Genomic DNA, 57,671 nt, shown 5'->3' with positions numbered 1-57,671 from the left:
TACACTAGATTAGTTACTACACTCAAGATTCTTCAGGTTATCGGCTTTTTTATTGTAGCCATTGTTTTCCTTATAATATTTTCAATATTTGGGCGAGCTTTAAGTTTTGGTGCAGGTAATATATTTATCCTCTTGCCTTTAATTTATTTAATTATTCCCTGTATTATTATATATATTCTGACAGCAGCTTTAATATCAATCATTGACCTTTTAAGCCGTGTAGAAAGGAATACAAGGTCTGAATAATAGCTGATGAATGAAGCTTTTAGACCGACAAGGGGATTAGTGAATCGGTATTCTAGTTGCCAAATGAAATTTTTGGTTGAGGGACTATGGGAAACATTCTGCATATTGATTCAAGTCCACGGGGCGATCGCTCCAAATCTCGTAAATTAGCCAAGGAGTTTATTGCTGCGTGGCAAAGTCTTCATCCTGATGATGTGGTTAGCTATCGTGATTTAAGGCAAACGCCAGTTCCTCACGTCACTGAAGATTGGATTGTGGCTTGTTTTACTCCACCAGAAGCACTGACTTCAGAAATGACTGAACTGCTGAAGTTTTCCGATGAGTTAGTGGATGAGTTTTTGGCGGCTGATCGCTGTGTGTTCAGCGTGCCGATGTACAACTTCAGCATTCCGTCCAACTTCAAAGGATACATTGATCAAGTGATTCGTGTGGGTCGCACATTCACGGAGGAGGATGGTCAAGTCAAAGGACTTGCAAACGGTAAAAAAGTGTTGTTCATTACATCACGAGGCGTTGAATATGGAGCAGGTTCTCTTTATGAAGGATGGGATTGTCAGGAACCTGCGCTGCGGTATGCTTTTCAATTCATGGGTGTGACTGATATTGAGTTCATTCATGCCAATGGTCTAGATATGGGAGACGAGGTACGGAAACGAGCGTTAGACAAAGCACAATCTGAAATTCAAGAATTAGTTAATAGTTGGTAGCGCCAGCCAGCTAACAAGTTGATGAAGCGGACGGGCGAGATATCTTGGCGGTGATACTGAACTTCTCTGCGCGGCTTATCCTGGTCGCTTCTCGCCGCCCCCGCCCTCATCCCTGCCCGATTAATAACCGCTCTCCACAGCCGACAATTGCTCACCTTGAGGTGATGGTGCATTCATGCTGAAGGGCGAATGTGTCCAATTTGTTCCCAAAATATGACTAGAACAATGATTCAGTAATATCAATATTAGTTACTTCCTATTTTCTAGCTTTTTAATAATTCAAGTATTGAAAACCTGAGAAGTAACTTCATTTATTATCGGTAATAATTCTTTCTGAATTTTCCGTTGGATAACTAACAAAAAAGGATTTAGTATTGAATTTAACTGGATATCTTTTGCGATACTTATTTTTACATTATTGTTACTAAGTTTTTTAAGTAATACTATAAGTTGTGCTTCTCTCAATTGTAATCGTTGCCATTAGGAGCCGACAATTGAATCATCTCAGTAAAACGTGAATACTTAACCATATCGGTAGGGGGATAATCTGCCGACACTGCAATTAACCCAATTTTTATATCCTCGAAATAAATCACGCCCCCAATACGCCCTTCAAGAAAGAAAGCTCCATGAAATAAATGATATGGAGCTATGTAGATCACCAAACAGTCACTAATCTTTATTGCCCTGTCAAACATCTGCTGACAAGTTTTTTGGAGGACGGCATCTAGATATTCATTATAGGCAGGCTCACCCAGGTCAGTGAATTCCGGTAGATCCGCAAAATGATCCATATAAAATAGCCAAATATCGGACAAGTCTGCGTCATTCGCCAGTTTCTGTTTAAGTTCTTGCAATCGGTCGATATTCATATTGTGGATATTGAGGAGATCGGGCAAACAGACAGTTAAAAAGTATCAATAGTTAACTTTCTACGATTTTTTAGTTGAGATAGCCAAAGCACAGTTTGAGCCACGCTTGCTGAAGAACCGCAGCATCAGGCTACTGGGCATTTCCTTGTCCAACGGTTGCTGCTTGTGTAGTGTGCCAATTAGAAGCCAGAGAGCGGATTTTTTGAAGTTCCGATGGAGAGAGACGCTCCAAGTTACGCAGTATTTGAGTCATACGTGGCTGCTCTTTTAGCAAGTCGTAATGACGAGCCAGAAAGTCCCAATAAAAAAAGTTGAAAGGACAAGCATTATCCGTACTGCGCTGGCGATGGTTATAAGCACAATTTTTACAATAGTCGCTCATGTTGTTGATGTAGTTAGCAGAAGCAGCATAAGGCTTAGATGCAATCATTCCACCGTCAGCAAACTGCCCCATACCAATAACATTGGTTTGCATTACCCAATCGTAGCCATCAATAAAAGCAGCATGAAACCAGTCTTCAAGTTCTTGGGGGGAGATACCTGCTATCAAAGCAAAGTTGTTCAAGACCATCAACCGTTGAATATGATGAGCATAACCTATTTGTTTAACCTGAGTTAGAATTTGGTGCAGACAATTCATCTGTGTATCGCCAGTCCAATAAAAAGCAGGCAGTGGATGAGTGTGGTTAAACCAGTTACGTTCTGAATAATCATCATCTAGGTAAACATAAACACCGTGCATATACTCTCGCCAGCCAAGCACCTGACGGATAAAGCCTTCAATGCTGTTTAGCTCCCAGTCGCTGCTGTTGTCTAAATATGCAAGTTGTGCCGCCTGAACAACTTCCAAGGGATGAAGCAATCCAATATTGAGATAGGGAGAAAGCATCGCGTGCCACATTGTCTGTTCGCCAGTCACCATCGCGTCCTGGTATGACCCGAATGAAGACAAACGTGTTTCGATAAAAAACTTCATTACTTGTAGTGCTTGCTGTCGCGTTACACCCCAGCAGAAGGGTTCTAATTGCCAGTAACTTTGATTGTCACCGAATGCCTCAGATTGCTTAATGAAGTCAATTACATCTTGTGTAATTGAGTCTGGTTCAAACCATAAAGGTTCGGGTAAGGTCAGTTTGCCTTTTGGTGGTTTGCGATTTTGTTTGTCAAAGTTCCATCGACCACCAACAGGTTGGTTGCCGGACATTAGAATGTTGAACCTCTGTCGTCCCTGGCGGTAAAAGTCCTCCATGATTAGGCGTTTGCGTCCACTTGCCCAGTCAATGAACTCCTGATCACTCCAGATAAAACGGTTATTTGGTGTAAAAGTGACTTGAATTGTCAAGTTTAACTTTTGAATTAATCTAGCAAAAGGGCGATCTGTTGGAGTCATCACCCGCAGTTCGGTAATTTGGTATTGCTCAATCCATTGGAGTAAAGGTGTTTTGAAATCTTGGCTTTGAGCGTATGTTACTGGGAAGCCAAGCGATCGCAATTCGGCAGCAAAGTGACGCATGGCTGACCAGACCAATACCAGTTTTTGCAAGTGATAAGGAAGTTGCCCTGCATGGGCAAGAGATTCGATAAAAATCACAGGAGTCTGTTGGTGTTTTTGTAGGCAACTCTCTAGCGCTGACTGCCCAGCCCAAAGTTGATCTCCGAGAACCCAAACACCAATAGTCATGCCCTTGCTCCCTCTAATACCGTGCGTTGACAACGTGACGACAAAATTCTATTCAATCAAGTGTAACGTCATTGTTACAAAAACTTTCTCAATGAAAAAGCTTATGAAAGCCTAAAAGCGCTAGAGCTAATGTACTATTATGATGAGAAAATTCTCAAATATCTAGATTGAATCATAAATTTACCAGAGAATAGTCGTTTCCACCGCTTGCTAGAAATGGTAATACTTCAACAACAATGCAGACGAGGAAAATAGTTCACGTAGACATGGATGCCTTCTACGCATCGGTGGAACAGCGAGACAACCCTAGCTACCGAGGCAAACCCTTAGTAGTCGGTGGCAGTCCCAATCAGCGAGGTGTAGTTGCAGCAGCCAGTTATGAAGCTAGAAAATTTGGTATTCACTCTGCGATGCCCTCAGTAACTGCGTTCGCTAGATGTCCCGCCCTTATCTTTGTCAGACCGAGATTCGACGTTTACCGAGATATTTCCGCAGCAATCCACACCATATTCAAACGCTACACTGATTTAGTAGAAGGAGTTGCACTAGATGAAGCATATCTAGATGTTACTGAGAACCGACAAAATATCCCCTACGCTTCTACTGTCGCAAGACACATCAAAACTGCAATTTTCCAGGAAACCCAGTTGACGGCAACCGCAGGTGTGTCAATTAACAAGTTTCTTGCAAAAATGGCATCAGGGCAGAATAAGCCGAATGGACTGACGGTGATTTTGCCAGAGGATGCGATGTCTACGACAAGCCGCAAGCGTCTACGCATTTGTAGAGCAGCTAGCGATTGAGAAGTTCCACGGCATTGGGGAGGTGACGGCGGCGAAGATGCACTCACTCGGCATTCACACTGGCGCAGACTTGAAAGAGCGATCGCTCCTGGAGCTAACACACCACTTTGGTAAAGCAGGTAATTATTACTATAAGATTGCCAGGGCAGAAGATGACCGCCCAGTTGAAGCAAATCGAGTTTGCAAGTCAATTGGTGCAGAAACCTCGTTTGCTAGAGACTTAAGTGACTATAGTGAAATGTTACAAGAACTCGAACAGATTGCCCAAATTGTCGAGCAACGGTTGGAGCAGCATGAAACGCGAGGACGCACATTAACTCTGAAAGTTAAGTTCTCTGACTATCAGCAGCTAACCCGTAGTAAGACAATGCTTGCTCCCATCGGTGAACTCTCTACGATTTTTGAGATAGCCAAAGCGCTGTTTGAGCCGATTGACCTGGAAAACCGCAGTGTTAGGTTGTTGGGGATTTCGTTGTCAAACCTGGATAATGCCAAACAAACCCAAGTCATTCAACTGCCACTATTTCAAAATGCAGGCATTATATTTTAGCGTCGGCTAGCAAGAACCGCAGGCATCGCGCTGTTCAAATACTGACTCACCCACGACAAAAATCATCAACCCTCAACTCGCGCCAAACATCAGACGGTTGCCACCCGGAGTTACCCACAGAGGGTAGGGGGCGATAGTGTTCAGAAATGTATTCGGATTCGGAAACGTAGTCTTCAATGTACACAGGTGGATTGGGTTCAATTACTGTTTCAAGAATATTTTGGCTCTCAGGAATCTCAATGGTTTCAATCGGTGGTGGGGTTACTTCTGCTTTCTTGCGAACTGGGTTAGGGTTTTTTTTGATTTCTTCAAGCCGCACACTCGTGACTTCCGGTCATGAGTTAGGCGCTCTATATTAGGTGTCACTTTGTGTTAAAATCGAAAGGTATTCAGCAAATTAAAGAAATTGTCATCCCTCCAAAAAGCATTTAAAGTTACTCTCATACCGACACACAATCAAGAGGTCTTAATCAACAAGACGATTGGTTGTGCAAGATATGTATATAACCGCTTTTTGGCACTAAGACAAGAGTTATATACGACTGAGCAGACAACCTTAAACTACAATGCTTGTAGTCAAAAGCTAACTATACTCAAGAAAGAAATTGAATGGTTGAAAGAAGTAGATAAGTTTGCCTTACAGAATTCACTCAAGAATTTAGAGACAGCATACAAAAACTTTTTTGCTGACTTAAAGAAGATGAAAGGGAAAAAGAGTGTAGGCTTTCCTAAGTTTAAAAAGAAGCATGGATGTAAACAATCTTACAAAACTAACCTGACCAACGGTAATATTCAGATAATAGATAATCGTTTAAAGCTTCCCAAGCTAGGATGGGTAAAGTTTCATAAGTCGCAAGACGTTACCGGAAAGCTTGTAAATGTTACGATAACTCGGACTTCTTCTGGTAAGTATATTGCTAGTATCTTGTGTGAAACTGAGATAGAAAAATACCCTGAAGTTGTTCAAAATATTGGTTTAGACTTAGGGGTTAAGTCTTATCTTGTTACTAGTGACGGTGAAGTTGTAGATAATCCTAAATATTACAGAACTCAAACTCGTAAGTTACGTAAAGCTCATAAAAAACTATCCCGTAGTGCAAAAGGTAGTAACAACCGAGTTAAAGCGAAAATCAAGCTGGCTCGTACTTTTGAACGAATTACAAATTTGAGAAATGACTTTCTGCACAAGTTATCAACTCGTCTAATCAAGGAAAATAGCATTATCTGTGTTGAAGATTTGCGAGTTGCCAACATGGTGAAGAACCACAAATTAGCATTGAGTATTTTAGACGCTAGTTGGTCTAAGTTCATTACCATGCTCGAATATAAAGCTTTATGGCATGACAGACTTGTGCAGAAAATCGGCACGTTTTATCCCTCCTCACAAACTTGTAACTGTTGTGGTTTTATTAGTCCACTAGACTTGTCCGAAATATTAACTTAGGAAAAGAAAAATGGTAAAACGTTGAATTGAGCGTCTACCATTTTCCAAATAAGTTATGGTTTTTGATTATATCCAAAAGTATCCGCGCCGAACAAAACAAATTTTAGGGATTAGTTACTCACAATTGCAATCATTGCTAAATTGTGCGAGCAAACGTCACCAGGAAATTAAAATTCAGCAAGAAAGGCGAAAAATAAGAATTAATGCAGCTGGTGGGGGTCGCAAAGAATTGTTATCAATCCAAGAACAAGTTTGTTTATGCTTGTTCTATTTAAGACAGATGCCGACATTTCAAGTATTAGGAATGTTGTTTGGGGTTTCTAAAACCGAAGCCAATGATACATTTCACGACTGGATACCAATACTACGAGATATTTTACCTTCCAGTTTATTAGAACCCTGCTCAAATAATGAGAGCGATTTACTATTTGTTCAAGAAGTGTTAACTAATTTTAGGCTATTGGTCGATAGCCTGGAACAGCCAATATATAGACATTCTGACCAAAAAGAACAACAAAAATATTTTTCCGGTAAGAAAAGACAACATACTTTGAAAAGCCAAATGATTGGGATGCCAGAAGGAAAAGATATTGTTGAGGTAGAAGTAGGTGTTCCTGGGCCAACAGCAGATATAAAGTTGTTTCGTCAATCTCAGCAAAAATTTGATAAATCTCAACCTTTTTCAGGTGATAAAGGATTTCAAGGTGGCGAAAACATCACTACGCCTCATAAAAGAAAACCGAAACGAGAATTAACTCAGCAGCAAAAGGATGAAAATAAAGCTTTGTCTAGCAATCGGATATTCATCGAACATTTGATTCGATTGCTTAAAATATTTCGGATTGCCTCACAGAGATTTCGATTGAAATTTGAGACTTATGAGCAAATTATCTTAACAGTTTGTGGTTTAGTTCGTCTGAGAATTGGTAGTTGCCTTGGTTGCGCTTCGCCGTAGTCGTGTCGAACAGTTGGTCATTCAAGGTCATCCCCGTGCAAAAGCTTTACAACGGGCAGTAAATAACTTGGATGCTTATCTAGCAGCGACCCAACTTGGTGTTACCATATCTTCTTTAGGCTTAGGTTGGCTTGGAGAACCAGCGATTGCAGTAGTGGTCGAACCCGCTTTCCACTGGCTGCCAAAATCTTTATCGCAAACTAGCGCCCATATTTTATGTTGTTGAGCGATAGTTTATAATATTCTATAAAGATGATTAAGAAAAATGATTAAGCCTAAAAATGTGTACCGCGGACACTCAATGGAAAAAGTTGGTCACGGTAAAAGAGCGGTATTTAAAACAACTATCAACGAAAAAGAATGGTCTGCCGTGACTGAAATAAATGTAAAAACAGCAATTGATACTTGGATTGATGAAGGAATAGAGCCTTAGTTATTGGGCTACATAGCTTAAAAATGCCCTGGATAATCCGAATTGGGGGCCATCGCCATGAAACCGGAACTCAAGTAACTCCTCCAATCGAAACCCAGGTTTTTCTTTAGTGTTCGGTTGTAAGTTGCCTGTACCGACGCAAGGGAAACCCTACGTAAACTGTAGGCAAGATTTACAGTAATTATACAGAGGTATAACATAGTTGTCAAATTGTAAACTAAATGCTGCTAAAAGATGATTATAGTAAATTTATATACTCTATTGAGGTAAATAACTCAGTAGAGTATTTTTGTGAAAGTGCGCCTAATGTAAGCGATAGCCTGTTCTGTGTCCTTGTTACAACCGCCCTCCACAGCCGAAGATTGCTCCTTGGGGTAATGGCAATGATAAAAGGGCGAATGTGTCCAATTTGTTCCCAAAATATGACTAGAATAGGGATTCAGTAATCGGAATCATGAAGAAAAATCAAGTTTCGGGCAGAAGTTGGGCGGGGGGAGGCTTTGATTGTTTAAGCATTTGCCAGCTACCAGCAAATCTGACTACTGTTTTGAATTGCGATGCTTGGCATCAGTATTAGGATAAATATATTTTATACTTTCACAAACTAGAGACATCACAGCAACCATCTATTAAGCTGTTAATACTTGTTAACGAGCCTCCTCAAGAACAACTTATGTCTTGAGATGCATTGCTTTTTTGTTGAAATTATGCATGAGTATATAAAAGACTTTATAAAATGTGAACAATATGGCGTTTCATCAGCAATACGTCAGTATTGAGCAGCCAGCTATGAGTCAATTGATTCGAGAACTCCGGCAAACTCTAAAGCTGACCCAGGAGAAGTTTGCTCTTCACCTTGGGGTGTCCTTCCCAACAATTAATCGCTGGGAAAAAGGACATGCTACTCCGTCTCCTTTAGCCCTTAAGCAAATTGAGATGCTTTTGAATCAGCTATCGGAGTCAGCTGATGCCACGGTACGAGAACGCTGCCAGTCCATACGAAGGAAGTACTTTTTATAAGGAACTAAACGCATGAGGGCAGAGAAATTCAGGACAATAGCTGAGAAGTTGTTTGGTGGAGGCGGTGAGTTGGGGGCGTTGCTTGACTCGCACGATTGGTCGCAAACGCCATTGGGTGCTGTCGAAACCTGGTCAGACGACCTGAAAACGGCAGTGCAGATTCTACTAACTGAACTCGATCAAACTAAGCCATTCCTCAAGACGCAGCCAGATACCCAAAAGCAAAAGAATGGCTCTGCTGAACCCGCCTTACACCAAGCGAATCAACTCAATGCGTTCCGAGTCAAACTTGCCGATGCCCTTCGTCCCCTCACCGATGCTTCAGAGATACAAGCGATCGCCGCTCGTATTTTGGGTGAGTCTTTAGGAGTAACTCGTGTCATTTACATCGAAGTGGTGTCGGGTGGTGAGGAGGTTATGGTTCATTGCAACTACACTAATGGTGTAGCCCAGTTGAGCGGACGATACCGCTTGGAAGACTACCGACGCAACCTAACTACCGATCATCAGGCTGAACGCACCCAAGTTGTAACCGATATTCCCCATCATCCGAAATATACGGATGCTCAGAAGACGCGATACCGCGAGATCGATATTGCTGCCCACATTGATGTGCCGCTGATCAAAAACAATCAATTCGTTGCCCTGCTTGCGGTTCAACAATCCACACCGCGTCAGTGGACTCAAACCGAGGTCAAACTGGTTGAAGAAACCGCAGAACGAACTTGGGCAGCTGTTGAACGTGCCTATGCCGAAGCTGCCCTACGCGAATCAGAGGAGAAATATCGATCGCTGTTTAAGTCGATGAACGATGGCTTTTGCATCATCGAACTCATCTATAACGAACAGCAGCAGCCGATTGACTACCGCTTTCTAGAAACGAATTCCGCCTTTGAACGGCAAACCGGATTGAGTGACCCCATTGGCAAAACGGGACTTTACTTCGCGCCCAATCACGACCCTGAAGTTTTAGCACACTATCAACAGGCTCTAGTCACTGGTGAGCCGATCGAGTTTGAGATTGGGATGGCGGATTTAGGGCGACATTACCGAATCAGTGTCAATCGGCACGGCGACTTGCACAAGAAACAACTCGCGATCGTATTCAACGACATCAGCGAACGCCAGCAAGCCGAGGTGGCATTGCGCGAGAGTGAAGAGCGTTTCCGGCTGATGGCAGACGCTGTGCCGCAAATCGTCTGGATTACGGACTCAGAAGGTCGAGTTGAGTTTTTCAATAAACAATGGAGCGACTACACGGGCGTTCCTTACGAACCAACGACGGTAGCCCAGGTAGCTGCTAACTTCATTCATCCGGAAGATGGCGATCGCACAATGGAGGCATTTAACGAAGCGCGACGCAGCGGCGGCGTTTTCTTGGTCGAACACCGAATTCGCTCTGCGGCGGGAACCTATCGCTGGTTTCTGGTTCGCGCCCAGCCTTACCGAGATCCGCAAACGGGCGAGATTATCCGCTGGTTCGCTGCATCCGTCGATATCCACGATCGCAAGCAGGCAGAAGAAGCTTTGCGCGAGCGCGAACAACGCCTATCCATCGCCACCGAAGCAGCACAATTAGGAATATTCGAGTGGAAAGTGCCAGAGGATATCACGCTCTGGGAGAACGAACGACAGTACGAAATATTCGGACTCACGCCCGCCGATGGTTCAGTCTCTGCTCAAGAATTTTTTGAGAACTACCTGCATCCAGATGATGCCGCAGCCCTCACAGCCAAAATGACGGAGGCGATGCAAACAGGCAGTTTGTTACAAACGAGTTACCGGATTTGTCGCAAGGACGGTACAATACGCTGGATCGAAGTCAACGGACAGTTTGAATATGCCGCCGACGGTTCACCTCTGCGATTTATTGGCGTGAATGCCGACATTACCGATCGAAAACTTGCTGAAGCCATCATCAGCACTGACCTTGAAAATACCCGGCTATTGCGCGACTTGAGCGCACGACTGGTCGCTGAAGACAACATTCAAGTGCTTTACGACGAAATTGTCTCTGCTGCAATAACCCTGACACGGGCAGATGCTGGTTCAATTCAAACGCTGGATGAATCGACCCAAGAGCTAGTGCTGATCGCCACCCAGGGGATCGATCGAACCGTTACCGATCGTTTCCAGCGAGTAACTGCCAGTTCAATCACGTCTTGCGGTAGGGTTTTGGCAACGGGTAAGCGCGCCTTTGTGGATTTTGATGTACCAGAAAGCGAAGACCCCGAAGGCTCTCTCCATCTACATGTAAATACTGGGTTGATTTGTGCCCAATCTACTCCGCTCATCAGCCGTTCAGGTAGACGGATCGGTATGGTTTCGACGCATTGGCGTAAGCACTACCGACCGACTGAGCAAGAACTCCGTTTTCTGGATCTGTTAGCGCGTCAAGCTGCCGACTTGATTGAACAGCGACAGACTCAAGCCGAACGCAAACAAATTTTAGATCGCGTTCAGGCAGCGCGAGAAGAAGCAGAACGAGCCAACCGCATCAAAGATGAATTTTTGGCGGTGCTGTCCCATGAATTGCGATCGCCCCTGAACCCGATCCTGGGGTGGACGCAACTACTGCAAAACGGCAAACTCGATGAAGCCCGCAAAGCCGAAGCCTTAAAAACGATCGAACGGAATGCCAAACTCCAAACACAGCTAATTGAAGACTTACTTGACATCTCGCGCATTATGCAAGGCAAGCTGTCGCTAACAGCGACTCCCGTTAGTTTGACGTTCGTCATTTCTGCGGCGATTGAAACCGTGCGTTTGGCAGCAGAGGCGAAACACATTAGACTACAGATCGATCTTGATAATACAGTTGCGCCGATTTCTGGTGATGCTGCCCGTTTACAGCAGGTCGTCTGGAACTTGCTGAGTAATGCGGTCAAGTTCACCCCGAATGGTGGACAGGTAACGGTTGAACTGAGGCAACTGAATCAACTGGCTCAAATTCGAGTCATCGATACGGGTAAAGGGATTAATCCGCAGTTCTTGCCTTACGTATTTGAGTATTTTCGACAGGAGGATGGTTCAACCACGCGCCAGTTTGGAGGATTGGGATTGGGCCTGGCGATCGCGCGGCAAATTGTGGAACTGCATGGGGGAACAGTACGGGCCGAGAGCAAGGGCGAAGGGCAAGGCGCAACTTTCATTGTGCAATTGCCAGCGATGAAACAGACAGCATCAATCGGATCTGAACCTGTCCAGACCCAAACAGATGCAGGACTGCCACTAGAAGGCATTCACATTTTGCTAGTAGACGATGAGCCAGATACCCGTAAGTTTCAAGCGTTTCTATTGGAACAAAGCGGGGCAAAAGTGACAGCCGTTGCTTCTGGCTTAGAAGCATTGCAAGCTTTAGAACAATCGATTCCCGATGTACTTGTGAGTGATATTGGGATGGCTCAGATGGACGGCTATATGCTAATAGAGCAAATTCGTAGACGCGAAGCGGCTTGTCGTCAGACATCGCGACCACTCCAGCACGGTGGAATGATTCCAGCTATCGCGTTGACTGCCTATGCCGCAGAGATGGATCGACATCGGGCACTTCAACTCGGATTTCAAACTCATATCACAAAACCTGTGGAGCCGGAAGTGTTAGTCAGAGCGATTACAGTTTTGCTCCAACCTGGAGAGCGAAAGGTCAAAATGAGGCTTTGATTTTTTAAGCATTTGCCAGCTTCGGGTATATCTAACCACTGTTTTGAATTGCTATGCTTGGCAACAGTATTGAAATAGACATATTTTATACTTTTGTAAACTGAGGACATCATAATAACCATCTATTAAGCTGTCGATATAGGGAAAATAGTAATCCTAGAACAGCTAAAAAGCTAAAGCTTTTCTAATTTTTATGATGTGGCTAAAAGTTTCAAAAACATGATTTAGCAGCAGATGGTCAATGTCACTGATTAACAAGGCGATCGCCGCCATTAGAGTAGTCTGCGGTACTTCACGACAGACTTGAGCGCATTTTACCTTGAGCAATCGCACATAATTGTTCCTGTGTGGTGTTGGGGTGATGGGATGCCGCTTTAAGGGCGAATGGCAACCATTGGTTGTCACGCATCTGAAATATCTCAGTAAATCTTACTCTTCCCCATCTATTAAGTCTAAGTCTTGATGAAATTCAATTGAAATATTGCGTAGAATATCAAGCAGTTTCAAGCTAACCATTTGCTAATTTTGGTATTTTTATAATCTATGTCTAACCAAACGTCTAAGCGTCTTAAACAAAACGCTGAAAGAATTATGCAGAGGTGGGAAGAGCGGGCGCGTAATGAAGTTAGTGCATCAATGCATCAGGACTCTCTGATGCTACAAAATTCGCTACCTGAGTATCTAAATCAATTGGTGAATGAATTGTCAACGAAGATTGAAAGGACACCGCATATTAGCCTTACTATCCACAACGAAGGTAATCCGATTTCTTCAGAAGCTCAATCAATCTTATTTCAGCAATTTCGTCGAACCATCTCTGCTGAGGATCAAACAGGATGGGGGTTAGGATTATTTTTAGCAAAGAGTATTATTGAGGCGCATCAGGGGACGATTGAAGTTGAAAGCGCCGAGGGCAAGGGGACAAGCTTTATCGTTAAGTTGCCAAAACTTTCCTCTTAGAGGATGTTTTAAAAGTCGAAACCAGTCAAAAATTAGCCTTCGTTCGCCTATTACTAAATAGATATCCTAGTTTTGTTCCTATACAAATATTGAAATAGTTATTGACCTTTAAGGTCGTCCTCTAAGAATTTTTCGGGTATTGCACAAGACATAAACATTACTGCTTCAGTTCAGCCAGGACGTGCATGAGTTAGTGGAATGTTGCGGAGTATGGCCGTTTGGGTTTGGAGCGATCGCCCATGCAAGTCATATAGCAGTCACTTCTCTCACCAAATCATCAGGCACTTCAAAAAGCCCCAGTTGTCCGATGTAAGGAATCGGCGTGATTTCTCGTGGATTCTCTAGATGCCAGTGGTGAATGGCACTAAGAAAAGATGAAACCTAGTCAGGGCAGGGTGTAGTTTTTAAGACAATTAAATTTTAGTTGCCTCAAGAAGTTTAACATCTTCTTATTCCCCACACGACATTTACCAGCACAGCGTCATGAGATAGTTAAATAGAAGATTCAACGAATTGAACAGAAGCACTTGAGATTAAGAACAAGAATCAAACAGCTAGCTTGGAAGACAATTTGCTTTTCTAAAACAGAGGAGATTACGGCATAGTTATAGGTTTATTCATCAACCGCTATGAGTTTGGTTTACTAGTTTAAGGACATAGCAGCCGATCTAGAACATTGCCAATTTATCTTTATGGGTGCAGTCATTAGCAATATTGCCCCTCTACAAAGAACAAATCTCTTTTATCTTACATTTTATTCTAGCCGCCTACTTAGCTGAGAACCACCCAAGCGTAGCTAATGACTCCTAAAATTGCTATACCAACAATTGCTTCTCCTTGCTCATTCAAAAGATGGTAAAAGCTATTCAAAAAGTAGTTTAATGCTGCCTGGCGACTTTTACCTAATTCAGTCATCAGCAATTTAACCCTCGCATCTACCTCTTCAATAGAGACTTCACCTTTTTGGTAAGCAACTTCTAACTCATTTAACTTGCACCAGTATTCTTTGGTATCTTCCACAAGGTTAGGAAACATAATTGAAGATATATTTAACAATGTTAACTTTCATTACGATTCTATCTTGCCAGCTAAAGCAGATGGTTCTGTCGATTTGGTGATATTTTCTCGAAGATCAAGGGTTGAGCTATATAAGTTGAGCTATATAAATAGATGCAACAAGCGTAGAGGATATTATTGTTTCCCAAGGTTTCCGTCTGCTGTAGGCTAGGGCATCGTTAGGATTAATCTTGAAGGCTTGATTATAATCAGTGATTCGTTGTAAGGATTCAGTACCAGAACTATCATAATTATCAGTTTCTACAGTAATAGCTTTGTACAAAAGTAAACTACCTACTGTCCAAGCGTAATGAATGCCCACGAAGAGGATTTTGGCACGGTAACATGAGGTATAGATTGTCGGGAGCACCCGCTCCAAGTCATAGTCAGTCACCCGTGCGATGGAATCTTTAGAGGTAAAAACCTTGTCACCTCTTTCCGATATAGCAGGAGACATCCATTCCACACTGTAAAACCACGTATCGTTAATCAGTTGAATGCCCTGAACAATACGAATCGGTGGGCCATCTCCATGAAACCGAAAGTCAACCAACTCACCGAGTCGAAACACAGGTTTTTCCTTGGTATTCGGTTGTAAGTTACCTGTACCAATAAGTTCACTTCCCAAAACAGTAATACTGGTATTACTAGCGTTGATTTCGTATTTCCAGCCACGTTCTGACCACTCCACGCCAGTGCAATAACCGAATGCTTTGGCAGACTTTACGTACACTAGCTCAAGCAAACTTACCAGTAACGGCGGGATTTGTTGACCCCAAGGTGGAGAAATGTACCAACACTGTTCTAAGTTTTGGACAAGGTTAGTCACACTTTTGCTCCTTTCAAAATCTTTGTGCCGACATGAATAATTGAGTTGCAAAACTGGGAGGCACGGAATAGCCTATAATCGACCCCGCCGTAGCAGTCTCAGGCGGGAACTCATACCAAGGCGGAAAACCTTGCAAAATGGCTGCACCTTCAATAGACAAGGATTTAACTATCCCATCAGGCAACCAAATATCAGCGAACTTACTACGGTTGCAGCCTTTGTGATCGGTGAAGTGGGATCGCAGAATGGTATTAGCGGGGTGCGACCCTGGCTTGTACTTGGGTAACTTGCGTCCCCCAACCCGTTCAATCAATAGTGGTGTTGGCGCATTCCCGGCTAAAAATTTCTCCAAAGTTTGTTGTTGCTTGAGCAGTAGTTGAGAGTCAAGCATCGTAGGGATTAGATGCGCGATCGCCCCATACCAACCGATAGGGTCAGATATAGGTGGTAGCGAGATAGCCAAATCCCGGCAAGCAACCATAACTAACCGCCGCCGCGCCTGGGGTAGTCCAAATTCAGCCATGTTGACGACGCTGTAATTGACCGAGTACCCCTCTTGCTCCAAAGCATTCAGGATGATGGCAAAACTCTGACTGTTCTGATAGCGCGGCACATTTTCGAGCGTGAACACCCGGGGCTGTAACTGTCGGATCGCTTCTGCTACTGCGATCGCAGCCGTCAGGTCATCGGTAGTTTCGCCGCCCTTACCTGCTTTGGCTGTGTGAGCTTGGCTGAAGTTGGCGCACACCGGGGAGGCGTGGAGATAGTCGGGGCGGCGGGGAAAACCTAGAAATCCTAACCGTGCTACTTCTTGAACTGTTAGCTGGATTATTCTACAGCCATACTCGCTGAAGTTGTGGTGATGGGTTTTGGCGATCGCCTGACTTAGCTCTGGTTTGCTTGGGTCGAACTCTACTGCAATGACTGGGCGAATACCAGCTTGCACCATCCCCGTTTCAATCCCGCCGCCACCAGCAAAAAGTACTACAGCGATCGGTGCATCATCTGGAAGAACTGGTTTTAATTTTGTGTTATCAAATTTTTTGCAGACATCTAATTTTGGCGATGTCTTTTTGGTTTTCGCTTTTTTGATAAAGGCGATGATATTCTCTCGTGTTGCCCCCTGTTGTTGCAGTGCCCGAATCATTGTCACAGCGCCAGGGGGAATTGAGCTTATACTTTTGCCTTTCCATGCCCCGTTTATCTTCTCTTTCCAATTGAATGCCCATCGCCAATCTTCGGGATTATTCGGGTCACGTTCACCAATGACACGAGGATAAGAAACAGTCTCCCCATTAAGTAGCTTTTTAGTTTCGAGGTACTGGTAAAGACAACCGACTGATTCCCCCTGTAAGGCTTTGACCCCTTTCTCTAAGAATTTTTCGGGTGTTGCAGATAACTCAGCTATTACTGATTTAATCATGCAGCCACCTCCATGACCAAATCATCCGGCACTTCAAAAATTCCCAACCGCCCAATGTAAGGAATCGGCGTAATCTCTCGCGGATTCTCCAGCTTCCAGTGATATTGCCCAGGCATTCCCCAGCCAGATGCAACTTGTGAAAACTTGCAATCAACTATTGTGACAATACCGATGACTTGTCCGCGACGTAGAGAGATTAATTCTGGGATTACTACCCCCATCCCTTGGCAAAATTCTCTTGCTAGCTGGTACTCTTTTTTGGTACAAGTCTTGGCGGCGTGAATCAGAATGTCGCCGCGATAATTGATAGGCCAACCACGGTTTTCTATGTTTTTAGTGGAGTGGATTATTGCCCATGCCCAAGGCTGACGGACAGATAGCGCTTTCATGGGTTTTAATAGTTGGATTTAGCTAAGTTCTTAAACTGTCCAAATCGTTCATCAAACAAGAGATTAACAGTCGTCTCACTACTAAACCGACTTTTCAAAACTGAAACTTCAAAAATGCCTTTTTGGGTAGTCTGTTTATCGTAGTAATCTTCTCTATACAAACCCAACATGACGGCAGCTTCCTGTTCAAATCCTCCAGATTCTCGAAAGTCTGCTTTGGTTGGGCGCTTTTCGGAACGTGAATCAACTTCTCTTTTTAACTGCGCTAAACCCAAGACAGCACAATTAAATTGTTTAGCGATCGCCCTGAGTTGTTTCAAGATGGAGTCAATTTCTTGCACCCGGTTTTCCCCACGTTCACGGCGCATTGGTTCAATCAACTGCACATAGTCCACAATCACCAAACTGATTGACCCGCAACGAGCTTGTATGTCTTGCAAATCACCCTTGATTTGTGAGGTGGTGATTACAGGGTTGTCATTCAACCAAAATGGTAGCGCCATCGCATCAGCACAAGCTTGAGCCAAAGGATTCCAATGAGATTCCCGGAGTGCATTGCGTTTAAAAAGCAAGTCAGCAGGAACATGGGGTGCTGCCAGCCTTGAGAGGGTCTTTTTGACCATTTGTGAGGCAGACATTTCTAAAGCGAAATAAGCGGTTGTTAAGCCGCTAGCAGCAGCCCGAATACCAATATCTAATGCCCAGGTGGACTTGCCGATGCCGCCGCGACCTCCAACAACGGTCAAAGAACCGAAGGGCATCCCGCCAATTACCGAATCCAAATCATAGAATCCGGTGGGGACATTCACCTCAATCGCATCTTCACCGTTATTGGCCAATTCAATCTCGGCATAAACGTCAGGGATGATGTCAGCCATTAGCTTCATCTGACAAGGCATAGTTAATTGGCGCAACTCTAAAAGTTTTTGTTGTCCCATTTCGATGACTGAAGTGGCAGTAGTTTCAGTTAAAGGAGCATCCATCGCGTAGCGTGCCATTTGTAAAGCCGTTTGGATTACCGCTCTCAATTGTGCTTTTTCTCGAATTAATTCTGCTAAGGCATCGATGTTAACTGCTGACACACAAGAGTTAAGCAAGGACGCAAGTTTATTTCTTCCGCCAACATTATGCAATAAACCATGAGATTCCAGCCAACTGGTAACAAACAATAAATCCGTTGGTTGCTGAGACTGGTGCAATCTGACTGCGGCTTGGTAAATATCCTTATGGGAACCAACGTAAAAATCCTGTGGTTGCAAAATCTTAATTACACGAGCGATCGCTTCGGGGTCAAACAAAATACCACCGAGTACTACTTCTTCAGCTTCAATCGCCTGGGGCGGTAAGCGGTTAGGCATTGAAACTACGTTATCTGGGGCAAAATCTGATGAAAACATTCAAGTCCTCCTATGCTACTTTTGTAAATCGAATCAGAAGTCAGAAGTCAGAAGTCAGAATTAACAAGAAATTTCTTGTTTGAAGCGATGATTCATCCCGCAGCAGCACAAGCTTCAATTCTGAATCCTGACTGCTGGCTCCTGAATTCTGTTTTGGTAAATCTCCGCGCCTGTCTGATTTCGGGTAGTACTGCCCTCAACTCATTAGGGGCAGCATGAGCCGTTTGTATGGCTTGTTGTTGGGCAAGGCGTTGAGTTTCCGCACTATGAGCTTGGCTTAAACGCTGCATCAGGTTCGTCCACCCACCCTTGGTTTTCTCCCAGGTGTTCATGACTGCGATCGCATGAGTAATTTCGAGTTGTGCCGAGAGTTTCGATTTCGTGGCTAGTTCTTGCGCTAGGAAGTCCACGACTATCGGGTTGAAGTTCTGGTACAAGTTATTCAGCTTTCGCTCTCCATTGCGCCAAGGTAAAACCCAGCAATTCCACTTGATTGAGTCTCTGACAAGCAGTGGTACACAATCATCACTCATAGCAGTCGGGTCTGTTAGCCAAGCATCAATCAGTTCTTTCACGTTCCGGGCTGTCTTGTAGGGACAGGTTAGTTGCGGCTTATTCGCTTGTTCGCATTTCTCGAACGACCCCCCCGCAATAGTTGATCCACTTGAGGGATTATCGGTTTGTTGCGAAGACTCGGAATTTTTTGACAACGAAGTGGGTAATTGTGGGTTTGGTTCTTCGAGTTCAATTTCTTTCGTTGTTAAATCAAGTTCTTCTTTTTCACACACACTCTCATGGGTGGGGGGCGCGGGTGGCGTTGCCAGGGGCGCGTCCTTGAGTGGATAGACTTCAGTTGGATAATCTTTAATTGGATAATCTTTGGGTATTCCCCGACTACTACCCTGGTCTTCCCCGACTACTACCCCTGGTATTCCCCCATTACTACCCTGGTTTCCCCCCAATACCACCCCTAGTATTCCTCCACTACTACCCCTATTTTTTCCTCTGATTAAACTTGATTGTTTAGTAGGAAAACCAAACCAGTCATCAATATCTGTGAGTTGATACTGGTTAGAAGATACTGAACCATTAGACTTGGTAATGGATGTTTTAGTGATTAAGTTCCACGAAAGCAATTCACTGACTGCTGCGATCGCTTTTTGCCTCAAAGTTTCAGTTGAAGAAGTAGGGAAAGAACCACGAAAACAGACTTCACCAATAGATTTGTATGAAGGGAAGGCGTTATTATCACAACCTGCTCGACGGCAAAGGTGAGAGTAAACTCGAAATGCCTCCATTGTTAGTGGTAAATCATCCAGTTTGCTATCGATATAAATATGGCGTTTTCTTCTACCGTAGCTAGAGCCATCACTTTGTATTTTTTCTGTTAAACTCATATCTGTAGACCTCAAATGGTTTGGTTCCCCCCCCGCACTGCGCTACAGGCGGGGGTTTTGCTTTATTCACGCATCAAAAGGAAATTGTCTAACTTTCAGATGTTCGGGAAACTCTTCAATGTCTCCCCCTTTTTTGTCACGGGTTTTGAATCGCTGTCCCCCAAATATTGCATTCGCCCCCAACTGCTTTACAAACACAGGCGTTTGGGATTGTAGGCACTGTTGGACAATAGACTCAATCCATTCAATCTGGCATGGTCTAGAATTTGGGCCAGACTCACCACCAATAATGACTAACTGAACATCATTCAAGTATTGAGTGATATCGCCCAAATCTTCTAGCAATGGTTCAACTGACCAGAACCGAATTAAAGCCGGAATTTTAGTAAGAAATTGACTACGTTCTTCTAAAGTGCGGCGATTCTCAATCGAAGTTCCTGGCCAAATATTTGCAGGTAACTTGTCTAGTCCATGACAAGAAAGCCATTCATCCATAGATGACAGCATAATTTCTGGGCGCTTGGTGAGGATTTGAAATATTTGATTGGGAGCAACAAACATTCCGTCCAGCATTTCATGTTGCCAAAAACGCGGAACCCATTCACCAAAAACATCAGTCATTGAAGAAACGAAATGCTTTTTGGGTTTCCTTTGGAACCCCCATTTCCGAATAGCTTCTGTATCTAACACTAGCTCTGGTGGTTGCCCAGAGTATGGTTGCTTGTTTCCGCCAAAGAAAGAGTTTTGATTCAGCTTTTCGCTATAGCAATTTTTACACCCCTCTGAGATTTTTTGACACCACCAACCGCCTCCCTTGGCACGGATGATATTATCTGTTAAGTCTGTCCATTCTATGGTTGTTGGCATGATTACTTCTCTCTCATTAACTTGAAATTGAACAGTTGAAAATGACTAATAAAACACCTCAAACGGAATATGATTCCCCGTGGAAGCAGATGTTGCAGTTGTATTTTGAAGACTTCATGCAATTCTTTTTTCCTCAAGCCCATACTCAAATTGATTGGAGTAGAGGTTTCGAGTTTCTAGACCAAGAGTTACAGCAAGTAGTTCGTGATGCTGAATTAGGAAAACGACTAATTGATAAATTGGTGAAAATCTATCGCATTGGGGGCGAAGAATCTTGGCTGTTGATTCATTTAGAAATCCAAAGCCAAGAGGAAACCGATTTTCCTAAACGGATGTTTGTCTACAACTATCGAATTTTTGACCGTTACGATCGCTCTGTTGCATCATGCGCGATACTGGGGGATGACAACATCAACTGGCGACCATCGCAGTTTGGGTACGATTTATTTGGCTGCACAGTTAATTTTCAGTTTCCTGTGATCAAGCTGCTAGACTATCAGCAAAGGTTGTCGGAGCTAGAAGCCAGTCGTAACCCCTTTGCTACGGTGGTAATGGCTCACTTGGCAGCAGTGCAAACCCGCAGTAATAGGTCGCAAAGGAAACAATCAAAACTGAATTTAGTGCGTCGGTTGTATGAGCAAGGGTTTGAACGCGAGGCTGTTGTTAACCTTTTGGCTTTTATTGATTGGATGCTAACGTTACCATTGGATTTAGAACTAGAGTTTAAAAGAGAAGTCGAACAATTGGAGGCACAACTGCGTATGCAGTACGTTACTAGTTTTGAAAGAATTGCTCGGATAGAATCTTTATTAAAAGGCATAGCTTTGGGATTAAAACTCAAATTTGGAACACCTGGACAAAACTTATTGCCTGAAATTGAGCTTCTTGAAGATTTCAGATTGCTGGAATCAATCTTGGCAGCAATAGAAACAGCAGATACTGTGGATGAATTGCGTTCTATTTATCAGACAGCAGATGACACACCGTCAGAAAATTAGAATTGTTTGATATTTGATTTTCAAGGTTCAGCAAGTTTTGAGTGCCGAAATTAGCGTTAATTAAGCACTCAATGAAGTATTGTTATCAATTTCTGCATTAAGCTGATCAAACAGATCCGCCTGATCACCCCAACAATCCCAGCCAACTCTAGACGAACGTGCGAACATCTCCAGCTTGGTCATATCAGGACACAGCTTTTCTACAAGTTCAAAAAACTGTTCGGGCTTACGTGAATGCTCACGCCTGGGAGAGTGCAGGATGCTTGACTGGTTTGTGAGTGTCCGTCCAGCAAAAGCTTTCACATTCCCACGAATAGCCAAAGCGCAATGTTCAGTCGAGTTTCGCAGCCAATGACCAACACCTAGATGTGTTTTAGTGCCATCTTTGGTGACTTTTTCCCAAGTCAAAATAGTCTTGAGTTCAAATCCCCATCTTTGCAAGCATTGAGCAGCTTCGACCATGTGATTATTTGTGTACCAAAGCCAAAGAACTGACCCCGTGCGATCGCTTAAGTCTGGAACAGGTAATGACAGTATTTCTTCTATGTGCATTGGCTTGTAGTTAATGCGGTTTCGGTGAGTCTTATCCTGATTTCTCAGCCGATAGAACCAGGGAGGGTCAATCACGATGCACTGGTATTGACCTTCTAATATTGTTAGTCTCATGTTTAACTCCTGTTATTTTCAAACTTGTTCTGGAAATTCAATGTGGCTTAAAGTCTGAAGTTCAACAGCTAATCCACTTAAGAAATTTTGGAGTTCGACTGTTGCCAATTCTTTGGATATCTCTTTTTCTGACGTATAAATAAGTTGCTTATGATGCCCAAAGTAAACTTCTGTACGAGTTAGGTTTTGCTCTGTATCAGTTAACAAAGTCAAAGTAAATCTTCCAAGTTTGCAAAAGTAATACTGACGGGTTGCACAAGAAGTATCTCCTTGATGCCAAGTAATATTGCTTTTTGAACCAATGTGAGCGCTAATAGATTCAAAATCTACTTGGTAAATATTCAAATCTGCTTGCATTTCTCCACTGTTGTAGTAGCCAACAATGTGTTGCCTGATTTCATCAATTGATAGGCTATCAGGGATATTAATATGGGCAACAGATGCAACTTTTTCAATGACTGTGACGATGACTTCCATATCTCCTGCCTCAAACCCCAAATTCAAAAACTTTAATTCCATCAACATCAACGGGATTAAGGTTAATTAATCCGCCGCCAGCGTAATTACAAGGAATCTTGCGCTTATCCAAATCATCGAAAGCATCTTTACAAACTGGCATCCATCGTCCTACACAAGAAAATCCTGCGGCAGAAGATGGAGCGCCAGCTTTTTTGTAATCTTGGACAGAAGCAATGTGACCGCAACATGGACACTTAAACTTCCATTGCATCTTGTTTTGTCCAAATAGTGTTTCTCCAAGAGTTAGCCACTGTTCTTTATTCATATTTAATCCTCCTCCTCGTCTGAATACTCATGTTCGATAGATTCAAATTCTTGAATAGCAAATAAAGCCATAGCCACACACGCTCTTTCTGCTGGATGTGTAGCTGATTGCATTCGATATGATTCGGGGACTACATAGCCTTGGATCGCGTAGAATTTCTTAGCTAGTTTTTCAATCAATACATCTTTCTGGAAATAGCCGAGTTCCATATCTTTTCCCCTCAAGGTAAAATTTACCTTTGTTGTAAAAGTCTTAATTCTTGATTACTGAGCTATCGCTGTGCTTGACCGATGACCAATGTCCGATGCCTGATGCCTGATGCCTGATGCCCGATGACCGATGACTGATGACCGATGACCGATGACCGATGACCAATGACCAATGACTAATGACCATCAAGCAGTAACTACAGCTTTCTTTGAGAAAGCCCCCGCCTGCCTTAGCGCTGCACCAGGACTGGGATGAGCGAAAAACTCTTCTATAGCTTTGGTCAACCCAGCCGCAACAGCCGGCTCGTGACAAGCGTAGACATAGATGGGCTGTTGAACTCCATTAACCAATCGCGTTTCTTGGCGATCGCCCAAGTGTGGGTAGAATGTTCTCACCCATGTGCCCAAGTGTCCGCTATAGTAAGTGCCGCTCAGGGGGACTTTTTTTTCAAGTTTGCTCTCTGCAAAGTTGACCACGCCAAGCCAGCGTTCTTCTGAAGGGGTTAGCAATTTTCTGTTATGTTCAGCCAGAAGATTCCCGGCATAGTCTTTGAATTGCTGTTCCATGTACGGGTTGAGTCTGCCACCAGTTAACTCAGCTAAAGTCTTCATTGCCAGGACAAGAGTATGCAATCGATGTTCAACTGGGGGGAGGGCTGGTGTAGAAGGTTGTTCTTGTGGTTGAGTAGCGGGTTTTGTCCAACCCATAATGTCTTGCATCCAGGCGCGAACACCAATCCGGTTAAAAGCTTTGCATACAAGTCTGGCTTGCTGTTTGCAGTGCCGCCCAGCATCAAAAGCGTAATATTCAATAACGGCAGCAACACCCATATCAGGTATTCCCTGATTCCAGGTTTCCAGTGCCGCAGGGCTAAATCCTTGTTGTATAAGGCTTTGGGCTAATGCAGAGGGTTGCAGTGCCGCACTTAGTAACGCACGACGAAGCGAAGAATCTTGTACATCTGCCAGCCTTGCAGTTGCCCGAATACTGGCTTTACCTTGTCCATTAGAGTCAACAGTGATTTCTTGCTTTATCTGTTCAATAATTTGAGCGACTTCGATTTGTGACATAACTTTAGTTGGGTGATAATTTGTTGTTGATTAGGAGAATTAGGCATTCACGCGTACCAAACTTTTTTCACCAACCAATGAGAAACGATTCGATATAGTCCGTGATTGAGTTAAGGTTGGCGACACCAATTCAACAAGGTAAAACCAAGAATTATTCACCAGCCCAATCCCTAAAATCAGCTGTTGCTTTGTTCCCTTATCGTGAGAACAGAGCATTACTCTTTCACCCAGAACGAAGGTAGGTTTTTGCACGGTGAGGGCTTCTAATTCTCCAGTCCCGATGATTTGGTTTTGTGTGGCGTGGAGTATCTCATTACGGCAGTCAATTGAATAAATCCAGCACTTATGCTTCCATTGCATACCGCAGCAATAACCAAATGTTTTCGTGGTTCTCAGGTACACTCTTTCCAGTAAATTCACCTCAACAGGTGGAATTGTTTGTCCCCAAGGCGGAGAAAAATACCAACTTGTTTTGAGTGCGTTAATATGGTCAATCATGCTTTTCTTCCCTGAGATTAATAACCTAAAAATCTTCGGCAATGTTTGGAGAATAACGCCCAAAAAAGACCTCAAAGTGAGCAGCAATTTCACTGCTGCCCACATGAGGCTTTACACTGTGACTAATTCTTGAAGAAGAGATCGCACTTCATGGTTGAAAAGCTGCTGTAATTCATTAGAACTCAGTTGCTCTAAGGGTCGGTGTTGCAAGTATTTGTGAACTGGTTCAGCCAGCGATGTATCCACCATCGACAATGAGCGCACAGCATCAAGCACGGAGTTAGAATACTGCTGCTGGACTGAATAACGCCTCTTCACCCACCAGTTCCCGTTAGTGCATCCGACTTGCCCCAGTTTCACGCCCTTTTTGTTGTAAATGCCATCATCGAGAATTTCAAACCCGTAATTCTGACACTCGTTGAAGATATGCGCCATGATTAGGTTTTCAGTAGAAGAGGAAGGCATGGGGGCAGAGGCGCAGAGGGGCAGAGGAGAAAGTTGTTGTAAGTTTTTCCCCTCTGCACCCCTGCTCCCCTGCACCTCTGCTTCTTGGACTGGCAATGTGCCATCTTTATAGTGAGTGCAGATGAAGCGATCGCAACGCATTAGAGTATTGGCACGAAATACTTCTTTGTCGTTGATTCTGACTACCCAGCGTTGCGTTAAATGGTTGTCGTCATGGCTGATGCTGGCTACCAGTCTGTCATCAGCATAATATTCGTGATGGTCAAACGAGATTTCGACTATTCTGAGGGGTTCGGGAGCGATCGCTTGGGCTTGGTCAGTGATGTAGCTGTCGAGTTCGGCTTGGGCTGTGGCTTGGTTGTCGGGGGCAGCAGGGACGAGTTTCTGAATCTTGCTTGCCTGATAGTTAACAATGGCGGAAATCCAGGCATCCTTGCAGCGTTTGTCGCTTACTTCGGCTGTGCAGGCGATTTCGCTGTAGATTTGCTTGAGTTGGGCAATAGATTTCAGTTGCAGCTGTTGTTGGCTGTAGATTTCGTATGTCATGATTGATTAAGTTCCTAACGGGACGGAAAGCGCTTTAGATTCGCAGTCGGGGCGCTTTCTTTATATATTTATTATTACGTATTACGTAATGCTTGTCAAGCAATGCGTAATGGTTTAAATTAGAGATAATTCTTTGGAGGCGTATGACTATGGATTTAATGAAAATTATTATTGAAGTGGAGTTTACTGGTATCGGAACTGCTTTGAAAAAGGCAAGAGAAGCTGCGGGGATGAGTTTAACCGTAGCTGGTGATTACGCCGGAATGAGCGGGGCAAATTTTAATAGAATTGAGAATGAGGATACAAAGGGTGTACCTTTAGACACCCTCATCAGGGCAGCCAATGCTGTAGGGTTGGATTTAAAAGAGTGCTTAGGTGAGTGGATTCAGCATATTCCTGGGGTTAATTTAACAGAAAGTTCTAATGGCGATTAACCCTCATACTATTAATCCTCTTACCCTACCTTCAGCTTTTCCAAAAAAGCCATGCCTGCGGTGGGCTATGACGGAGCAGTTATCAACTACTTCCAAAGTCTACGTTTTAATTGACTCTGAAAAAATATTGTTGAACTAAAGAGGTGGAATAATGGCTAAACCACCTTCTAAACGCAACAAAGCCACCTCTGCCGCATCTACCGATTCAACTTCAGCAGCTAACTCTGCAAACGAGGATATCTCCCAGCAAGTAGATCCAAGTTCAGCAACAATTACGGTTAGTGCTGTTGAAGTTCCAGAGTTGACCCAGGAGGAGCAAAGCGATCGCCTACATTTAGAGCGCCGTGTGGAAAGAGCGTTTTTTGAGGCAGGGAAAGCGCTGGCGGAATTACGCGATCGCAGATTATATCGCTCCACTCACAAGACGTTTGAGGAATACTGCCGCGATCGCTTTGGTCACAGCCGCCGCCAATCTTATCTTTTAATGGATGCGGCGGTTGTTTTCGATAATTTGATGGAAAAATGTGATCCATTGGATCACATTTTGCCAACTAACGAACGTCAAGTCAGACCGATGACAAAGCTTGAACCTCAACAACAGCAGGAAGTGTGGGTAAAAGCAGTGGAGCAGTCAGGGGGTAAAGTGCCACCAGCTAGAATCGTTAAAAACGTAGTGCAGCAGATAATGGAACGCACCAAAGTACCCAATACCTACCAGATCGGGGAGGTGTGCCAAATTTTAGCCAAGGACAACCCGGAACTTAGGGGCAAAGGTGGATGTTGGGGAATAGTCAACCATGTAGGTGAATTCAGCTGCACTGTCAAAACCTGGAATGGGGAGTACACCATTGGTTTGCAGCACCTCAAATCTTACAACTACTTACCTGCCGAGTGTGAGCAGATGCGGGTGATTTGCGATCGCATCAATCGGGTATATTCGAGTGGGCTGGAGGAGTCGGTGCAGAGGTTTTTGGAGTCGTTGGGAAAGCTGAATCGTGCTTATTTAACGGCTTTAGAAGAGAAATTGTTGAGTCTGATTGAGCGAGAATACGGACTTGTAGATCAATCTCCACAAACTCATAGACAATAATAAATACACATCTTATGATTATGGAATCAGTTTGAGATTTGGCATGTCGAAGCGGGGTTAAAAACTCTGGGGATCTGCCAAAATCGCCAGAACCTTGACAATAAAATAGTTTCCCAGTTTCAGTGCTAAGGGAAGTTGATAATGAGTCGCAATAAGAGCGGCTGAAATCGACCTATTTTTGAGGTTTGCCAAAATGCTTCCCAGGAAGCCTGCTCTGTAACAGTTTCAGACCGAGCGGTTTCCACTAACCAAATCCCCTCACGGGGACTGAAACATTTGGTCATTGTAGTTACTCTAAAACAACGAGGGTATGTTTCCACTAACCAAATCCCCTCACGGGGACTGAAACATCCAACCTTACAGGATGCCTGGGAAGACCTCTATAAGTTTCCACTAACCAAATCCCCTCACGGGGACTGAAACATTAAGACTATAAAAGATGCTTGGAGGCGGCAACCATCAAGGTTTCCACTAACCAAATCCCCTCACGGGGACTGAAACTTGTCATCCAATACCTACACAAGCTAGCGCTGAGCGGTTTCCACTAACCAAATCCCCTCACGGGGACTGAAACATTTGTTTCGTCATCCGTTCGTAGATGGTAGTCGAGGTTTCCACTAACCAAATCCCCTCACGGGGACTGAAACATATCAGAAAATTTACTAATAGTCAACTTTACAAAGTTTCCACTAACCAAATCCCCTCACGGGGACTGAAACTTGAGGGATTTTTTTTAATTCATTAACAAAGTTAGGTTTCCACTAACCAAATCCCCTCACGGGGACTGAAACGCCGTGGCAGTGGTCAGCGCTCGGATTTTAGAAGAGTTTCCACTAACCAAATCCCCTCACGGGGACTGAAACAGGAAGACCAGCATTACCAATCTGGAAGATATAACCAGTTTCCACTAACCAAATCCCCTCACGGGGACTGAAACGATTATACAAGGGTTTCAGAGTTTAGCGATCGCCTACGGGGTTTCCACTAACCAAATCCCCTCACGGGGACTGAAACTTCTCCCTGGTGCGGCGATATTCACCCTTAATGAACCGCTAGGAGTTTCCACTAACCAAATCCCCTCACGGGGACTGAAACGACTAATCATTGCTTAAACCTCCAATATTTTGAACGTTTCCACTAACCAAATCCCCTCACGGGGACTGAAACAACAACAGATCCCTTATGGGAATGCGATCGCACCTATTCGTTTCCACTAACCAAATCCCCTCACGGGGACTGAAACGAGTGCGTAATTGGGCGTGATGAGATTTGGTACAAAGTTTCCACTAACCAAATCCCCTCACGGGGACTGAAACTTAGTCTGGTCGATACCATTATGGTGATGCTTTGAGTTTCCAGAACCAATTACCCCACAAGGGGGATTAAAAATCTAAAGATTAAGCAGGGTTTTCCTGGCACAATTGATTAACAACTCTGTCGATTTCCTGTGTCATCCAATCAGATCCGGTCTGTTGGTAAACCTTAACTAATGATTGGTAAAACCACAAAGTTTTTTCTCGACCGGCACTAAAATTAGTCCAGATAACATCTCCATGTTGTTGCCAATCAGCTAAAAGCGATCTAGAATTATGCAGTTTGTCAGCCAAAGAAACCAAGCGTACAGAAGGTGAAGCAGAACGGAGATTATTGAGATAATGCTGTTTACGTTCTTGCCAGGGAGGTTTAGGAGGTGTGTCCCACTCAGTACAGCCATCGATAATAGCCAAAACTGTTTCACCAAAGAGTTGACGGATATCCTCACGAATGGGTTTGCCGCCTTGGTCTTCGACTGCATCATGCAAAAGAGCAGCGATCGCTTCTTCTTCTGTACCGCCAGCTTCTAAAACTAAAGCCGTTACACTTAACAAATGTGAAATGTAAGGAACACCGCTAATTTTGCGTGTTTGATGAGCATGAAGACGAGTCGCGTAGATTAGTGCTGATTCAAATCTTTCAGTCAGTTTTAATGAATTCATAATTGCGTCAATTGTGATAAAGCATAAATTGAGTAGCGGCATCAGCAGCAAAGCTTTGCCGTAAATCCCAAGGTGTTAAGACTTCAACTTTTGGCTGCCATGCTCGTAAACGCATGACTAGATTGTTATCTCTGTGTTCGTTATCTTGATATCGGATACGTGCTTGATAGTAAGCGTCTGTTTGCGAACGCTTGGCAAGCACTTTTAGTAAAGCTTGCTGTTGAGGTTGTTTAATTTCACGTTGAATCAAACGTTGTACTTGCTGATAAGTAATTTCTTCAAAAGTATCGTGGCGTTCAGTACCTTTAACGTAGCGATCGCAGAACTGGCGGTCAAATCGGAGTAACATCAGTTGGGAAGGCAAGTAGAAATCAAATCCCCATGCTTTAGACATTTGCAAAGCGATATTATCTGGGTTTGGTAAAGACTTCTGTTGATATTGCTGTTGTAAGTTTGAGGGCAGTTTCGGGTCTGTCCACTCTAGAGCAAACAAACTCCGAATGCGGTCAAGGCGAAAATTGTACCAGTTAGTATCTTTTTGAGGGCTTTCGCCGTATGCACACAGATAAACCGCTCTCTGTACGTAGTAGATGCATACAGGATAAACGATACAATCAACGTTATTAGCAAGTCTGGCACTACCATAAGTTAGTTTGACAGGTGGAACTGGAGTTTTAACCCAAAGTTGTCTTAACTGGTATTGCAAATCCTCAACTGCATCTAAGGTACTACGAGGAATTACATAATCGAGCTTTAAGAAGAAACGTTGTACTCCATTGATTTTTTGGGAGTGATCTTCTGCCAACCCTACCAAATCTTCATGCATGAAACTCAATTCATAAGCACCGACTTTAACAGCACTTGCCTGATCTTTTGTAGTTACGGGGCGTGCTGGGAACTCAGACACTCGGTAGTATTTTTGATATTTGTATACAAGCCAGCCGAGTTTAGCCAGAATTTCCAAGTCACCCTGTAGAGAACGACGAGTTACGCCAAATAAGCGCCGTTGCAATAAAGTATCCAGTTCAGATTCACCTATGCCTGTGTGAGCAAGGATTACTTTTCGCCACTGGCTAGCAACTATTCCTGTTTTTTCACTGAATAACCATTGGGCTGTGGTTTTAGCACAAGGACAATGAGAGTCATGTATGGGAGGAATTTTTTCTCCTTTGGGATGTGTAGAACCGAAGAATGCGTTTCGCCAGTCTGCGTAAGAAAAAGAATCGTCTAAAACCACACGGTCTTGATTATCTCCATACAGCGATGCTCCTTCGGAGCCGTATAACGAACGCAACCACACCCACAAGCGAATTGCTCGTATTAGATTTTGCTTGAGATAACCGTGTCCTAAGCACTGTAATAGTTCTATGTCAGGAATATCTTGAAAAACTAGTTCAGACACCAGCCGAGTCTCGATAAAAATAATAATACCAAGATACAACATCTTGGAAGACACTTCTTCCAAGTGCGTGTATGATGTACGCATCACATAAATCTAAAGATAATGAGTTCTTACAAAATCGACCTAAAAGACGGAATTTTACGGATAAATTTTGGTGAACCGGCTCAAAATGACCAGATTGTGCGCGATGCCGCAGCCCGATTGGAGGAAATGGCAACATCAGGAGAACTGGCGGGAGGGCCACTTCTAAAGATTAATGGGCCTATTTCTATTCCTGTAGCGTTTGTTCTAGCACATAAGCTTGCTCATATATATGGTGCTGTTGCTTTTTACGATCCCAAGTTAGGTAAATATGTCATTTCTATCACACACAATCCATCGTATAAACTAGGAGACTTAATAGATTGATATTTGACTGATGGAGGAGATGGGTGTAGCTAGCAAGAAATTTTATGACAACGTATCACATAAGTTTGGAAGGTGATGTTTTAAAAGTTAAGTTTGGTAAACCTGCTAATGGCGATCAAGTCATACGGGATGCGGCGGCGCGTTTAGATGAGATGGTGGCATTGGGTGAACTTTCTGGAGGAAAACTACTGAAGATTGATGGCCCAGCATCTGTAGCCGTTAGTTATGTAATCGCACATAAGATATCTCAGCTTTATGGTGCGATCGCTGTTTTTGACCCCAAGATTGGTAGACCAGGATATAAAACTTTCATTACGGCAGTTTCCCAAACTCCGGCATACAAAATCGGTGAGCTAATTGAAACTGATGAACCGCACAAGACTAAATCAGTTATTAAAGTTGTGCTTTGTGGCCCTCCACAGTCTGGTAAGTCTTGTTTGCGTGAAGGTTTAAAGCAAGCAATTTCTTTGATTGAAGGCGCACCCTATCCTTATGTAATTACTGCTTGTCCAGATGGGGAAGGTGCTTGGTTTTCTGATGCTGCACGACGAGATCCAGATTTAGCCAGAAAACTCAAAGATGAGTATAAAGCCAAGTTCACCCCAGAGTTTGCACAAAAGGCGGCTGGTTGGGTACGGAGTGCCAATACACCCCTGAATATCATTGATGTTGGGGGAAGAATTACTGATGAAAATCGGGTGATTGTACGAGAAGCAACTCATGCGGTGATTTTAGCAGGCAATCAAGGTAAGGCAGAAGTTCCGCTATGGGAAGAGTTTTGTCGGGATTTGAATATACAGATCATTGCCAATCTTGATAGTGATTGTGAGGGTAAAGAAGATGAGGTTGTTAGCCAATCTCCTTTATTAACTGGTAGCGTTCATTGCCTTAAACGGGGAGAGGATGTTTCATCTCGTCCGATGGTGCAGGCTTTGGCGCGTTTGTTGGTGGGGTTATGTTGAAAGGCTTAAAAGAAGAAGAGGTCGCTTACTCTTCCAGTTCAGATAGATTATGCAGTTTTGGTAATCAAAAGTTTTTATGGTGACAAGTTCTGAAAAGGTTGCATTACAGGTTATTCAACAGGCGATTGCAGTCTTAGCTAAATGGGCTGACTTTGCTTATCCTCTTTTAGATAATGAGTATCCAGAAGTTACTAAAGCAAAAAAAATATTAGGCTGGAAACAAGATACAGAAGTGGGAATACTACGTTTGTTATTTGACAAGGTAAATTTATCAGATGAAGCAGAGGAAAAACGAACAGAACTGCACTACCACCCATTGGTAGAGATCGATAATGATAATAAAGAATATCCTGATATTCCTTATCCTTTAAACTCCGAACCTACCCTAGAACAGCAAAAGGCTTTTAAAAAAGAGATTAATAACGAACTTTCAAAATATCTCAAGGATAACGGAGAAAATCTTTCTTTATTACTACTGATATTAGAAAAATTCTCTTCGTGTCTTAACTTTGGAGAATCGAATGTAGCTTTGGTAGATATAGCAAGGACTACAGCAGCCGTTGCAGTAGCTTTATTGAATAATCCTACTGAAGAAATTAGTTTAATTGCTGGTGATTTATCAGGAATTCAAAAATTCATATATAGCATTTCTTCAGAAGGAGCGCTTAAGTCATTAAGGGCGAGAAGTTTTTATCTTGAATTAGTTACGGAAGAAGTTGTAAACCAATTATTAGATCAACTTCAGTTACCAAGAACTAATATAATTTATGCAGGTGGTGGAAACTTATATGTTTTGGCATCTGGAACTGAAGAAAATCGAAATATTGTCAAAAAAATACGTCAGCAGTTTAATCAATGGCTCTTAGCAGAATTTCAAGGGAAATTATTTCTGGCTTTGGATTGTTTAAAATTTCCCATTACGGAACTCCAAGATAAATTTGCTAAAAACTGGTCAAATGTAACCAAAAGTTTAGCTATATATAAATCTCAGAAATTTGCTGAACACCAAATTAGTAAATTTATTGCACCACGTCATAGTTATGAACCTTGTCGTGTCTGTCATCGTGACGATGTAGAAACCTTACAACCTCTTAATAACCATGAGCCAGATTCAGTTTTAGCTTGTGGAATTTGTCGGAGTATGTTTGATTTAGGGAGTCAATTGTTTGGGGTCAAAGCAATTGTACGCTCAACAGATAAAAATATTAACAATACATTACATACACTCTCGTTTAAACTTCCTACAGGGGATATTCATTATCATTTATTCAAAAATTGGAAACAAATAGACACTGATTCTGATCAAGTTTTGTTAGTTAATGATTGGAAGTTAGAGCATTATCAATTTAAGCAATTTCAAAATGTTTTTCCTATATTATTAGGTAATTATGGAAAGAAAAGTGAGGAAAGCTCTGAGAATCTAGAAGAACTAATAGGCTTCATACGTGCTGGTGAAATGGCAAGAAAAGCCAAAGGTATACAGAGAGTTGGTTATCTACGAATGGATGTAGATCGATTAGGGCAAATATTTGCAAAAGGTTTAGGTGAAAAACAAAGTTTAAGCAGACTAGCCGGTTTGTCTCGCCAAATGAGTTATTTCTTTAAAGTGTACCTTAACAGTTTAGCCGCAGATAGAAAGAAAAACGTTTCTGATAAAATGAAACAGCTTACCCCAGATGACCAGCGATTAAATTTACTATTTATTTATGCAGGTGGTGATGATTTATTTATCAGTGGTGCATGGAATGAAGTCGTAGAATTTGCTTTTGATATTTATCAGTCATTTCGTATTTACACAGGTAATAATGAAGATATTACTCTTTCAGGTGGGATTAGTATTGATGATATTAAATTTCCCTTATATCAAGCTGCAAAATCTTCAGGAGAAGCTGAAGATGCTGCCAAAGGAAATGGTAGGGACAGCTTAGGGCTATTTGGCCAAGTTTTCAAATGGGATGAATGGCTAGGAATAGAAAATTTTAATAGTATTGGCGTTGATGCCCAAAAATATCTGGATTCCGAAGCCAAACCAAATTTATTTGGTATTTTCCCCTTTGTTCAGAGATTGAAACAGCAAGACATTGGGATAAATTATTCTCGTAATTTTGTACGTAACCTGCTCATCACTGCACAAATTCAAGAACAGGCATTAGAAAAGGTTAAAGAAGATAAAAAATCACAGGAGAAGGAGGCTTTAGCAACTCGGTACTATTTGCACTTGCCAAAGATAGCTTATACGCTAGCAAGATTACCTAAAGAGGTATTAAAAGATACCGATTTTCGTACTTCTTTGAAAAGTCCTTATAACGCGCCTTATTTTCGAGTGATCGCCACTTGGATTCAATTATTAAACCGTTCATCAGAATCATGACACAAACACCTATACCTAGAAACAGCGAAGATATTACCATCATAATGGTCAATAAAATTAATAAATTCACTTTAGGTTTCCAAGAATATGATATTCGTGAATTGGTAAATCATACGGAAAAACTGGGTCAACAACTTGTAATAAAACAGCTTAAAACTAATCAAATACGAAAATTTTTAGATGCTGTTAAACGTCTAAAATCAAAACTAGATAAAAGCGAAGAAAGAGATTTTAATGTAATTAAAGATGATTTAGTTCTTTTAAGACCTCAACTTGCTTATGCTGCTGCTCGGCAACAAAAGAATAACAAAGACTTAGGGCCAGTTGCTCCTTTTAAGCAAGTCTTAGAAGCAGCAATTAAACAAGTGGATACAACCAAAGACTTTGATAAATTTGTTCAATTAGTTGAATCAATAATTGCTTACCATAAAGCAGCAGGAGGGCAAGACCAATGACATTTTCAACAAAGAGATTTGAATCCAAAGAATTAGTAGGCAAGGTAACAATTAACAGTATTCTCAACGTAGAAACTGGTATTCACATTGGTGGTGGCGGTGAAAGATTAGATATTGGTGGACTAGATAAACCAGTTATCCGTAATCCTGTAACGCGTCATCCTTATTTACCAGGGTCATCTGTTAAAGGTAAACTAAGGGCAATTTTAGAGCGTTTATGGAAATTACCTCTAAATCGTCATGGTGGTAGTGGTACTTATCGCTACGAAAGTGATGATTTAGTAGATGGTTATACAGAAATAAAAATAGACAATACTCCAATAGTTATCAAATTTGATGGCTCTAGAGACTGCAAACTTTCCAGACTTTTTGGTTCAACTGGTACTAATTTTTGGGTGAATAGTGATGTTGCTAATCAAGAGAAATTAGAGCGTGTCCCTAATATTGAACAACGCATGATTATTACACAGGCTGATCAGACAAATAGATTTGCAAGATTTGCAAAACAAGGGGAAGAAGCTAAAGATGGAGAAATCAAAGAGCAATATGTCAAAGTTAAAGGACGAAATACACCTGCTCGTTTAATTGTGAGAGATTCTCACTTACTAGATAGCTCAATTGCTTTACTAGAACGAGTTGACACTGGTTTATATATGACAGAGTGGAAATTTGAAAACGGTATTGACAGAGTAACAGCAGCAGCGAATCCTAGACAGGTAGAACGCGTACCAGCAGGGGCAAAATTCGATTTTGAGTTAGTTTATACTGTCGAAAATCCAAAGCAAGCGGTTGAAGACTTGCAAAATATAGCGATCGCACTGGCTTTTCTCGAAGATGATGCGCTGGGTGGTCATGGTTCAAGAGGCTATGGAAAAGTCAAATTTGAGAACTTTCGGTTTAACTATCGCAGCTTAGAACAGTATCGCCAAATTGCCAATGCACCCCAAGGAACATCAGCTTTACAAACCTTAGACACCATTCCCAACACCCAAGCACTGTTAGATAACTTCAGAAGTTTACGCGAGTATATCGAACAGCGATTATTACCAGGAAATGAATCATGAGCGTCTGGAAATTAGTAAAACTTAACTTTGGACGCAATCTGGCTCACTTTGGGGAAGTGGGAATTGGTTTAGAAGAAACAAGCGATCGCGTCCGTTCAGATACTTTCTTTAGCGCCTGGGTAAGTAGCTATGCGCGCTTGTTTGGGAAAAAGACAGTAGAGGAATTATTACAGCTATTTCCCACTGACAAACAACCTCAAGGTATAGCCCCCTTTCGTATCAGTTCTACGTTTATCTATCGAGAGATTGATGAAGATACAATTTACTATCTTCCCCGCCCTCTGAAATTTCCCATCAACTACCCGGAGGATGATTTAGCATTTTTTAAAGCCTACAAAAAACTCAACTATTTACCTTTGGAAACATGGCAAAGATGGTATCAAGGAATAGGATTTACAACAGATGATGCTGAGGAATTAGAAAATTACATTCCTGGAAAAACCAAGGGCAGACTAGCAACAGCAGGAGTATTTGACTATAGCAAAGCTTGCAAAATTGAACAATTACCAAAAATAGCTATAGATAGAAATACCAGGGCTACAAACATTTATCATATAGGCTTTGTTCAATTTGATTGGGAGAAAAAACCCGCAGGTTTATATTTTCTCCTAAAACTCTCTCTAGAAGGTGAGAAATTAGCCGATAAACTCGAAGCTGCTTTACATCTTTTAGGAGAAGAAGGAATTGGCGGAGAACGTTCTAGTGGAGCAGGACGATTTGAAGTTAAATGGTCAGAGTTACCAGAAAATTGGCAAAGTTTAGTTAAGTTTTCTAGGGGAACTTACCACAGCCTCATGAGTTTATATTGGGATTTATCCATAACAACTGATTTTTTAGATAAAGCCAGTTATGAAATTCAAGAACGGGGTGGTTGGATAGGAGAAAGTCAGTTACGTCGTCAAATGGTACGGATGTTTAGTGAAGGTTCTGTTTTTTCTGCACCACCACAAGGAAAGCTGGTAGATGTCAAACCCCAGGAATTCAAAAAACATAGTATTTACCGAAATGGTATCAGCTTAAGTATACCGATTAAAGTACAGGAAAAATAAATAATGGTTATTGCACCTGAATCTCCACTGAAAAAGCCTGAATTTTACCAATCAAAACGGGTGCAGTTGACCAGTCCAATTTTACATATTGGCTCATTTGTATCTAGATTAAATTCTTTTGAATATGTGCAGACAGCCAAAAAAGTTTATCTTCCCAATCAAGCAGCCTTAGCTAAAGGATTATTAAAAAAAGGAGGAAGTTTTCTTAACGACTATATTCAAGCGATTGAAGAACATCAAGACATAACCAGACTTTTAAAACAAGCTTTTGGCAATGAATGGTGGAATGCAAAAGACACAGATGAAAACCCCATTTTTCCAAAAGATTCAATTAGCCAAAACTTTACGCAAGAAAAGATTACAGATTTACGTCCAATGATTCGGAATGGGATGGGATATTTATTTGTCCCTGGTTCCTCAATTAAAGGTGCAATTAGGACAGCTATAGCCTATCATTTACTCAAATACCCTGACCGTTATCAAGTACCTTTGCAAAATCGGGTAAGTGAAATTGAAGACAGACTGAAAAAAAGTTTAGGAGAATTGAAAAATAAGCATAAACAAAAATTTGCTGATGATCAACTATTTATGGAAAATTTATTTTCTAATTATACTCTCAACTATCAAGGTAAAACACTAACTGGTAGCAATCAAAACACAGACTTTTTACGCTGTTTGAAAGTTAGCGACTCTGAATCGATAATTGAAACAACAGTACCCAGTAAAACAGGTAAACCAATTCCTATAAATTTTTCTGTTGTCGCTGAAGTAATAGTTTCCAGCAGGTTTCCTGATTATTTAGCCAAATATAAAGCCCCTATCTACGCTGAGATGGTGCGGAATATCAAGACAGAATTTACTCTCACCTTAGATCCAGAAATGCTTTCATGGTTCCAGCATAAACAGGGAATGAAATTACCCTTTAATAACCTTGATGAACTACTGCAAATATGCCAAGATTTTGCTCAAGAACAATGGGACTATGAGCATGATTATTGGAACGTTATAGAAAATAATTATAAAGCATCTGGCAAGAACTTAGACTTTAGCCATATCCGGGATTTATACGAGCCAGAAAAATGTCCTTATACACTACGGTTAGGTTGGGGTAGTGGAATGACTGGAACCACAGTAGGGTTATGTTTTGACGACCAACTTAGAGCAGAAATCCGCGATATTTGTGGTATTCAAGCACCTGGTTTTGAAGCCCCAAAATCTCGGCGAACAGTCATGAATAGCAACGGGGAAATTAAATTTGTTCCTGGATGGGTGAAATTCAATACTTTAAAAGACCTATGCTAATTCACTCTACCTGGAGATTAACAGTATCTACATCAATAGTTTTACCTCGCCCCTATGGTTTGGAATTGGTAAAACAACTGCATCAACAGCTAGGTTTAGAAATGGGAAGCGAGACCATACCTGCTCTTTCTTACTCAGGGATAATCGGTTTTTATTCCACTGCCAGAGATTTTATTACCTTTCATCCAGAAGAATTTTACCAAATATCTCTATGTGGATTAAATGAAATTTCAGCAAAAGCAATTTCTCATCTAAATCTTACAGATTCTCTAGAATTTTTAGGTGCAAAGTTAAAAATTATAAATCGTCAAGATGAAATTACCAGCTATGAAGAATTATATACAAGTTTAGTAGGAAATGAGCCAGAACCAGCAAAATATTTTGACTTGCAGTTTATTACACCTACAGCCTTTGCTCAAAGCGGAGTAAATTTACCTCTACCATTACCTACATTAATGTTCCGTAGCTGGTTAGAACGCTGGAATACGTTTGCGCCTATTTATTTAGGAAGTGATGAATTAATTACTTATCTTAGTAACGCAATCGTCCTGAAAAATCACAAAATTCAAACGCGTAGTTATCAGTTAAATAAAAATTTTGTAAATGGGTTTGTTGGCGATGTAATGTTACAAGTTTTAAACCGCGCTGATCCTTTATTGGCAAATGTAGCTAATTTATTAGTTCAATACGCGCGGTTTTCTGGTACGGGAATGAAAACTCGTTTAGGGATGGGACAGACATTGATTAATACATCAAATAAATAGCTATGAAAATAATTATTACATTTTTAGGAATTCAAGCCAAGAAAACTACATATAGTTTTGAAGATAAAAATTATGATGGAGAAGTGTTTGCTGAAGCTTTGCATAAGTTTTGTAATTATGATTCTATGTTAGTTTGTGTCACCAAGGAAGCTAAAAAAACAACCTTTCCTATTTTAGAAAAGCTAAAAGATGAGCGTATACAAGCAGTTGAAATACCAACTGGTGAAACTACTGAGCAAATGTGGGAAACGTTTAAAACTATTACTGAAAAAGTAAATGAAAATGATAGTGTAATATTTGATATTACTCATGGGTTAAGGTCTTTACCATTTCTGGTTTTTTTGTTTGCAGCATACCTTAAAGTAGCCAAAAACGTGACAATTGAGGCTATTTACTATGGAGCATGGGAATTAGGATTTTCTAATAATGGTATAGCTCCAGTAATTGATTTATCAGAATTTGTGTCCATGATTGACTGGTTAACCGCAACAGAACGTTTTATAGAAATAGGAGATGGACAAGCACTAGCCAATTTACTCAAAACTGCTATTCCATCAAGTGTTGAGTTACGTAATAATCCTGCTAGTAGACCATTAAAAAGTCAGTTAGAAAAAACTGCTAAAAGTATTGAGACTATTTCATTAGCTCTAAATCTGACTCGACCAATTGAAACAATGCAATCAGCCACTAGGTTAGAGGAAATCTTAAAACAAGCAAAACCAAGCTTTGCTGAACGTGCTAAACCATTTTCATTGTTGTCAGAAAGAGTTGTTAAAGAGTATGGACAATTTGCTTTAGAAGATCCAACTAATCAAGCAGAATTAATTGAAAATTTATGGTTACAGTTACAAATGATTGAATGGTACATTCAGCGAGATAGAGTTGTACAGGCAGTAACTCTAGCGCGTGAATGGCTCATTTCTGTATTAGTTCTGAAATTTGGTGAACTAATGTTTGATAAAAATAAAGGTAGAAAATATGTCGAAGGTGCTATAAATAATGCTGTTGAAAATAGAAAAGCATTACCCCGTCCTATTACTCCTAGTCCTTGTGATGAAAAACTTACAGCTTTACCACAAGTAGAGGAACTGCTTAAAGTTTGGAGTCAAATGGCTGAACTACGTAATGATATTGCTCATGTAGGTATGAACCTTAATCCTCAACCAGCCTTAAAGCTGAAAGAAAAAGCTTTATCACTATATCCACAATTACAAAAAATTGCAGAAGAATTACTACCAGGGCGTGTAATTACTGAGTAAATATTTACAACCAAATTAATAAATATCCTAGTTTTTAAAATGATAAAAACCGTTATCTGTTCTGTGGGGACAAGTGCTACAAAAGCATTGGGAGTTCCCCAAAAAAATTAATGGATTGGGTGCAGCAACAAAAAAGTGTGGAAGATGCTGCTGAACAAGTGTTCTCTACTTTTCGTGAAATTGTCCCTGAAGGAGAAAACTTAAAAAATAAGTTATCTGCTGAAATTCACTCACTTTTTAGAATTGGTATTACAAATCAAGATAGAGTAATTTTGCTGTCATCAAATACAGATGATGGATACTGTTGCGCTCTTGCTGTTGAAAAATATCTCAAGTATTACAGTAATAGCATATATGCAAAAGCCGAACGAATTATAGGACTTCAAGTTGTAGATGCTGAAACTTTCAAAAGAGAAGGGGTTGTTAACTTTGTCAAACGTATTCTCCAAGAAGTTGATAGTTACGATCCTAGTAATATTATTCTCAATTCCACAGGAGGATATAAAGCTCTAGTTCCTTACACCGTTTTATTAGGTATGTTAAAGGGAATTAAGTGTGATTACATATTTGAGCAGTCAACTACATTACTAGAATTGCCACCGCTTCCTGTAGAGTTTAAGCGATCGCAATTTGATATATATAAAGATTTATTTGAAAAAATAGAGCGTGAGACAGAAATATCTCAAGCAGAATGGGAAGAAAGAGTTCCTTATATAGAAAAAAAACTTTTAGAACCTTTGGTTGAAGTGTCTAATAAACAAGTAACTATTTCTGCGATAGGTTTCTTATTCCTTGAGGAAATGCGTAAGCCTTCAGCTTTAGTTCCTTTTCTTTCTCAAAAAGCTATTAAAGATTGCTTTGATAACATAGCAAAATTAGATGACTGCGATCCATTTCGGTATCTATCAAAAGTTTCTGCTTCTACAGCAGCTTTTGAATCTGACAAACATATTAATGTGGGCAATGGACTATATTGGCTCAAGCCTGGTAGAACAACAGATCGTTATTTAGTATCTGTAGAAGGTTGGCGTATGTTGGTATGGAGAGCAATTCGTAAAGATCAGGAAGGTTCTGACTACCCAACTAAAGTTAAAGTTAATCCTGATAGTGAACGTCGAGCATATTCTCCATTCATGCGTGTAGATTCTGATAGCTACTACGAGTTAAAGTAAAGATAAATGACCATCGTCTTACCCTTCTTCATCCATCTGTCCCCTTACCCACTCCCTAATCGCTTGTCGGAAAACTCGTCTTCCCACCATACGGTATCTTTCAATTAGTGATGGAATTTCTTGAATATTCAGATTAGGAAACACTAAACTTGTTTCTTTTTCAAGATATTCCTCACCTTGCAACTGGTAAATTTTGATTTCTCCAGAGTCATAAGACCAAATTTCAGGTACGCCTAACCGTGCATAGATGGGAAAGCGATCTAAAGATTTGCTGGTAACATCAATTTCTAAAGCTAAATCTGGAGGTGGGTCTTGATTTAAATCAAACTTGAGTTTACCTCGAATTAAGGCTTCATTTTGAAAATAAAAACAATTATCAGATTCGATTCCAGCCTTTTTTAGTTCTCGCTTCCAGGTAGTTGAGCCGTAACACTCATAATCTAGCTCCAAAATATCAGCTGTATCTTTGATGATGTCACCAATTATTTCTTTGTAATATTCGTGTTCTGGTAACGGTGTCATAATCTCTAATGTGCCATCATCATAAGCTACCCTAGCTGAACGGCTTTCACCTAAATCTACTAATAAATTCTCAAATTTTTGCCAACTGATATTGTAAAGAACCACTCGGTCAGCGCGATGTTCAGTTAGCAGCATAATTCCTCGTAGAATCAGTAAGCAGTTAATGCTAGTCAGTATTCAGCAAAAACTTAGTATAAGTTTCCAAATTTATAACTGATTACTAACTAATATCAAAATCATCCTAATTCATTTTATCAATTATGATTGATGAATATTTCCAAACCCTCACGACCTACGCCCCGCGCAACTTTCAAGGAGAAGCGATCGCCAAACTCTTACAGCGCCAAGATATCCTCCTCCGCGCACCAACAGGATCAGGAAAAACAGAAACAGCGATCGCACCCTTCCTCTTCGCCAAAGCCCTGAATATAGACTTCCCCAATAAACTCATCTACGTTGTGCCTCTGCGAACCTTAGCTAACAGCCTCCGCCAACGTACTGAAACTTTAGTTGAAAACTGGGAAAAAGCTTATCTATCATCTCGTTCCCCTGTAGTAACTCTACAAACAGGAGAAAACCCAGAAGACCCCCGCTTTGAAGGTGACATTGTTTTCTGCACCATTGACCAAATGTTAAGCAGCTTCCTGAATATCCCTTACTCAGTCGGTCGTGGTTCTGCCAATGTTAACTCAGGAGCGATTTTTGCTTCATATCTGGTATTTGATGAATTACATCTACTCGATCCAGACCGTTCTTTCGCTACTGTTTTGAAAGTTTTACAACAAGTTAAAGGCATTTCCCCATTTTTGCTGATGACCGCGACTTTAACTAATGAACTTGCAACCCAAATACAGACGTTGGTAAACAATGGAAATTATTCAAGTTGAAGATGCAGATTTACAAGCCATAGAAGGCGATCGCTATCGTACATTTCAAGCCATATCCCATCCTCTTAACGCTTCGGTAATCCTGAATGATATTCAAACCAACCAGCGTAAACGACTAATAGTCATCTGTAACACAGTTTCGCAGGCTCAGGGTTTATTTAGGGATTTAGAGGAACTGAACTACGATGAGGGAATATTGCACGTTATATTGTTACATTCGAGATTCCTCCCAGAACATCGGGCCCAGAAAGAAACTGACCTGAAAACTATATTTGCTCAAAACTGGCAAGATGATGGGAATTGCTACGTTTTGATTTCTACCCAAGTAATAGAAGCAGGAATCAACATCACCTGCCAAGTCATGCATACTCAACTTTGTCCAATGAACTCGCTTTTACAACGGGCTGGACGTTGCGCTCGATTTGGTGGTGAGCAAGGAGAAGTTTATATTTATCCTAGAGTCGAAGTTAACGCAGCTTCTTGTAAAATAGCGATCGCAGATTTAGAACTAGAAGAATCATCAGCACCTAAAAAGCAAAGCTTTCTGCCATATCCTCAAGAAACCTGTGAACTCACATGGCTTGTGTTACAGGAACACAGCCAATCTGTACAGTCCAATGAGAATGTTGGATTTCGTACTGAAGAACAATGGATAAATCAGGTTCACACTACAGAAGACTTACTACAGCAACAGCGACGACTTAACAACCGGATGAATTTTGAACAACGCTTTGAAGATGCGTTTTTCAGAGGGGATCAATCTGCTGGGAGAGAATTGATTCGGTCAATCGATAGCCGTAGTGTATTTATCTGGGAAGAAGAGGGCTTAATTGATATTGAAGAGGAAGTAGTTGACCCCCAAAAACTGCTAAGTTTTTTGTTGCCTGTTTCCATGCTATGCAAAGTGTGGCGGGAGTTCCAAAATATGGAATTTGGAGCAGACTGGATTTTTAAGCAGATTGAAAACCCAAAAGGAAAATCAGAAACGTATAGTCAACCTGTTTGTACTCTAATTAAATCTCGTGAGGCACTGATTGGCAGTATACGGATTTTAGTTAATCCTCGCTATGTTCATTATGACGAACATATTGGCTTATTAATTGGCATTGATGTTTTCGGGAATCACTTCGTTTCTCCTGATAAGTCAAAACGTGTAATCGCTAGTGAGTATCGTTACCAGATGGACAATTATGTAGGGCATCTAGTATTGATGTGGAAATGCTGGCGGGAAGCATTTACAGTAAACCGATTAAAAAATGGAGTGTCCCAAGAAACTACTTATACTAGTGTTCGTGATGAACTGTTAGCGGCTGGTGGACGATTTATCAGAGGTAAAATTTTCCCGCAGGCGCAGGAGAAAGAAGCAGAAGCTTTATTTGAAATATTAGTATTTTTCGCTATTTTCACCCATGACCTGGGGAAACTACAAGTAAAATGGCAAGAAGCGATGCGGGGATGGCAAGCGATGGCTCATTCTTCATTCTCTGGCAGAAACCCCGGAAAACATTTACTAGCGCACACTGACTACAGCCCAAAAGATAGACACCAACGAGATGCCCTCAGAGACTATGAAAAGAAACACAAGCGTCCTAACCATGCTGTTGAAAGTGCTTACTTAGCCCAAGATATTCTTAAGCAATCGTTAGTGCCCCTACTGCAAGATAATTTCTTGGCAGATACAGAACAAATTAAATATATCTGTCATACAGTAATCATGTCCGCAGGTCGTCACCATTCTGCTTGGGCAGGAGGATGGGATCAAGCAGCAACGGCTAAGATTAAAAGTATAGAGTTACACTCAGGGGCAAAGCAAGCGATCGCCGATAGTTGGCGGAGTATTCATAGGTTTCTACCACAGTCATTACTTTTACCAGAAGCAAACTTGAGTAAAGATGTCTACCCGATTAAAAAAGACTTTGATTTAAATAGATTTACATCTGACGAAACTGAATATTTACAACTTTACTTACTAGTGGTCAGAGCCTTGCGCCTTTGCGATCAGCGTTCAGTACAGCTTCACAATAGCTAGCTATCACCGGAATCGACTAGCGAAGTCTTGATTTATCGCCTGTGCCCGCAGGTGTGCCATCACAAGTACAGCAAAGGAAGTATCAGTTTGCTCTAACTCTAATCAATAGGCTTCGTATTCGGAAAGGTCTGACATATTGGAATAGCCCTCTTCCAACGGGGTATAGAATCTTTGGAAGTACACAACGCTCATGGGTAAAACGCCAGATGATAGAGCGCCTATTTGTCACTAAAAAATTCGGGACTTATGCCGACACCTTTATAATGCTAGGTCTGGCGCAGCTTGTGGAATATGCCCTGAAAGCAACTAACCAAACAACTGACATTCAGCTTATAGATGAAGGAACACGCTACTGTATCCAATTGAAGAAGGCTGGCAATTTAGAGCCGATAGGTAAACTAAGTTACACCGACCCGTTTCCACCAGTCAAAGGTAAAAAGACAGATATCAGCAAAATACCCCCAGAAATAAAACCTTTTGACACAGTTGAGAAAAATGAAGAGCGTAAACGTTACCGAGATTATGTATTTCAGCAACGGGGCAAAGTTCAATTTAATGAAGATGCACCAGATCCACCCCATCCTAGTACTCAAAATGGTGTAGTCCTAACTTCCATGCGCCACGATCGCAATCATAACGAACTGTGGCAATTGGGTTGGCAGAACAAGGATGACTACGGCATTTTGCTTGTTACCCTCTTTCAAGCTTTTAGCCAAGAGAATTACTATAGCTTGGATGGAGAAACTAAGCAGGTTGCAGAGTTATTCAAACAAGCGACTGGTCGCCAGTTGCCTAGTGAGGCCAGTGCCGTGAAAGTTTATCTGCCCACATCAGTTCAGGGAGTCAACCGCATCAAGGCGGATACCAACAAAGTAGATTCCCAAAAAGCAGATTGGTTAAGCTTATGGCTGATTGCGGGAGGATTATTTAGCTTTGGGGTTGCCGAACGGGTCAAGATTGCCGAACGAGTTTATGACTGGCGAGTTGTAGCGTTGGAACCATTAGATATTCAGTTGAGCAAATATCGGGAGGTGTTAGATAAATTACGCAAATATAACCCACCTTCTGGAGGACATGGGATTGCCCGCTTTGATGCAGAGTTAGTGTTGCGGTTTTGTCAACAACTGCTCAATAGTCACCCATCTCAAGTTGATGCAGAAGTAGATGACTTTGACCTATGGCAACCGATTAACCATTTTGTCAGCAACTTTGTAGGCACTCACTTTGGCTCGAAAGGGCAGGTTTATGGTGTCAAAGAAGTTTTTAGTTTGGGGCTTCCTGGGTGGATTAGACCAGAAAATTCTGAGGAATTGACAGATTATTTGAAGGTTCTAAATGAGCATCTGTTTGTAATCGGTAGCCTATCGGCAGAAGAGGGGCACAGCGAACTGTTGGCTGCATATCGAGATTTTATTACTGGGACAAATCTTCGTAGGTTTTTTCGTTTTCAGGCCAGCTATGCCGATTACATAGTTAAACGCTTGGCAGATCCCAAAGCAAAACCTCCCCGTTTATTTTCAATTGCTGGACTGAACACTATGACTAAAAAAGACACAGATTTCACCAAAATTACTACAGACCCCAGCTTTCTCCGCATCGCCAAAGCAATTAATCAAGCAACAGTATATGCAGGGAAGGTAAAAACCCAACAGGGTGTTATAGAACTAGATTGGCAACGCACCTATGGATTGGCACAACGTTTGAGCAGTCAATCTGGCTCCAAGAAGGATTTTTTGAGCGAAATTACTGATTTTCTGGCTAAATACCAAGCAGAAAATTTACGGTTATCGGAACAACTTCTCAAGGAAAGCAAATCCCTAAGACGAGTTTGGACAACCAAAGAAGACTTAGATCGATTAGTTGAATTGGTTGAAAACTATGACACAGTACTGGTTGCTAATTTGTTAATTGCCTATGGGTATGCCCGTTGGACAAAGGCGAAGGAAGTGGATTTGGAAGATGAGAATGCGGATATTAATGACGAGCAAGATTTAAACAACTTGGAACCAACTGAAAATTTAGGAGAATCCAACAATGACTAAGACAAAATTTCCGATTTATTCAATTTCTATAAGCGGTGTACTATCCTGGCAACTTCATGCTCTGAATAATGAAGGCAACGAGGGCAATCAATCGCTAACGCGTCGCTACTACATTATTCAGAAAGACATGACTGAGCCTGAATATGTTAATGGAGTTTCCGGCGATATGCTCAAACATATCCAAGCAGAACATCTGCACCGGATTGCGATTCAGGAAGGACTAATACTTTCAGAAGGGGGCAAGCAATTTCATCCTGACCGTATTGGTTATGACTTGGAAAAAGGACTTCCGATTTTTACGCAGTCAGACACAGATTTAACTGCCAAAACGAACCAAGTACTCCAGCGTTGCACAATTAGCGACTTAGAGGGATTCATGGTGACAGTTAAAGGTGGACAAACTCTAAAACGGGAATCTGTAATTGAGTTTGGGGCGGCTGTGGGTTTACCAACCTTAGTCAAAACCCAAAGCTACTTCCATGCGAAATATGGGACAGATAACCCAACTCCTTACAATGTACAGGTCAGTTCTGGTTTATATGCAACTGTCCTCAACATTGAAGCTTTTCGCATTGGCTACAATCCCCATAATTTTAGCTACAGCATCGATCCTATTGAACGCAAAAAACGGCTAGATGTCCTACTAAAAAGTGTGCTTTATACCTACCTGCAACCTAATGGTGCAAAGCGCAATACCCATTTACCCCATCCTGACCATTTTGAAGGTGTAATTACTGTTAGCACTCGCCGTTGTCCCGCACCAATGCTCAGTCCCTTATCCGCAAGTTACAGCCGCCAAATTCATAGCTTGGCTGACACCCTAAATAATCTTAATGGTGCAGGTACAATTCACTGCTTTGATTTTGACACAATTGCCCAGTTCGCCGAACAAATTCAAACTCTAATTGAGCGATCGCAACCTTGGGAGAGTAACAATGCCGAAGCCATCGAATAAATCAAAATCCTCACTCTCAAAACAGGAGCAGGTGAAAGCAAGCTCCAACCAATGGTTAACCGTTACCTATCAGCCCGTTAGCCTATTCTCCCTCAAACGCTCCGATGCAACGAGCATGGCGGCTCGGTCGAATCTAGTGCCAACTCCTTATGCGATCAAAATGGCGTTGCTGAAAGTATTGTTGGAAAATCAAGGAAGACAGCATCAAAGTAATTTTGCTCAATGGATTAAAAGCGAATTTACCTGGATTCGAGACTTACAAATTTACATTTGGCCACCAGAGCAATTGGTTGTGAATCGCAACGGCTATAAACTCCGCTACTACGACCAAACTGCTGATAAGGTAGATAAGAGCCGGACGACAATACCCATGCAGGGAGGGTTTGTCTTTCGGGAATGGGTGTATTTACAAGGACATCTACAAATTTGTTGTGGTGGGTGCGATCGCTTGGCAGAACTAGAGCAGCTGTTTGCTCTAATTAACTACTTTGGTAAACGGGGCTGTTTTTTCCAATATCTTCCAGAATACAAACAAGAAACTTCTGAACCATTATTTCAACCAAATCTAATTACTGGATTTACAGCACAGCCAATGGATGATTTGGGTGAAAAGGCTACCTTTAACCGAATCAATCCTTTTTCCACTGACAAGGCACAACTGGATAAAGACCGAGTAATTAAACCTGGATTTCTACCTTTACGACTTGTTGCTACAAGCGCCCGTTATGACATCTACCAAAGATACTGAAGTCACATTCGCTGGACTTAGCGTAGTTCTCAAACAAGTAGAAACTTTAATCAGCCCCACTTCACTGAACTCTTGGCTATCCGAAACCCAGCTTTTACCAATTTGGATTCCTTTACGGATCAAAGAAGGTGTTACCAAAATTATGCCTGTATTGCCAAACTCAGTTTTATATCCAAATCTGATGGAATCTATTTGTCAGCAGATTGCTCAGAATACCTTAGTGGAGTGGTGGCAAAAACCCTATGAACTAACGGGGGTTGAGGTAGATTCTCATGCTTTGCATCTGATTCAAGTTGCTGTTGCATCTGCCGCGCCTCTGCCAACACTGGGACGAGCCATCCATGCTCAATGTTTTCAGTGGTTTGCGAATGCCGATACTGCCTTAGCTGAACACTTGCATCAACAAAATACCCTACCGTTAACTGTGGCAATGCAGTATGTTTCTCCACAAAAGATGCAGTTGAAAATTACCTTGTTGAAAAAAGAACTGCTAGCACCTTTACTTTGGGGATTAAGTACCAGCTTGGGAGAGTCAATCATGCTGGCAGGCATACCTTGCCAATTGAGGAAGTCGATAGATATCCTGCAAGCTACTAGTTTTGAAAAACTAGTACAGGTAACAACCCAAAACGTAATTGAGTTACGCTTTCTTTCACCTACTAGCTTCAAGCAAAATCGAGGAGTACAGCCTTTCCCACTACCAGAATTGGTTTTTAACAGTCTATTGCGCCGTTGGAACATATTTGCTCCACCAGAACTGCAATTTCCCGAGGTTGAGTGGAATGGTTTAGTTTCTGCTTATGACCTAAAAACCCATGCCTTAAAAATGGAAGGTGGAGCAGAAATTGGTGCCCAAGGATGGGTAAAGTATCGATTTTTAGATTCTCAACAAGCAAGAATAGCCACAATCTTAGCTCATTTTGCAACATTTGCGGGAGTTGGGCGCAAAACAGCGATGGGGATGGGGCAAGTGAGATTGGTTGAATCCCGCTCACGGGGCTGAACTAAAAATAGGCATTTAAACGAAAAGATGAATGAAGATTATTTACCTTTGGCATACCTCAATGCCTGGGAATATTGTCCACGCAGATTTTACCTTGAATATGTCTTGGGTGAAATGTCAGATAACGAGCATATTATCTTGGGTCGCCACATACACCGCAATATCAATGAAGAAGGAACACTCCAAGAAGGAGATATGCTGATTCATCAGCAACAGTGGGTGTGGAGCGATCGCTTAAAGGTCGCAGGTATCATTGATGCAGTTGAAGAATGTGATGGTCAGCTTGTCCCTGTGGAGTATAAAAAAGGGAAGATGGCACAGCACCTTAATGACCATTTTCAACTTTGTGCAGCAGCTCTGTGTATAGAAGAACGTACCGGACGCAGCCTTCCTTACGGTGAGATTTTTTATCACACTAACCGTAGAAGACAGACAGTAGCATTTACACCCCAACTGCGGCAAATGACCGAGCAAGCGATCGCTGTTGCTCAACTTGCTGCTACTAGGGCTATGCCATCTCCAATTGACCATACTAAAAAGTGCCTTTCATGCAGCCTACAAGGAATTTGTCTGCCTTTTGAAGTCAAGCAATTACAAAAATCACAGGCTGCTGAAACTGATGATTGAATAAATGCAACTTCATCAACAACTTTTATTCACTATTAATTACACAACACTAAAATGTCAGTTCTTTACGTTACACAAGCTGATGCTGTTTTAAGCAAAAACTATGAAGCTTTTAATGTGGCTTTGAAGCAAGAAGACGGTTCTTGGAAAAAACAAAGTATTCCCGCACAAACTGTAGAGCAAGTTGTTCTTATGGGTAATCCTCAAGTTACTGGCGATGCTCTTGTCTATGCTTTAGAGCTAGGTATGCCAGTTCATTACCTTTCTAGCTTCGGTAAATATTTGGGTTCAGCACTGCCTGGTTATTCGCGTAACGGACAACTGCGGTTAGCCCAGTATCAACTTTATAGCGATCCGGTGCGACGTTTAGAATTAGTCAAAGCGATCGTGGCAGCTAAAATTCACAATCAATATCAAGTTTTGTATCGAAATAATGAACGAGATAATCCTCTCAAAGAACGCAAAAGCCAGGTTAAGAATCAGAAAACTATAGATCAAGTAAGGGGTATCGAAGGTTTAGCCGCACGGGAATATTTTAGCTGTTGGCCGCGTCTAGTTGGGAAACAATGGACTTTTACAGGCAGGAATCGCCGTCCACCTACCGACCCAGTGAATTCGCTGCTGAGTTTCGCTTATGGTTTGCTGCGCATTCAGGTAACAGCTGCGGTTCATGTAGCTGGGTTAGATCCTTATATTGGCTATCTACATGAAGTGCATCATGGCCAGCCTTCGATGGTACTCGACTTAATGGAAGAGTTTCGTGCCTTGATAGCTGATAATGTGGTGTTAACAGTATTACACAAACGCGAAATACAGCCACAGGATTTCTCTGAAAGCTTGGGTGCATATCGCTTAAAAGAAACTGCTCGAAAATCTTTCTTGCAAGCATTTGAGCGCAAGATGAATGACGAATTTAAGCATCCTGTTTTTGAATATAGATGCACTTATCGCCGGGCGATAGAACTGCAAGCCCGGTTACTGAGTCGGCATTTGCAAGAAAGTATCCCTTATAGAGCTTTAGCTTTGCGATGACTACACTGTTTTATCTGATTATTTATGATTTACCAGATAACAAAGCAGCGAATAAACGTCGTACTCGTTTACACAAAATGTTGTCCGGCTATGGCAAATGGACACAGTACAGCGTATTCGAGTGCTTCTTAACAACAGTTCAATTTGCTACACTACAAACAAAAATAGAAAAACTAATCAAACCCGAAGAGGATGCTATACGAATATACGTGCTTGATGCAGGTGCAGTGAAAAAAACCATCACATACGGTTCGGAAATTCCTCGACAAGAGCAAACAATCGTCTTATGATGAATGTATCGAATTGATGTTTGACAAGTCAAAGCGGGGTCAAAAACCCCGGAAACTCGTCAAAATCGCCAGAACCTTGACAACATAATAGTTATAGCGTTTCATGAAATGGGAGAGTTGCAAATAATTTGCAATAAGGACGGCTGAAAATGATCTATTTTTTTGATCCGTCAAATCACTTCCCAGGAAGCTTGCTCTGGTTAAGTTTCAGCACCGAGCGGTTTCCAAACCTCATTACCCCTCACGGGGACTGAAACAGCAGGATGTTTCATTAATTCCTCTCTGTAAGGACAAGTTTCCAAACCTCATTACCCCTCACGGGGACTGAAACTATCAACTAGATAAGCCTTTCTGGAGAAAGCGGTTGTTTCCAAACCTCATTACCCCTCACGGGGACTGAAACGCGCATTTGCTCAACCCAATGAACTTACCCAAATTGAGTTTCCAAACCTCATTACCCCTCACGGGGACTGAAACGCTCAATTCCTGGCACTGATGAGTAAAAAATGGTTAAGTTTCCAAACCTCATTACCCCTCACGGGGACTGAAACTCATGAACCTGAATGGAAACAGGGTCGCCAGAATGTTTCCAAACCTCATTACCCCTCACGGGGACTGAAACAGGTTAAAAAAGAGTATGTATATACTATCTGTTGTTTGGTTTCCAAACCTCATTACCCCTCACGGGGACTGAAACGCCAAAATAATGTATGGAATGTATGGAGCAATAAAGTTTCCAAACCTCATTACCCCTCACGGGGACTGAAACAGTTAACTTCTTTTGTAGTTAATTTCATATTTACTCGTTTCCAAACCTCATTACCCCTCACGGGGACTGAAACAAGAACAGAACCTATCAACTTTTCAGGGTATTGGGCTGGTTTCCAAACCTCATTACCCCTCACGGGGACTGAAACCTTAATCTTTTCCCGGTTGACCTTACCCCCGTTTAAGGGTTTCCAAACCTCATTACCCCTCACGGGGACTGAAACCTTTCCACTGGCTAACCTTTGCCCCATTCCCACCCTTGTTTCCAAACCTCATTACCCCTCACGGGGACTGAAACCCCCATCAGGGAATTCGATCCGCGACTGTTCAATTTTTGTTTCCAAACCTCATTACCCCTCACGGGGACTGAAACCATTCACAAAAACAGTTTAAACACACTTCAAGCCCGTTTCCAAACCTCATTACCCCTCACGGGGACTGAAACATTGGTACTGGACAAGGTGCTGCTGAAGTAGTCCATGTTTCCAAACCTCATTACCCCTCACGGGGACTGAAACGCATAATTCCCCAGTCTTTAACTTGGTGAGGATTCAAGTTTCCAAACCTCATTACCCCTCACGGGGACTGAAACGATAAACGATCGCCAGTGGTATACCTATATGAAAAAGTTTCCAAACCTCATTACCCCTCACGGGGACTGAAACATGAAATTCTGTAGCTGGTTCAATTTCAATCTGGAATGGTTTCCAAACCTCATTACCCCTCACGGGGACTGAAACTGTTTTTAGCTGATCGATATCTGGGAATTCAGCTAGTTTCCAAACCTCATTACCCCTCACGGGGACTGAAACCATGAAAGCGATAGGCATCCAGCCGAGAGAACTTGATGGTTTCCAAACCTTATTACCCCTCACGGGGACTGAAACTTGATGTATTTCCCGTATAAAGTCTCTGTGTTGACGTGTTTCCAAACCTCATTACCCCTCACGGGGACTGAAACAACAAACTAAATTATTTGCCTCAAAGTTAACCCAAGTTTCCAAACCTCATTACCCCTCACGGGGACTGAAACAAGAAGCAGCCGTTTTAACAATAGTTGGTACTACTGTTTCCAAACCTCATTACCCCTCACGGGGACTGAAACTTTGATTTAGTTGGGGTGTCTGCGGGATACCCCAATGTTTCCAAACCTCATTACCCCTCACGGGGACTGAAACGCGATAAGTAGTCGCTGTTCTGGCGCATAGCCATTGAGTTTCCAAACCTCATTACCCCTCACGGGGACTGAAACAAACCAAGACCAGCGCAGGCGATTACAGGAAGTACGTTTCCAAACCTCATTACCCCTCACGGGGGCTGAAACATGTTAAGTACCAACAACAAGCAATGATCGCTGACTCCACCAGCCTCTAATCAAAATTTTCCCCGCGAGTGGATAGAACTCGCATAAAATATTGAACATTCTCGAAGTCAAATTAAGAGATGCCAAGAGCTGCCATAACCACCAAGCGAAAGCCAAAAGCTAAAACAGCACATACTTCCTCAGTCCCGACATGGGCGGATGATACAGAATTGGTAGGCTTGGTGTTCGATTTGGAGGCAACAGCAACGGCTTCCCTCTACTCGCAGTACACAATTGGACTTCATGCGTGGTTTCTTGACCAAGTGCGGCAAGTTGACCCACAGCTATCAGCTTATCTCCATGATGGAGAGTCAGAAAAACCCTTCAATATCTCCGCACTGGAAGGTCAACTGCTACCTAGTGGCAAGCAATTAAAATTAGTTGCCAACCAAATCTATCATTGGCATATCAATGCGCTATCTCAACGAGTGGCATTGTTCCTCAAGCAGTGGTTAATCAATTTCCCCACGGTTATCGATTTGAGAGGGGCATCCTTGCAAATCAAACAGGTGAGTATTGCTCATCCTCCGACTACTTATGCACAATTGCTGCAATCGCCAAGCGAACAATCTGTAGTAGATCTCAGTTTTGTTTCACCAACGAGTTTTCGGCGTAAAGGTCATCATTTCCCTCTACCAGTACCAGAGAATTTATTCCACAGCTATCTACGGCGGTGGAATGACTTTTCACAGCAGCCAGTAGAACAAGAAGCTTTTGTGAAATGGATTGATGAAAGTGTCATCATTCATCAGCACCTTTTGGAATCAATGAAGGTGGCAGCAGGCAAGCAAGGATCGGTCACAGGTTTTATGGGGGCGATCTCCTTGGGTTTGAGCAAACAAGCTTTAACAAATACTGAATTCACCCAGCTATTCTACGCTTTGCTTAGGCTTGCACCATACTGCGGAACAGGGCACAAAACTACTTTTGGCTTGGGACAAACGCGCTGTGGCTGGTTAGCACAACAAAAGTCAGCTATAGCCGAACAGTTGATCGCGGATACGTTGGCTCAAAGGATTGAAGAACTCACAGAAATATTTACTGCACAACGCAAACGCAAGGGCGGCGACCGTACCGATAAGATTGCCGTTACTTGGGCAACTATCCTGGCCCGTCGGGAACACGGGGATTCTTTAGCGGCGATCGCACTTGATTTAGAAATGAAACCTGAGACGGTGAAAACTTACGTCAAGTTAGCTCGAAAAGCTCTCAAGGAAGACAAACGAACCGCACTAGTCGAGAAAGCTATCGACATTCCTCAGTAATTGTCGTATTATTGCTGTATCAGCTTGATGATTGACAAATCGAAGCGGGGTCAAAAACCCCGGTGACTCGTCAAAATCGCCAGAACCTTGACAACATAATAATTATAGCGTTTCCAGAATTGGAGAAGTTGCAAATTACTTGCAATAATGACGGCTGAAATCGACTTGATTTTGAGACTCGTCAAAATGCTTCCCAAAAAGCCTGCTCTGGTTAAGTTTCAGCACCGAGCGGTTTCCAAAGACCATTACCCCGCGAGGGGACTGAAACCTCTTCACAGATAATTACCTTCTCTGAACCATTGAGGTTTCCAAAGACCATTACCCCGCGAGGGGACTGAAACTTTAAAATAGTTACGTTAGAGCATCGGGGTAAAAGGTTTCCAAAGACCATTACCCCGCGAGGGGACTGAAACTTCTCGCCTTTCCTGGTCTTCGATTTCTCGTACTCTTATGTTTCCAAAGACCATTACCCCGCGAGGGGACTGAAACAAATAAAACAGTCTCAGACTCGTATATCTGAAATAGTTTCCAAAGACCATTACCCCGCGAGGGGACTGAAACCTATTCAAATGGTTACTCAAGCCCCTTTAGATGTTAGTTTCCAAAGACCATTACCCCGCGAGGGGACTGAAACTCAGAATAAGTCGCAATCAATTCAACACAAGTCCGAGTTTCCAAAGACCATTACCCCGCGAGGGGACTGAAACTAGCTCATAGGCTAAGTTACCCGCAAGGCTTCCTTGGTTTCCAAAGACCATTACCCCGCGAGGGGACTGAAACTTTCTTTTTAAGCATCTTCCCGCCGAATATACTCCTTGTTTCCAAAGACCATTACCCCGCGAGGGGACTGAAACTTTGCAAGGGTTTTGGAGACTTCACAAGTTAGTGAGTTTCCAAAGACCATTACCCCGCGAGGGGACTGAAACGCAAAACTAGGCGCAGCAGCCAACAAAACACCAGCGTTTCCAAAGACCATTACCCCGCGAGGGGACTGAAACCAGCGCTTCTTGTAGGGGAGGATACCGTAGAAGATGGTTTCCAAAGACCATTACCCCGCGAGGGGACTGAAACAAAAAGAGCTACGATCCATGAGACTTTCAGATGAGGGTTTCCAAAGACCATTACCCCGCGAGGGGACTGAAACTAAAGTTTGGGGATATAGAGTTAATTGAAACAGATACGTTTCCAAAGACCATTACCCCGCGAGGGGACTGAAACTCTAGATAAATGGTAAATGCAGTATTGTTTAAAAATGGTTTCCAAAGACCATTACCCCGCGAGGGGACTGAAACATTGACCAAGCATTGAAGGAAGCAATTGACCAATTAAGTTTCCAAAGACCATTACCCCGCGAGGGGACTGAAACTAGCTATGGGAAACTTTTAGACCATTGAGCATTAAGTTTCCAAAGACCATTACCCCGCGAGGGGACTGAAACATGCAATCCAAACCGTTGATGAACTAATTATTAAAAGTTTCCAAAGACCATTACCCCGCGAGGGGACTGAAACCTTTAACAGCAGCAGTTCCAGCATTAGGCACATTTGCGTTTCCAAAGACCATTACCCCGCGAGGGGACTGAAACATGAGGTTGACTCCTGCAAAATTCAACTCCACGTTTCCAAAGACCATTACCCCGCGAGGGGACTGAAACCAGAAATCAACGCGATCGCTCTGGGGAAAGACTATCGTTTCCAAAGACCATTACCCCGCGAGGGGACTGAAACAAGCTGTAAAGTCCCCAAGTCCCCATGTCCTGAGAGTTTCCAAAGACCATTACCCCGCGAGGGGACTGAAACTGAGAATAGTCAGGCAGAGCCGGTAGGTTGCCGCTTGGTTTCCACAGACCGTTACCCCGCGAGGGGACTGAAACAACAAGTACATAGCTCTGATGTCATATTAGGCTCACGTTTGCACAGACCATTACCCTACGAGGGGACTACTGAGATACAGTTACCGCGGCAGTCTGCCCATAACACATTTAGAAAAAATGTCACTTCCTCTGCCCCCATATCCCTATCTTTGATGCGATCACTAATCTCTGGGCATTCTCGAAAGCTATTTGATTCGGGCATTCCACCCCACCTTGCTGCGTTTTAGCCAAGCCGCTTTTGAGTATGAAAACAAAGCCAAGAGAACTGGGCAAACTGACTCATATAAGCATCACAGCGGAAATAGTTATCAATGTGGAAAAAAATCCTAAATAGCCCAGCTTTCTTGCTTGCTTGTGTCACTGTTGTCATTGCTGCTGTTGTACTTTCCCCCAAAACTAAATCGCTTATAGAAGCTGTGGCAGATTTCACGTCACCCCATGCAATGCCACAGTCGCAAGAATGGACAGTTGCGAGTGTTGCCGATGGGGAAACAATTACAGTTAAACGTGACGGAGAAACCAAAAAAATCCGGTTCTGTGGGATTGATGCAGTCGAGAAGCAACAAAAGCTGGGGGCACAAGCCAAGTCTTACCTGCAATCTCTTATTGACAAAGGAAATGGCGTTGTTA

At 42.2% G+C, this 57,671-nt stretch carries 57 protein-coding genes and 3 CRISPR repeat arrays (1 of these 60 cut by a window edge); of the genes, 35 read left to right on the top strand and 22 right to left on the bottom strand.

Annotation, left to right across the window (positions count from 1 at the left end; translation table 11 throughout):
- Window positions 1-332 precede the first annotated feature (332 nt).
- On the top strand, window positions 333-953 hold the full coding sequence (locus RMY27_RS06340; protein ID WP_322661457.1) for an FMN-dependent NADH-azoreductase: 621 nt from the start codon (window positions 333-335) through the stop codon (window positions 951-953).
- On the opposite strand, the gene RMY27_RS06335 is transcribed toward RMY27_RS06340, so the two are convergent.
- The 3 genes from RMY27_RS06335 to RMY27_RS06325 form a co-directional block, all read right to left on the bottom strand.
- The gene (locus RMY27_RS06335; RefSeq protein WP_322661455.1) at window positions 929-1,126 is read right to left on the bottom strand and encodes a hypothetical protein; all 198 of its coding nucleotides are present in this window, start codon (window positions 1,124-1,126) and stop codon (window positions 929-931) included. The two genes, RMY27_RS06340 and RMY27_RS06335, sit on opposite strands and share 25 nt — an antisense overlap.
- A gap of 288 nt (window positions 1,127-1,414) precedes the next feature.
- On the bottom strand, window positions 1,415-1,825 hold the full coding sequence (locus RMY27_RS06330) for a hypothetical protein (RefSeq protein WP_322661453.1): 411 nt from the start codon (window positions 1,823-1,825) through the stop codon (window positions 1,415-1,417).
- Window positions 1,826-1,955: 130 nt separating this feature from the next.
- Entirely contained in the window at window positions 1,956-3,506 is a 1,551-nt protein-coding gene (locus tag RMY27_RS06325) for a cryptochrome/photolyase family protein (protein WP_322661452.1), read from the bottom strand.
- A gap of 236 nt (window positions 3,507-3,742) precedes the next feature.
- Here RMY27_RS06325 and dinB point away from each other — a divergent pair, with 236 nt between their 5' ends.
- Both dinB and RMY27_RS06315 read left to right on the top strand, forming a co-directional pair.
- Window positions 3,743-4,309 carry a DNA polymerase IV gene (gene dinB / locus RMY27_RS06320; protein WP_322661450.1) on the top strand — a complete coding sequence of 189 codons (567 nt, stop codon included), beginning with the start codon at window positions 3,743-3,745 and terminating at the stop codon, window positions 4,307-4,309.
- Entirely contained in the window at window positions 4,251-4,859 is a 609-nt protein-coding gene (locus RMY27_RS06315) for a hypothetical protein (protein ID WP_322661448.1), read from the top strand. The genes dinB and RMY27_RS06315 overlap by 59 nt, the downstream gene beginning before the upstream one ends.
- A gap of 46 nt (window positions 4,860-4,905) precedes the next feature.
- Here RMY27_RS06315 and RMY27_RS06310 read toward each other — a convergent pair whose 3' ends face one another.
- Complete coding sequence (locus RMY27_RS06310; protein WP_322661447.1) at window positions 4,906-5,178, bottom strand: hypothetical protein; 273 nt, start codon at window positions 5,176-5,178, stop codon at window positions 4,906-4,908.
- A gap of 87 nt (window positions 5,179-5,265) precedes the next feature.
- On the opposite strand from RMY27_RS06310, the gene tnpB reads away from it, so the two are divergent.
- The 6 genes from tnpB to RMY27_RS06280 all read left to right on the top strand — a co-directional run bounded on the left by tnpB (window position 5,266) and on the right by RMY27_RS06280 (window position 12,374).
- Window positions 5,266-6,303, top strand: a complete 1,038-nt coding sequence (gene tnpB / locus RMY27_RS06305; RefSeq protein WP_322661445.1) for an IS200/IS605 family element RNA-guided endonuclease TnpB — start codon at window positions 5,266-5,268, stop codon at window positions 6,301-6,303.
- 55 nt (window positions 6,304-6,358) lie between these two features.
- A complete protein-coding gene (locus tag RMY27_RS06300) occupies window positions 6,359-7,258 on the top strand; it encodes a transposase family protein (RefSeq protein WP_322661443.1) in 900 nt (299 codons plus the stop codon).
- The gene (locus RMY27_RS06295) at window positions 7,239-7,484 is read left to right on the top strand and encodes a CNNM domain-containing protein (RefSeq protein ID WP_322661441.1); all 246 of its coding nucleotides are present in this window, start codon (window positions 7,239-7,241) and stop codon (window positions 7,482-7,484) included. The genes RMY27_RS06300 and RMY27_RS06295 overlap by 20 nt, the downstream gene beginning before the upstream one ends.
- 39 nt (window positions 7,485-7,523) lie before the next feature.
- The gene (locus RMY27_RS06290) at window positions 7,524-7,691 is read left to right on the top strand and encodes a hypothetical protein (protein WP_322661439.1); all 168 of its coding nucleotides are present in this window, start codon (window positions 7,524-7,526) and stop codon (window positions 7,689-7,691) included.
- A 747-nt stretch (window positions 7,692-8,438) separates the two neighbouring features.
- The gene (locus RMY27_RS06285; protein ID WP_322661437.1) at window positions 8,439-8,711 is read left to right on the top strand and encodes a helix-turn-helix transcriptional regulator; all 273 of its coding nucleotides are present in this window, start codon (window positions 8,439-8,441) and stop codon (window positions 8,709-8,711) included.
- A 12-nt stretch (window positions 8,712-8,723) separates the two neighbouring features.
- Window positions 8,724-12,374 (top strand): PAS domain S-box protein, encoded by a 3,651-nt coding sequence (locus RMY27_RS06280; protein ID WP_322661435.1) that lies wholly within the window; start codon window positions 8,724-8,726, stop codon window positions 12,372-12,374.
- A 165-nt stretch (window positions 12,375-12,539) separates the two neighbouring features.
- Here RMY27_RS06280 and RMY27_RS06275 read toward each other — a convergent pair whose 3' ends face one another.
- The gene (locus tag RMY27_RS06275) at window positions 12,540-12,779 is read right to left on the bottom strand and encodes a hypothetical protein (RefSeq protein WP_322661432.1); all 240 of its coding nucleotides are present in this window, start codon (window positions 12,777-12,779) and stop codon (window positions 12,540-12,542) included.
- 138 nt (window positions 12,780-12,917) lie between these two features.
- Between RMY27_RS06275 and RMY27_RS06270 the strand changes: the two genes are divergently transcribed.
- Together RMY27_RS06270 and RMY27_RS35455 are read left to right on the top strand one after the other, a co-directional pair.
- Window positions 12,918-13,334, top strand: a complete 417-nt coding sequence (locus RMY27_RS06270; RefSeq protein ID WP_322661430.1) for an ATP-binding protein — start codon at window positions 12,918-12,920, stop codon at window positions 13,332-13,334.
- A gap of 503 nt (window positions 13,335-13,837) precedes the next feature.
- A complete protein-coding gene (locus RMY27_RS35455) occupies window positions 13,838-13,939 on the top strand; it encodes an IS1 family transposase (RefSeq protein ID WP_416212312.1) in 102 nt (33 codons plus the stop codon).
- Window positions 13,940-14,105: 166 nt separating this feature from the next.
- On the opposite strand, the gene RMY27_RS06265 is transcribed toward RMY27_RS35455, so the two are convergent.
- The 7 genes from RMY27_RS06265 to RMY27_RS06235 all read right to left on the bottom strand — a co-directional run bounded on the left by RMY27_RS06265 (window position 14,106) and on the right by RMY27_RS06235 (window position 20,692).
- On the bottom strand, window positions 14,106-14,369 hold the full coding sequence (locus RMY27_RS06265) for a hypothetical protein (protein WP_322661428.1): 264 nt from the start codon (window positions 14,367-14,369) through the stop codon (window positions 14,106-14,108).
- A gap of 109 nt (window positions 14,370-14,478) precedes the next feature.
- On the bottom strand, window positions 14,479-15,219 hold the full coding sequence (locus tag RMY27_RS06260; RefSeq protein WP_322661426.1) for a DUF1392 family protein: 741 nt from the start codon (window positions 15,217-15,219) through the stop codon (window positions 14,479-14,481).
- A gap of 13 nt (window positions 15,220-15,232) precedes the next feature.
- Window positions 15,233-16,642: a DNA cytosine methyltransferase gene (locus RMY27_RS06255; protein ID WP_322661424.1), complete on the bottom strand. Its 1,410-nt coding sequence runs from the start codon at window positions 16,640-16,642 to the stop codon at window positions 15,233-15,235.
- Entirely contained in the window at window positions 16,639-17,031 is a 393-nt protein-coding gene (locus RMY27_RS06250; RefSeq protein WP_322661422.1) for an ASCH domain-containing protein, read from the bottom strand. The genes RMY27_RS06255 and RMY27_RS06250 overlap by 4 nt, the downstream gene beginning before the upstream one ends.
- Window positions 17,032-17,036: 5 nt before the next feature.
- Window positions 17,037-18,428, bottom strand: coding sequence for a replicative DNA helicase (locus RMY27_RS06245; RefSeq protein WP_322661420.1), 1,392 nt, complete (start codon window positions 18,426-18,428; stop codon window positions 17,037-17,039).
- Window positions 18,429-18,520: 92 nt separating this feature from the next.
- Window positions 18,521-19,825, bottom strand: coding sequence for a hypothetical protein (locus RMY27_RS06240; protein ID WP_322661418.1), 1,305 nt, complete (start codon window positions 19,823-19,825; stop codon window positions 18,521-18,523).
- 66 nt (window positions 19,826-19,891) lie between these two features.
- Complete coding sequence (locus RMY27_RS06235; RefSeq protein ID WP_322661416.1) at window positions 19,892-20,692, bottom strand: DUF5131 family protein; 801 nt, start codon at window positions 20,690-20,692, stop codon at window positions 19,892-19,894.
- Window positions 20,693-20,733: 41 nt separating this feature from the next.
- Here RMY27_RS06235 and RMY27_RS06230 point away from each other — a divergent pair, with 41 nt between their 5' ends.
- Window positions 20,734-21,690 (top strand): cytosolic protein, encoded by a 957-nt coding sequence (locus tag RMY27_RS06230; protein WP_322661414.1) that lies wholly within the window; start codon window positions 20,734-20,736, stop codon window positions 21,688-21,690.
- A 60-nt stretch (window positions 21,691-21,750) separates the two neighbouring features.
- On the opposite strand, the gene RMY27_RS06225 is transcribed toward RMY27_RS06230, so the two are convergent.
- The 7 genes from RMY27_RS06225 to RMY27_RS06195 form a co-directional block, all read right to left on the bottom strand.
- The gene (locus RMY27_RS06225; RefSeq protein WP_322661412.1) at window positions 21,751-22,356 is read right to left on the bottom strand and encodes an MT-A70 family methyltransferase; all 606 of its coding nucleotides are present in this window, start codon (window positions 22,354-22,356) and stop codon (window positions 21,751-21,753) included.
- Between the two features lie 18 nt (window positions 22,357-22,374).
- On the bottom strand, window positions 22,375-22,875 hold the full coding sequence (locus RMY27_RS06220; RefSeq protein ID WP_322661410.1) for a hypothetical protein: 501 nt from the start codon (window positions 22,873-22,875) through the stop codon (window positions 22,375-22,377).
- Window positions 22,844-23,140, bottom strand: coding sequence for a VVA0879 family protein (locus RMY27_RS06215; RefSeq protein ID WP_322661408.1), 297 nt, complete (start codon window positions 23,138-23,140; stop codon window positions 22,844-22,846). The genes RMY27_RS06220 and RMY27_RS06215 overlap by 32 nt, the downstream gene beginning before the upstream one ends.
- Before the next feature lie 2 nt (window positions 23,141-23,142).
- On the bottom strand, window positions 23,143-23,349 hold the full coding sequence (locus RMY27_RS06210; RefSeq protein ID WP_322661406.1) for a hypothetical protein: 207 nt from the start codon (window positions 23,347-23,349) through the stop codon (window positions 23,143-23,145).
- Window positions 23,350-23,535: 186 nt separating this feature from the next.
- Window positions 23,536-24,420: a hypothetical protein gene (locus tag RMY27_RS06205; protein WP_322661403.1), complete on the bottom strand. Its 885-nt coding sequence runs from the start codon at window positions 24,418-24,420 to the stop codon at window positions 23,536-23,538.
- Window positions 24,421-24,459: 39 nt separating this feature from the next.
- Window positions 24,460-24,918 carry a DUF1392 domain-containing protein gene (locus RMY27_RS06200; protein WP_322661401.1) on the bottom strand — a complete coding sequence of 153 codons (459 nt, stop codon included), beginning with the start codon at window positions 24,916-24,918 and terminating at the stop codon, window positions 24,460-24,462.
- 111 nt (window positions 24,919-25,029) lie between these two features.
- A complete protein-coding gene (locus RMY27_RS06195) occupies window positions 25,030-25,929 on the bottom strand; it encodes a hypothetical protein (protein ID WP_322661399.1) in 900 nt (299 codons plus the stop codon).
- 149 nt (window positions 25,930-26,078) lie between these two features.
- Here RMY27_RS06195 and RMY27_RS06190 point away from each other — a divergent pair, with 149 nt between their 5' ends.
- Both RMY27_RS06190 and RMY27_RS06185 read left to right on the top strand, forming a co-directional pair.
- Window positions 26,079-26,363 (top strand): helix-turn-helix domain-containing protein, encoded by a 285-nt coding sequence (locus RMY27_RS06190; protein ID WP_190946769.1) that lies wholly within the window; start codon window positions 26,079-26,081, stop codon window positions 26,361-26,363.
- Window positions 26,364-26,514: 151 nt separating this feature from the next.
- Entirely contained in the window at window positions 26,515-27,453 is a 939-nt protein-coding gene (locus tag RMY27_RS06185) for a hypothetical protein (protein WP_322661396.1), read from the top strand.
- Between the two features lie 237 nt (window positions 27,454-27,690).
- Window positions 27,691-28,769: direct repeats of the CRISPR family, unit length 37 nt; unit sequence GTTTCCACTAACCAAATCCCCTCACGGGGACTGAAAC.
- Between the two features lie 81 nt (window positions 28,770-28,850).
- On the opposite strand, the gene RMY27_RS06180 is transcribed toward RMY27_RS06185, so the two are convergent.
- Together RMY27_RS06180 and RMY27_RS06175 are read right to left on the bottom strand one after the other, a co-directional pair.
- Window positions 28,851-29,429: an HD domain-containing protein gene (locus RMY27_RS06180; protein ID WP_322661394.1), complete on the bottom strand. Its 579-nt coding sequence runs from the start codon at window positions 29,427-29,429 to the stop codon at window positions 28,851-28,853.
- 7 nt (window positions 29,430-29,436) lie between these two features.
- Window positions 29,437-30,915: a TIGR03985 family CRISPR-associated protein gene (locus tag RMY27_RS06175; RefSeq protein WP_416212311.1), complete on the bottom strand. Its 1,479-nt coding sequence runs from the start codon at window positions 30,913-30,915 to the stop codon at window positions 29,437-29,439.
- A gap of 18 nt (window positions 30,916-30,933) precedes the next feature.
- Between RMY27_RS06175 and RMY27_RS06170 the strand changes: the two genes are divergently transcribed.
- The 10 genes from RMY27_RS06170 (at window position 30,934) to RMY27_RS06125 (ending at window position 41,637) form a co-directional block, all read left to right on the top strand.
- Window positions 30,934-31,239 carry a CRISPR-associated protein Csx3 gene (locus tag RMY27_RS06170; protein WP_322661392.1) on the top strand — a complete coding sequence of 102 codons (306 nt, stop codon included), beginning with the start codon at window positions 30,934-30,936 and terminating at the stop codon, window positions 31,237-31,239.
- Between the two features lie 44 nt (window positions 31,240-31,283).
- A complete protein-coding gene (locus RMY27_RS06165) occupies window positions 31,284-32,201 on the top strand; it encodes a CRISPR-associated protein Csx3 (protein WP_322661390.1) in 918 nt (305 codons plus the stop codon).
- Between the two features lie 76 nt (window positions 32,202-32,277).
- Entirely contained in the window at window positions 32,278-34,572 is a 2,295-nt protein-coding gene (gene cas10 / locus RMY27_RS06160; protein WP_322661389.1) for a type III-A CRISPR-associated protein Cas10/Csm1, read from the top strand.
- The gene (csm2, locus tag RMY27_RS06155; RefSeq protein WP_322661388.1) at window positions 34,569-35,027 is read left to right on the top strand and encodes a type III-A CRISPR-associated protein Csm2; all 459 of its coding nucleotides are present in this window, start codon (window positions 34,569-34,571) and stop codon (window positions 35,025-35,027) included. The genes cas10 and csm2 overlap by 4 nt, the downstream gene beginning before the upstream one ends.
- Window positions 35,024-36,091 (top strand): type III-A CRISPR-associated RAMP protein Csm3, encoded by a 1,068-nt coding sequence (gene csm3, locus RMY27_RS06150; RefSeq protein WP_322661386.1) that lies wholly within the window; start codon window positions 35,024-35,026, stop codon window positions 36,089-36,091. The genes csm2 and csm3 overlap by 4 nt, the downstream gene beginning before the upstream one ends.
- The gene (gene csm4 / locus RMY27_RS06145; RefSeq protein ID WP_322661383.1) at window positions 36,088-37,140 is read left to right on the top strand and encodes a type III-A CRISPR-associated RAMP protein Csm4; all 1,053 of its coding nucleotides are present in this window, start codon (window positions 36,088-36,090) and stop codon (window positions 37,138-37,140) included. The genes csm3 and csm4 overlap by 4 nt, the downstream gene beginning before the upstream one ends.
- Before the next feature lie 3 nt (window positions 37,141-37,143).
- Window positions 37,144-38,442, top strand: a complete 1,299-nt coding sequence (csm5, locus tag RMY27_RS06140; protein WP_322661381.1) for a type III-A CRISPR-associated RAMP protein Csm5 — start codon at window positions 37,144-37,146, stop codon at window positions 38,440-38,442.
- The gene (gene cas6 / locus RMY27_RS06135; protein WP_322661379.1) at window positions 38,436-39,206 is read left to right on the top strand and encodes a CRISPR system precrRNA processing endoribonuclease RAMP protein Cas6; all 771 of its coding nucleotides are present in this window, start codon (window positions 38,436-38,438) and stop codon (window positions 39,204-39,206) included. Before csm5 ends, cas6 (RMY27_RS06135) begins: the two co-directional genes overlap by 7 nt.
- Before the next feature lie 2 nt (window positions 39,207-39,208).
- A complete protein-coding gene (gene csx2, locus RMY27_RS06130; RefSeq protein ID WP_322661377.1) occupies window positions 39,209-40,465 on the top strand; it encodes a TIGR02221 family CRISPR-associated protein in 1,257 nt (418 codons plus the stop codon).
- Between the two features lie 110 nt (window positions 40,466-40,575).
- A complete protein-coding gene (locus RMY27_RS06125) occupies window positions 40,576-41,637 on the top strand; it encodes a putative CRISPR-associated protein (protein ID WP_322661375.1) in 1,062 nt (353 codons plus the stop codon).
- Window positions 41,638-41,655: 18 nt separating this feature from the next.
- On the opposite strand, the gene RMY27_RS06120 is transcribed toward RMY27_RS06125, so the two are convergent.
- Window positions 41,656-42,294 (bottom strand): Uma2 family endonuclease, encoded by a 639-nt coding sequence (locus tag RMY27_RS06120; protein ID WP_322661374.1) that lies wholly within the window; start codon window positions 42,292-42,294, stop codon window positions 41,656-41,658.
- Between the two features lie 125 nt (window positions 42,295-42,419).
- On the opposite strand from RMY27_RS06120, the gene RMY27_RS06115 reads away from it, so the two are divergent.
- The 11 genes from RMY27_RS06115 to RMY27_RS06065 form a co-directional block, all read left to right on the top strand.
- Complete coding sequence (locus RMY27_RS06115) at window positions 42,420-43,046, top strand: DEAD/DEAH box helicase (protein WP_322661372.1); 627 nt, start codon at window positions 42,420-42,422, stop codon at window positions 43,044-43,046.
- Window positions 43,027-45,075 (top strand): CRISPR-associated helicase Cas3', encoded by a 2,049-nt coding sequence (cas3, locus tag RMY27_RS06110; RefSeq protein ID WP_322661370.1) that lies wholly within the window; start codon window positions 43,027-43,029, stop codon window positions 45,073-45,075. Before RMY27_RS06115 ends, cas3 begins: the two co-directional genes overlap by 20 nt.
- A 206-nt stretch (window positions 45,076-45,281) precedes the next feature.
- On the top strand, window positions 45,282-47,117 hold the full coding sequence (locus RMY27_RS06105; protein WP_322661368.1) for a hypothetical protein: 1,836 nt from the start codon (window positions 45,282-45,284) through the stop codon (window positions 47,115-47,117).
- Window positions 47,110-48,072, top strand: a complete 963-nt coding sequence (locus RMY27_RS06100) for a DevR family CRISPR-associated autoregulator (protein ID WP_322661366.1) — start codon at window positions 47,110-47,112, stop codon at window positions 48,070-48,072. Before RMY27_RS06105 ends, RMY27_RS06100 begins: the two co-directional genes overlap by 8 nt.
- Window positions 48,053-48,820, top strand: coding sequence for a hypothetical protein (locus tag RMY27_RS06095; RefSeq protein ID WP_322661365.1), 768 nt, complete (start codon window positions 48,053-48,055; stop codon window positions 48,818-48,820). Before RMY27_RS06100 ends, RMY27_RS06095 begins: the two co-directional genes overlap by 20 nt.
- A complete protein-coding gene (gene cas6, locus RMY27_RS06090) occupies window positions 48,798-49,823 on the top strand; it encodes a CRISPR system precrRNA processing endoribonuclease RAMP protein Cas6 (RefSeq protein ID WP_322661363.1) in 1,026 nt (341 codons plus the stop codon). Before RMY27_RS06095 ends, cas6 (RMY27_RS06090) begins: the two co-directional genes overlap by 23 nt.
- Window positions 49,824-49,850: 27 nt before the next feature.
- The gene (gene cas4 / locus RMY27_RS06085) at window positions 49,851-50,450 is read left to right on the top strand and encodes a CRISPR-associated protein Cas4 (RefSeq protein WP_322661361.1); all 600 of its coding nucleotides are present in this window, start codon (window positions 49,851-49,853) and stop codon (window positions 50,448-50,450) included.
- Window positions 50,451-50,504: 54 nt separating this feature from the next.
- Window positions 50,505-51,482, top strand: a complete 978-nt coding sequence (gene cas1d, locus RMY27_RS06080) for a type I-D CRISPR-associated endonuclease Cas1d (RefSeq protein WP_322661359.1) — start codon at window positions 50,505-50,507, stop codon at window positions 51,480-51,482.
- The gene (gene cas2 / locus RMY27_RS06075) at window positions 51,479-51,772 is read left to right on the top strand and encodes a CRISPR-associated endonuclease Cas2 (protein ID WP_322661357.1); all 294 of its coding nucleotides are present in this window, start codon (window positions 51,479-51,481) and stop codon (window positions 51,770-51,772) included. The genes cas1d and cas2 overlap by 4 nt, the downstream gene beginning before the upstream one ends.
- Before the next feature lie 220 nt (window positions 51,773-51,992).
- Window positions 51,993-53,864: a CRISPR direct-repeat array (repeat unit 37 nt; unit sequence GTTTCCAAACCTCATTACCCCTCACGGGGACTGAAAC).
- Between the two features lie 119 nt (window positions 53,865-53,983).
- Complete coding sequence (cas6, locus tag RMY27_RS06070; RefSeq protein ID WP_322661355.1) at window positions 53,984-55,168, top strand: CRISPR-associated endoribonuclease Cas6; 1,185 nt, start codon at window positions 53,984-53,986, stop codon at window positions 55,166-55,168.
- A 231-nt stretch (window positions 55,169-55,399) separates the two neighbouring features.
- A CRISPR array of direct repeats spans window positions 55,400-57,041; the repeat unit is 37 nt; unit sequence GTTTCCAAAGACCATTACCCCGCGAGGGGACTGAAAC.
- A 311-nt stretch (window positions 57,042-57,352) separates the two neighbouring features.
- Window positions 57,353-57,671: the 5' portion of a thermonuclease family protein gene (locus tag RMY27_RS06065; RefSeq protein ID WP_322661352.1), read on the top strand. The gene runs 254 nt beyond the window's last position; only the first 319 of its 573 coding nucleotides appear in the window; the start codon lies at window positions 57,353-57,355; its stop codon lies beyond the right edge, outside the window.

Source organism: Nostoc sp. DedQUE09, from assembly GCF_034530915.1.
Taxonomy (GTDB): domain Bacteria; phylum Cyanobacteriota; class Cyanobacteriia; order Cyanobacteriales; family Nostocaceae; genus Nostoc.
The sequence above is the reverse complement of the archived record's forward strand: the minus strand, read 5'-3'. Positions and strand labels throughout refer to the sequence as shown.

Coding starts and splice junctions, on each gene's coding strand:
- RMY27_RS06115 (WP_322661372.1), top strand. CDS start 42,420: ATGATTGATGAATATTTCCAAACCCTCACGACCTACGCCCCGCGCAAC.
- cas6 (WP_322661363.1), top strand. CDS start 48,798: ATGACATCTACCAAAGATACTGAAGTCACATTCGCTGGACTTAGCGTA.
- RMY27_RS06290 (WP_322661439.1), top strand. CDS start 7,524: ATGATTAAGCCTAAAAATGTGTACCGCGGACACTCAATGGAAAAAGTT.
- RMY27_RS06335 (WP_322661455.1), bottom strand. CDS start 1,126: ATGCACCATCACCTCAAGGTGAGCAATTGTCGGCTGTGGAGAGCGGTT.
- RMY27_RS06235 (WP_322661416.1), bottom strand. CDS start 20,692: ATGCCAACAACCATAGAATGGACAGACTTAACAGATAATATCATCCGT.
- RMY27_RS06195 (WP_322661399.1), bottom strand. CDS start 25,929: ATGACATACGAAATCTACAGCCAACAACAGCTGCAACTGAAATCTATT.
- RMY27_RS06340 (WP_322661457.1), top strand. CDS start 333: ATGGGAAACATTCTGCATATTGATTCAAGTCCACGGGGCGATCGCTCC.
- cas6 (WP_322661355.1), top strand. CDS start 53,984: ATGCCAAGAGCTGCCATAACCACCAAGCGAAAGCCAAAAGCTAAAACA.
- RMY27_RS06210 (WP_322661406.1), bottom strand. CDS start 23,349: ATGGAACTCGGCTATTTCCAGAAAGATGTATTGATTGAAAAACTAGCT.
- RMY27_RS06185 (WP_322661396.1), top strand. CDS start 26,515: ATGGCTAAACCACCTTCTAAACGCAACAAAGCCACCTCTGCCGCATCT.
- RMY27_RS06175 (WP_416212311.1), bottom strand. CDS start 30,915: ATGCGTACATCATACACGCACTTGGAAGAAGTGTCTTCCAAGATGTTG.
- RMY27_RS06105 (WP_322661368.1), top strand. CDS start 45,282: ATGATAGAGCGCCTATTTGTCACTAAAAAATTCGGGACTTATGCCGAC.
- RMY27_RS06315 (WP_322661448.1), top strand. CDS start 4,251: ATGCGATGTCTACGACAAGCCGCAAGCGTCTACGCATTTGTAGAGCAG.
- RMY27_RS06285 (WP_322661437.1), top strand. CDS start 8,439: ATGGCGTTTCATCAGCAATACGTCAGTATTGAGCAGCCAGCTATGAGT.
- RMY27_RS06095 (WP_322661365.1), top strand. CDS start 48,053: ATGCCGAAGCCATCGAATAAATCAAAATCCTCACTCTCAAAACAGGAG.
- RMY27_RS06330 (WP_322661453.1), bottom strand. CDS start 1,825: ATGAATATCGACCGATTGCAAGAACTTAAACAGAAACTGGCGAATGAC.
- cas3 (WP_322661370.1), top strand. CDS start 43,027: ATGGAAATTATTCAAGTTGAAGATGCAGATTTACAAGCCATAGAAGGC.
- cas6 (WP_322661379.1), top strand. CDS start 38,436: ATGCTAATTCACTCTACCTGGAGATTAACAGTATCTACATCAATAGTT.
- csm4 (WP_322661383.1), top strand. CDS start 36,088: ATGAGCGTCTGGAAATTAGTAAAACTTAACTTTGGACGCAATCTGGCT.
- RMY27_RS06300 (WP_322661443.1), top strand. CDS start 6,359: ATGGTTTTTGATTATATCCAAAAGTATCCGCGCCGAACAAAACAAATT.
- RMY27_RS06100 (WP_322661366.1), top strand. CDS start 47,110: ATGACTAAGACAAAATTTCCGATTTATTCAATTTCTATAAGCGGTGTA.
- RMY27_RS06280 (WP_322661435.1), top strand. CDS start 8,724: ATGAGGGCAGAGAAATTCAGGACAATAGCTGAGAAGTTGTTTGGTGGA.
- RMY27_RS06170 (WP_322661392.1), top strand. CDS start 30,934: ATGAGTTCTTACAAAATCGACCTAAAAGACGGAATTTTACGGATAAAT.
- cas4 (WP_322661361.1), top strand. CDS start 49,851: ATGAATGAAGATTATTTACCTTTGGCATACCTCAATGCCTGGGAATAT.
- csm5 (WP_322661381.1), top strand. CDS start 37,144: ATGGTTATTGCACCTGAATCTCCACTGAAAAAGCCTGAATTTTACCAA.
- csm2 (WP_322661388.1), top strand. CDS start 34,569: ATGACACAAACACCTATACCTAGAAACAGCGAAGATATTACCATCATA.
- csx2 (WP_322661377.1), top strand. CDS start 39,209: ATGAAAATAATTATTACATTTTTAGGAATTCAAGCCAAGAAAACTACA.
- RMY27_RS06325 (WP_322661452.1), bottom strand. CDS start 3,506: ATGACTATTGGTGTTTGGGTTCTCGGAGATCAACTTTGGGCTGGGCAG.
- RMY27_RS06245 (WP_322661420.1), bottom strand. CDS start 18,428: ATGTTTTCATCAGATTTTGCCCCAGATAACGTAGTTTCAATGCCTAAC.
- RMY27_RS06225 (WP_322661412.1), bottom strand. CDS start 22,356: ATGAGACTAACAATATTAGAAGGTCAATACCAGTGCATCGTGATTGAC.
- RMY27_RS06215 (WP_322661408.1), bottom strand. CDS start 23,140: ATGAATAAAGAACAGTGGCTAACTCTTGGAGAAACACTATTTGGACAA.
- dinB (WP_322661450.1), top strand. CDS start 3,743: ATGCAGACGAGGAAAATAGTTCACGTAGACATGGATGCCTTCTACGCA.
- RMY27_RS06180 (WP_322661394.1), bottom strand. CDS start 29,429: ATGAATTCATTAAAACTGACTGAAAGATTTGAATCAGCACTAATCTAC.
- RMY27_RS06230 (WP_322661414.1), top strand. CDS start 20,734: ATGACTAATAAAACACCTCAAACGGAATATGATTCCCCGTGGAAGCAG.
- RMY27_RS06240 (WP_322661418.1), bottom strand. CDS start 19,825: ATGAGTTTAACAGAAAAAATACAAAGTGATGGCTCTAGCTACGGTAGA.
- RMY27_RS06125 (WP_322661375.1), top strand. CDS start 40,576: ATGGATTGGGTGCAGCAACAAAAAAGTGTGGAAGATGCTGCTGAACAA.
- RMY27_RS06120 (WP_322661374.1), bottom strand. CDS start 42,294: ATGCTGCTAACTGAACATCGCGCTGACCGAGTGGTTCTTTACAATATC.
- cas2 (WP_322661357.1), top strand. CDS start 51,479: ATGACTACACTGTTTTATCTGATTATTTATGATTTACCAGATAACAAA.
- RMY27_RS06265 (WP_322661428.1), bottom strand. CDS start 14,369: ATGTTTCCTAACCTTGTGGAAGATACCAAAGAATACTGGTGCAAGTTA.
- RMY27_RS06255 (WP_322661424.1), bottom strand. CDS start 16,642: ATGATTAAATCAGTAATAGCTGAGTTATCTGCAACACCCGAAAAATTC.
- RMY27_RS06200 (WP_322661401.1), bottom strand. CDS start 24,918: ATGATTGACCATATTAACGCACTCAAAACAAGTTGGTATTTTTCTCCG.
- csm3 (WP_322661386.1), top strand. CDS start 35,024: ATGACATTTTCAACAAAGAGATTTGAATCCAAAGAATTAGTAGGCAAG.
- RMY27_RS06205 (WP_322661403.1), bottom strand. CDS start 24,420: ATGTCACAAATCGAAGTCGCTCAAATTATTGAACAGATAAAGCAAGAA.
- cas1d (WP_322661359.1), top strand. CDS start 50,505: ATGTCAGTTCTTTACGTTACACAAGCTGATGCTGTTTTAAGCAAAAAC.
- RMY27_RS06165 (WP_322661390.1), top strand. CDS start 31,284: ATGACAACGTATCACATAAGTTTGGAAGGTGATGTTTTAAAAGTTAAG.
- cas10 (WP_322661389.1), top strand. CDS start 32,278: ATGGTGACAAGTTCTGAAAAGGTTGCATTACAGGTTATTCAACAGGCG.
- RMY27_RS06220 (WP_322661410.1), bottom strand. CDS start 22,875: ATGGAATTAAAGTTTTTGAATTTGGGGTTTGAGGCAGGAGATATGGAA.
- RMY27_RS06250 (WP_322661422.1), bottom strand. CDS start 17,031: ATGAAAGCGCTATCTGTCCGTCAGCCTTGGGCATGGGCAATAATCCAC.
- RMY27_RS06270 (WP_322661430.1), top strand. CDS start 12,918: ATGTCTAACCAAACGTCTAAGCGTCTTAAACAAAACGCTGAAAGAATT.
- RMY27_RS06190 (WP_190946769.1), top strand. CDS start 26,079: ATGGATTTAATGAAAATTATTATTGAAGTGGAGTTTACTGGTATCGGA.